At 63.1% G+C, this 55,709-nt stretch carries 52 protein-coding genes (1 of these 52 only partly in view); 17 read left to right on the top strand and 35 right to left on the bottom strand.

The features are described from left to right. Positions 1–1,083 carry the 5' portion of a glycosyltransferase family 4 protein gene (locus BRA1253DRAFT_RS08480; RefSeq protein WP_007593057.1) on the bottom strand. It extends 93 nt beyond the left edge of the window, so 1,083 of the gene's 1,176 nt are visible here — the first part of the coding sequence; it begins with the start codon at positions 1,081–1,083; its stop codon lies beyond the left edge, outside the window. A gap of 282 nt (positions 1,084–1,365) precedes the next feature. Here BRA1253DRAFT_RS08480 and BRA1253DRAFT_RS08475 point away from each other — a divergent pair, with 282 nt between their 5' ends. Beyond that, a complete protein-coding gene (locus BRA1253DRAFT_RS08475) occupies positions 1,366–3,459 on the top strand; it encodes a GumC family protein (protein ID WP_007593056.1) in 2,094 nt (697 codons plus the stop codon). A gap of 58 nt (positions 3,460–3,517) precedes the next feature. Here BRA1253DRAFT_RS08475 and BRA1253DRAFT_RS08470 read toward each other — a convergent pair whose 3' ends face one another. Further along, a complete protein-coding gene (locus BRA1253DRAFT_RS08470; RefSeq protein WP_007593055.1) occupies positions 3,518–4,864 on the bottom strand; it encodes a lipopolysaccharide biosynthesis protein in 1,347 nt (448 codons plus the stop codon). A 431-nt stretch (positions 4,865–5,295) separates the two neighbouring features. Between BRA1253DRAFT_RS08470 and BRA1253DRAFT_RS08465 the strand changes: the two genes are divergently transcribed. After that, positions 5,296–6,519, top strand: a complete 1,224-nt coding sequence (locus BRA1253DRAFT_RS08465; protein WP_007593054.1) for an NAD(P)/FAD-dependent oxidoreductase — start codon at positions 5,296–5,298, stop codon at positions 6,517–6,519. Between the two features lie 29 nt (positions 6,520–6,548). Here the strand turns inward: BRA1253DRAFT_RS08465 and BRA1253DRAFT_RS08460 are convergent, their stop codons facing one another. Continuing rightward, positions 6,549–7,685 carry a GNAT family N-acetyltransferase gene (locus BRA1253DRAFT_RS08460; protein ID WP_007593053.1) on the bottom strand — a complete coding sequence of 379 codons (1,137 nt, stop codon included), beginning with the start codon at positions 7,683–7,685 and terminating at the stop codon, positions 6,549–6,551. 226 nt (positions 7,686–7,911) lie between these two features. Here BRA1253DRAFT_RS08460 and BRA1253DRAFT_RS08455 point away from each other — a divergent pair, with 226 nt between their 5' ends. From BRA1253DRAFT_RS08455 to BRA1253DRAFT_RS08445, 3 genes are all read left to right on the top strand, one after another. Then, positions 7,912–9,222 carry an O-antigen ligase family protein gene (locus BRA1253DRAFT_RS08455; RefSeq protein WP_007593052.1) on the top strand — a complete coding sequence of 437 codons (1,311 nt, stop codon included), beginning with the start codon at positions 7,912–7,914 and terminating at the stop codon, positions 9,220–9,222. Next, positions 9,219–10,244, top strand: coding sequence for a glycoside hydrolase family 5 protein (locus tag BRA1253DRAFT_RS08450; protein ID WP_007593051.1), 1,026 nt, complete (start codon positions 9,219–9,221; stop codon positions 10,242–10,244). The genes BRA1253DRAFT_RS08455 and BRA1253DRAFT_RS08450 overlap by 4 nt, the downstream gene beginning before the upstream one ends. Before the next feature lie 954 nt (positions 10,245–11,198). Next, the gene (locus BRA1253DRAFT_RS08445) at positions 11,199–12,347 is read left to right on the top strand and encodes an ABC transporter substrate-binding protein (RefSeq protein ID WP_007593050.1); all 1,149 of its coding nucleotides are present in this window, start codon (positions 11,199–11,201) and stop codon (positions 12,345–12,347) included. A 34-nt stretch (positions 12,348–12,381) separates the two neighbouring features. Here BRA1253DRAFT_RS08445 and BRA1253DRAFT_RS08440 read toward each other — a convergent pair whose 3' ends face one another. Beyond that, positions 12,382–13,140 carry an SDR family NAD(P)-dependent oxidoreductase gene (locus tag BRA1253DRAFT_RS08440; protein ID WP_007593048.1) on the bottom strand — a complete coding sequence of 253 codons (759 nt, stop codon included), beginning with the start codon at positions 13,138–13,140 and terminating at the stop codon, positions 12,382–12,384. Positions 13,141–13,304: 164 nt separating this feature from the next. Here BRA1253DRAFT_RS08440 and BRA1253DRAFT_RS08435 point away from each other — a divergent pair, with 164 nt between their 5' ends. The 6 genes from BRA1253DRAFT_RS08435 to BRA1253DRAFT_RS08410 are packed head-to-tail and all read left to right on the top strand — an operon-like array spanning position 13,305 to position 19,170. Further along, positions 13,305–14,564, top strand: coding sequence for an extracellular solute-binding protein (locus BRA1253DRAFT_RS08435; RefSeq protein WP_007593046.1), 1,260 nt, complete (start codon positions 13,305–13,307; stop codon positions 14,562–14,564). Between the two features lie 2 nt (positions 14,565–14,566). Further along, the gene (locus BRA1253DRAFT_RS08430) at positions 14,567–15,508 is read left to right on the top strand and encodes a carbohydrate ABC transporter permease (RefSeq protein ID WP_007593044.1); all 942 of its coding nucleotides are present in this window, start codon (positions 14,567–14,569) and stop codon (positions 15,506–15,508) included. After that, positions 15,501–16,349: a carbohydrate ABC transporter permease gene (locus BRA1253DRAFT_RS08425; RefSeq protein ID WP_007593042.1), complete on the top strand. Its 849-nt coding sequence runs from the start codon at positions 15,501–15,503 to the stop codon at positions 16,347–16,349. The genes BRA1253DRAFT_RS08430 and BRA1253DRAFT_RS08425 overlap by 8 nt, the downstream gene beginning before the upstream one ends. A gap of 22 nt (positions 16,350–16,371) precedes the next feature. Continuing rightward, positions 16,372–17,469 carry a Gfo/Idh/MocA family protein gene (locus tag BRA1253DRAFT_RS08420; RefSeq protein WP_007593040.1) on the top strand — a complete coding sequence of 366 codons (1,098 nt, stop codon included), beginning with the start codon at positions 16,372–16,374 and terminating at the stop codon, positions 17,467–17,469. A gap of 10 nt (positions 17,470–17,479) precedes the next feature. Further along, positions 17,480–18,124 carry a ThuA domain-containing protein gene (locus BRA1253DRAFT_RS08415; RefSeq protein WP_007593039.1) on the top strand — a complete coding sequence of 215 codons (645 nt, stop codon included), beginning with the start codon at positions 17,480–17,482 and terminating at the stop codon, positions 18,122–18,124. Further along, complete coding sequence (locus tag BRA1253DRAFT_RS08410) at positions 18,121–19,170, top strand: LacI family DNA-binding transcriptional regulator (protein ID WP_007593037.1); 1,050 nt, start codon at positions 18,121–18,123, stop codon at positions 19,168–19,170. The genes BRA1253DRAFT_RS08415 and BRA1253DRAFT_RS08410 overlap by 4 nt, the downstream gene beginning before the upstream one ends. A gap of 24 nt (positions 19,171–19,194) precedes the next feature. Here the strand turns inward: BRA1253DRAFT_RS08410 and BRA1253DRAFT_RS08405 are convergent, their stop codons facing one another. From BRA1253DRAFT_RS08405 to BRA1253DRAFT_RS08285, 26 genes are all read right to left on the bottom strand, one after another. Next, positions 19,195–19,821 (bottom strand): FMN-dependent NADH-azoreductase, encoded by a 627-nt coding sequence (locus tag BRA1253DRAFT_RS08405; RefSeq protein ID WP_007593035.1) that lies wholly within the window; start codon positions 19,819–19,821, stop codon positions 19,195–19,197. Between the two features lie 3 nt (positions 19,822–19,824). Further along, on the bottom strand, positions 19,825–21,399 hold the full coding sequence (locus BRA1253DRAFT_RS08400; protein ID WP_007593033.1) for an isochorismatase family protein: 1,575 nt from the start codon (positions 21,397–21,399) through the stop codon (positions 19,825–19,827). A gap of 17 nt (positions 21,400–21,416) precedes the next feature. After that, positions 21,417–22,265 carry an MBL fold metallo-hydrolase gene (locus tag BRA1253DRAFT_RS08395; RefSeq protein WP_007593031.1) on the bottom strand — a complete coding sequence of 283 codons (849 nt, stop codon included), beginning with the start codon at positions 22,263–22,265 and terminating at the stop codon, positions 21,417–21,419. 41 nt (positions 22,266–22,306) lie between these two features. After that, positions 22,307–23,191, bottom strand: coding sequence for an amidohydrolase (locus tag BRA1253DRAFT_RS08390; protein WP_007593030.1), 885 nt, complete (start codon positions 23,189–23,191; stop codon positions 22,307–22,309). Beyond that, complete coding sequence (locus tag BRA1253DRAFT_RS08385; RefSeq protein WP_007593029.1) at positions 23,188–24,309, bottom strand: VWA domain-containing protein; 1,122 nt, start codon at positions 24,307–24,309, stop codon at positions 23,188–23,190. Before BRA1253DRAFT_RS08385 ends, BRA1253DRAFT_RS08390 begins: the two co-directional genes overlap by 4 nt. Continuing rightward, complete coding sequence (locus BRA1253DRAFT_RS08380) at positions 24,306–25,187, bottom strand: MoxR family ATPase (RefSeq protein WP_007593028.1); 882 nt, start codon at positions 25,185–25,187, stop codon at positions 24,306–24,308. The genes BRA1253DRAFT_RS08385 and BRA1253DRAFT_RS08380 overlap by 4 nt, the downstream gene beginning before the upstream one ends. Before the next feature lie 7 nt (positions 25,188–25,194). After that, positions 25,195–26,217, bottom strand: a complete 1,023-nt coding sequence (locus tag BRA1253DRAFT_RS08375) for a xanthine dehydrogenase family protein molybdopterin-binding subunit (protein WP_007593027.1) — start codon at positions 26,215–26,217, stop codon at positions 25,195–25,197. 1 nt (position 26,218) lies between these two features. Then, positions 26,219–27,814, bottom strand: a complete 1,596-nt coding sequence (locus BRA1253DRAFT_RS08370; protein WP_007593026.1) for a xanthine dehydrogenase family protein molybdopterin-binding subunit — start codon at positions 27,812–27,814, stop codon at positions 26,219–26,221. Positions 27,815–27,825: 11 nt separating this feature from the next. After that, complete coding sequence (locus tag BRA1253DRAFT_RS08365) at positions 27,826–28,302, bottom strand: (2Fe-2S)-binding protein (protein WP_007593025.1); 477 nt, start codon at positions 28,300–28,302, stop codon at positions 27,826–27,828. Between the two features lie 5 nt (positions 28,303–28,307). Continuing rightward, entirely contained in the window at positions 28,308–29,126 is an 819-nt protein-coding gene (locus tag BRA1253DRAFT_RS08360; protein WP_007593024.1) for a xanthine dehydrogenase family protein subunit M, read from the bottom strand. Next, positions 29,123–29,572, bottom strand: a complete 450-nt coding sequence (locus BRA1253DRAFT_RS08355) for an SRPBCC family protein (protein ID WP_007593023.1) — start codon at positions 29,570–29,572, stop codon at positions 29,123–29,125. Before BRA1253DRAFT_RS08355 ends, BRA1253DRAFT_RS08360 begins: the two co-directional genes overlap by 4 nt. A 5-nt stretch (positions 29,573–29,577) precedes the next feature. Next, entirely contained in the window at positions 29,578–30,015 is a 438-nt protein-coding gene (locus BRA1253DRAFT_RS08350; protein WP_007593021.1) for an SRPBCC family protein, read from the bottom strand. Between the two features lie 9 nt (positions 30,016–30,024). Further along, entirely contained in the window at positions 30,025–32,925 is a 2,901-nt protein-coding gene (locus tag BRA1253DRAFT_RS08345) for a flotillin family protein (protein ID WP_007593019.1), read from the bottom strand. A gap of 25 nt (positions 32,926–32,950) precedes the next feature. After that, positions 32,951–33,784 carry a phosphoenolpyruvate hydrolase family protein gene (locus tag BRA1253DRAFT_RS08340; RefSeq protein ID WP_007593017.1) on the bottom strand — a complete coding sequence of 278 codons (834 nt, stop codon included), beginning with the start codon at positions 33,782–33,784 and terminating at the stop codon, positions 32,951–32,953. A 3-nt stretch (positions 33,785–33,787) separates the two neighbouring features. Continuing rightward, positions 33,788–36,001 carry an ABC transporter permease gene (locus tag BRA1253DRAFT_RS08335; RefSeq protein WP_007593015.1) on the bottom strand — a complete coding sequence of 738 codons (2,214 nt, stop codon included), beginning with the start codon at positions 35,999–36,001 and terminating at the stop codon, positions 33,788–33,790. After that, a complete protein-coding gene (locus tag BRA1253DRAFT_RS08330) occupies positions 35,994–36,776 on the bottom strand; it encodes an ABC transporter ATP-binding protein (protein WP_007593014.1) in 783 nt (260 codons plus the stop codon). Before BRA1253DRAFT_RS08330 ends, BRA1253DRAFT_RS08335 begins: the two co-directional genes overlap by 8 nt. Further along, a complete protein-coding gene (locus BRA1253DRAFT_RS08325; protein ID WP_007593013.1) occupies positions 36,769–37,902 on the bottom strand; it encodes a branched-chain amino acid ABC transporter permease in 1,134 nt (377 codons plus the stop codon). Before BRA1253DRAFT_RS08325 ends, BRA1253DRAFT_RS08330 begins: the two co-directional genes overlap by 8 nt. Position 37,903: 1 nt before the next feature. Then, positions 37,904–38,914, bottom strand: a complete 1,011-nt coding sequence (locus tag BRA1253DRAFT_RS08320) for a branched-chain amino acid ABC transporter permease (protein WP_007593012.1) — start codon at positions 38,912–38,914, stop codon at positions 37,904–37,906. A gap of 200 nt (positions 38,915–39,114) precedes the next feature. Further along, positions 39,115–39,942: an AraC family transcriptional regulator gene (locus tag BRA1253DRAFT_RS08315; RefSeq protein WP_007593011.1), complete on the bottom strand. Its 828-nt coding sequence runs from the start codon at positions 39,940–39,942 to the stop codon at positions 39,115–39,117. A gap of 130 nt (positions 39,943–40,072) precedes the next feature. Beyond that, positions 40,073–41,323, bottom strand: a complete 1,251-nt coding sequence (locus BRA1253DRAFT_RS08310) for an ABC transporter substrate-binding protein (RefSeq protein ID WP_007593010.1) — start codon at positions 41,321–41,323, stop codon at positions 40,073–40,075. Positions 41,324–41,662: 339 nt separating this feature from the next. Next, positions 41,663–42,628, bottom strand: a complete 966-nt coding sequence (locus BRA1253DRAFT_RS08305; protein ID WP_007593009.1) for an ABC transporter ATP-binding protein — start codon at positions 42,626–42,628, stop codon at positions 41,663–41,665. Beyond that, positions 42,625–43,170 carry an ABC transporter ATP-binding protein gene (locus tag BRA1253DRAFT_RS45125; RefSeq protein WP_256375796.1) on the bottom strand — a complete coding sequence of 182 codons (546 nt, stop codon included), beginning with the start codon at positions 43,168–43,170 and terminating at the stop codon, positions 42,625–42,627. The genes BRA1253DRAFT_RS08305 and BRA1253DRAFT_RS45125 overlap by 4 nt, the downstream gene beginning before the upstream one ends. Continuing rightward, positions 43,113–43,568, bottom strand: a complete 456-nt coding sequence (locus BRA1253DRAFT_RS45120) for an ATP-binding cassette domain-containing protein (RefSeq protein ID WP_256375795.1) — start codon at positions 43,566–43,568, stop codon at positions 43,113–43,115. Before BRA1253DRAFT_RS45120 ends, BRA1253DRAFT_RS45125 begins: the two co-directional genes overlap by 58 nt. A gap of 33 nt (positions 43,569–43,601) precedes the next feature. Further along, complete coding sequence (locus BRA1253DRAFT_RS08295) at positions 43,602–44,462, bottom strand: ABC transporter permease (protein WP_007593008.1); 861 nt, start codon at positions 44,460–44,462, stop codon at positions 43,602–43,604. Further along, a complete protein-coding gene (locus BRA1253DRAFT_RS08290; protein WP_007593006.1) occupies positions 44,459–45,403 on the bottom strand; it encodes an ABC transporter permease in 945 nt (314 codons plus the stop codon). The genes BRA1253DRAFT_RS08295 and BRA1253DRAFT_RS08290 overlap by 4 nt, the downstream gene beginning before the upstream one ends. A gap of 79 nt (positions 45,404–45,482) precedes the next feature. Continuing rightward, positions 45,483–47,024 carry an ABC transporter substrate-binding protein gene (locus BRA1253DRAFT_RS08285; protein WP_007593004.1) on the bottom strand — a complete coding sequence of 514 codons (1,542 nt, stop codon included), beginning with the start codon at positions 47,022–47,024 and terminating at the stop codon, positions 45,483–45,485. A gap of 318 nt (positions 47,025–47,342) precedes the next feature. Between BRA1253DRAFT_RS08285 and BRA1253DRAFT_RS08275 the strand changes: the two genes are divergently transcribed. After that, the gene (locus BRA1253DRAFT_RS08275) at positions 47,343–48,221 is read left to right on the top strand and encodes a MurR/RpiR family transcriptional regulator (RefSeq protein WP_245285887.1); all 879 of its coding nucleotides are present in this window, start codon (positions 47,343–47,345) and stop codon (positions 48,219–48,221) included. Between the two features lie 147 nt (positions 48,222–48,368). Here the strand turns inward: BRA1253DRAFT_RS08275 and BRA1253DRAFT_RS41280 are convergent, their stop codons facing one another. The 4 genes from BRA1253DRAFT_RS41280 to BRA1253DRAFT_RS08265 all read right to left on the bottom strand — a co-directional run bounded on the left by BRA1253DRAFT_RS41280 (position 48,369) and on the right by BRA1253DRAFT_RS08265 (position 49,979). After that, a complete protein-coding gene (locus BRA1253DRAFT_RS41280; protein ID WP_007593000.1) occupies positions 48,369–48,644 on the bottom strand; it encodes a hypothetical protein in 276 nt (91 codons plus the stop codon). Between the two features lie 165 nt (positions 48,645–48,809). Beyond that, on the bottom strand, positions 48,810–48,983 hold the full coding sequence (locus BRA1253DRAFT_RS44860) for a hypothetical protein (protein WP_007592998.1): 174 nt from the start codon (positions 48,981–48,983) through the stop codon (positions 48,810–48,812). Between the two features lie 91 nt (positions 48,984–49,074). Further along, complete coding sequence (locus tag BRA1253DRAFT_RS45115) at positions 49,075–49,611, bottom strand: hypothetical protein (RefSeq protein ID WP_245285886.1); 537 nt, start codon at positions 49,609–49,611, stop codon at positions 49,075–49,077. 77 nt (positions 49,612–49,688) lie between these two features. Continuing rightward, a complete protein-coding gene (locus tag BRA1253DRAFT_RS08265) occupies positions 49,689–49,979 on the bottom strand; it encodes a hypothetical protein (protein WP_157158565.1) in 291 nt (96 codons plus the stop codon). Positions 49,980–50,295: 316 nt separating this feature from the next. Between BRA1253DRAFT_RS08265 and BRA1253DRAFT_RS08255 the strand changes: the two genes are divergently transcribed. The 3 genes from BRA1253DRAFT_RS08255 to BRA1253DRAFT_RS08245 all read left to right on the top strand — a co-directional run bounded on the left by BRA1253DRAFT_RS08255 (position 50,296) and on the right by BRA1253DRAFT_RS08245 (position 52,466). Then, positions 50,296–50,814 carry a hypothetical protein gene (locus BRA1253DRAFT_RS08255; RefSeq protein ID WP_007592992.1) on the top strand — a complete coding sequence of 173 codons (519 nt, stop codon included), beginning with the start codon at positions 50,296–50,298 and terminating at the stop codon, positions 50,812–50,814. A gap of 448 nt (positions 50,815–51,262) precedes the next feature. Beyond that, positions 51,263–51,538, top strand: a complete 276-nt coding sequence (locus BRA1253DRAFT_RS44855) for a hypothetical protein (protein ID WP_007592990.1) — start codon at positions 51,263–51,265, stop codon at positions 51,536–51,538. Positions 51,539–51,710: 172 nt separating this feature from the next. Then, entirely contained in the window at positions 51,711–52,466 is a 756-nt protein-coding gene (locus BRA1253DRAFT_RS08245) for an outer membrane protein (RefSeq protein ID WP_007592988.1), read from the top strand. A 315-nt stretch (positions 52,467–52,781) separates the two neighbouring features. Here BRA1253DRAFT_RS08245 and BRA1253DRAFT_RS08240 read toward each other — a convergent pair whose 3' ends face one another. Continuing rightward, positions 52,782–53,219, bottom strand: a complete 438-nt coding sequence (locus BRA1253DRAFT_RS08240; protein ID WP_245285885.1) for a hypothetical protein — start codon at positions 53,217–53,219, stop codon at positions 52,782–52,784. 359 nt (positions 53,220–53,578) lie between these two features. On the opposite strand from BRA1253DRAFT_RS08240, the gene BRA1253DRAFT_RS08235 reads away from it, so the two are divergent. Further along, positions 53,579–54,424, top strand: a complete 846-nt coding sequence (locus BRA1253DRAFT_RS08235; RefSeq protein ID WP_007592985.1) for an HD domain-containing protein — start codon at positions 53,579–53,581, stop codon at positions 54,422–54,424. A gap of 83 nt (positions 54,425–54,507) precedes the next feature. Beyond that, positions 54,508–55,623, top strand: a complete 1,116-nt coding sequence (locus BRA1253DRAFT_RS08230) for an AI-2E family transporter (protein ID WP_007592983.1) — start codon at positions 54,508–54,510, stop codon at positions 55,621–55,623. The last annotated feature ends 86 nt before the right edge of the window (positions 55,624–55,709 follow it).

Genomic DNA, 55,709 nt, shown 5'->3' with positions numbered 1-55,709 from the left:
GTCGCTCAGTTTTTGGTCCGTCAGGAGCCTGGAGACGGCGGCCGACAGCTTGGTATGATCGGAGGCATCGACGAACAGCGCTGTCGGTTTTCCTTCGACGGACAGCACCTCGCGCAAGACCGGGAGATCGGTGACGACCGAGGGAACGCCGGCGTTTGCGGCCTCCACAGCGGCCAAGCCGAAGGTCTCCGCCTGCGTCGGAAATACGAATACGTCGAGAGCGGCGAGAAACTCCGCCATCTGGCGCGGGGTGATTTCGCCGAGCAGATGCAGCCTGTCCGATACTCTCAGCTCATCCGCCAACTGCCGCAGCCGGGCCTCGTCGGCTCCCTGGCCGGCCAGCGCGAGGTGCCAGGATGGTTGATCCGGCAACAGACGTATCGCCGCGTCGAGCCGCTTGTGCGGGTGCAATCTTGCTGCGCAGCCGAGCAGGGTGCGATCCGGCGGCAGATTGAACTTCTGTCGCGCAGCTTGCTTCGTCAGGGTGAGCGCCTTGTCGTCGAAGCCGTGCGGGACATGCACCATGCGCGCGCGATAAGCCTTGGGGTAGCGCGAATACTCGCGTTGCATGTCCAGCGAGTTGAGCGTGATGCGGTCGAAGAAGCCGAGGCTGCCCATGGCGATGTCGGCCATACGGACCGGCCAGCTCATCGACAGCGCGGATGAAACCTGATTGGCGATGACAGGCGCGCGGCAGATGAGGCGCGCCACGCCGGCGCCGATGACATTGCCGAAGTGCTGAAACGTCAGAACGGCGTCGGGCCTGGTGGCCCTGATATGGCCGCCGAGCGTCCACAGCATTTGCAGCAGCGCCAGCGGATTTCCCGGCCGGCTCGACGCGCAATAGATCGTGTCGGGGGGCTCATCGAACGAATCCGACTTGCGGAAGAAGAACAGATTGGTGACCCGATAGCCGCGGGCGGTCAGCCTGGCGCCAAGCAGGCGCGAGATCTCCTGCGCGCCCGCGTTCTCGGCCTGGGTCTGTACGAGAAGCACGTGCGGCTTTCGTCCGCCACCGTTGGGCGGCGGGAGTGCTGTCGCAGTCGTCTCGCCCAACGCCTTGTTTGGCTGGTAATGGAGCACGGATCCCGACCCACTAGAGAAACGAATTTTTCACATTCTTAACCCCGTGCTTACCATGGAGGCCTCGCGCGGACACCGACTAGCAATAAACGGAGTTAATGCGCGCCCTGTCGCAAGGGCATCGTTCGCGAGGGAATTCCGCTGGTTCCCGACGAAATGAAGCGCGCGCGTTAACCAATTGGTCACGGCCGCGCCAGGCGCGGGTAACCGCGGATTAACCATAGATATTTACGTTGGAGCAGGCACTGAACAGTGTTCGCCAGTTGAATCCGAGTAAAATCCATGACGTTCGGTCGCCGCGCAGACCCGACAAGTTCCGGATCGACCGCTGCCGCCGCGTCGTGGCAGACGCGACATGCGTCAAACGGCGAGTCGCGCGAATCCGCCGCGCGCTTGGGCGGTGCGCTCACGGCCGCGGGTGCGCTCTCTTTCATGCGGAACAACGCTCGCCGCATCCTGACGCTTGCTCTGGCGATTTTTTCCCTTGGCGTCATCGTTCTCTTGGTGATCCCGGTGCGATTTGCGGCGACCGCGCTGGTGGTGGTCGATCCACGCGAGCAACGCGTGACCTCGGAGCAGGACGTTCTGCCGGGCATCGGGCAGGATAGCGCTGCGCTGCAAAGCCTGGTCGAAGTGGCGAAGTCCGACGGCTTTCTCAAGCCGCTGATCGAGCAGCTCAAGATTCGGGACGACGAGGACATTTCCGGGGGACATACCGACCCCGCGCGCCTGCTCGAGAGATTCCGCAACCGCCTCGACATTTCCCGGCGCGGGCTGACCTATGTCATCGCCATCCGCTTCACGTCGAACCGGCCGGAGCGGGCCGCTTACTACGCCAATGCCATCGCCGAGGCGTTCGTCGCCAGCCAGGGCCGCAGCCGCACCGATGCGACCGACGAGGCCGCCGACTGGCTCAGTGGCCGGCTCAAATCATTGAGCGAACGGTTGAAGGCGTCAGAGGACGCCGTGGCCACGTTCAAGCTCGAGCACAGGATCGTCAACGCGGGCAAGGATTCCACCACCCAGCAATTGCGGGTCACCGAACTGTCGCAGCAGGTTGCCGCTGCGCGCGCCAGGACCGAAGAGGCGAAGGCCCGCCACGAGCAGGCACAGCGCGACGTGAAGGCGAATGTCGACAGTCCCGTCAAGCAGGATCTGCTGAGCGCCCTGCGCGCGCAGCGGTCGGCGCTCAATGACCAGATTGCGCAGAAGCGGGCGGTGTTCGGCGATCGCCATCCCGACCTCGTCATGTCGTACAGCCAGTTGACCGATCTCAACAGGCAGATCGAGGTTGAGCGGACGAAGGGCATCGACACCGCAAAATCGGAATACGAGGCCCAGCGCGAACAGCAGAAGGCGCTGGAAGGCCAGATGAAGGCGGCGGAATCGCAGCTTCTGGTCGATGGTCAGGCACTGGTCCGGCTCCAGGAGCTGCAGCGCGACGCCGAGGCCAACAGAAACATCTACGAGCAGTTCCTCTCGCGCTCCAAGACGACGAACGAGCAGCGCCTCTTGCAGAGCTCCCAGACCAAGATTGCGTCGTCCGCCATTCCGCCGCTGCGCTCGACCCTTCCACCGCTGTCCTTGCTGCTCGCCGCTCTCGCGATCGGTTCGCTGCTGACATCGACGGCGGTCGTTGCCGCCACGGGACGCGGATCGGACAAATCCGCTCCCGATGTCCGCGACCCCGAACCGGCTCCGCGCCAGCCCGCGACGTGGTCGCGTCCGCCCATTTGGGCCCGCATTCCCGACTTGGCGCCAGGCGAAGCCCCCAGAAACATCTGGCAAGCTCCGGTGTCCGCGACGACCGAACTCGATCTCGGTCTCCACCTGCGTCCGCTGCTGGAGCGGCTGGAGAAGGTGCCGGGACCTCGTGGCAAGGTCGTCCTCGTGATGTCGGTCGGGAAGCGCGCCGGCGGCAACACCGTCGCGCGGTCGCTGAATCGATGGGCGTTGAACACGGGGAAGCTGAGCGTGTTGATCCGGGTCGAGCCGGACCTCGGCGGTGCCGGGGCAGGGCTCACCAAGGGCCAAGCCGACGGCATGATCATTGCGGACTTTCGCAGCGTCGATGAGCTCCTGAGCGCCAGCAAGAAGCCCCAGCCACAGCCCGCGGACGATATTCGTTCGGAGTTCGATCTGATTGTCGTCCACGCCACCTCCCTGGCCTTGCAGCCGGAGGCGGCGGCGCTGGCTGCTCACGCCGATCTTGTCATGCTGGTCGCGCGCGAAGACGCAGTCGACTCGGCCGCAATGCGCAGGGCGATCGCTGCGCTCTCCCGGTTTGCCGGCGTGCCGACGGGCATCGTCGTCAATCGTGTGCCGGCCGGCCCGTCGGCGTCGCGTCGCGGCGAAGTGCTGGGGCTGGCTGGTTGACGCCACCGGCAACGGATTGCCGAGCCGAGCCGTGCCATTGCCTCGGCTGACCAGAGGTCTATTCGCCGGAGTCCGCGCCACGGACCGCGTAGGCGCTGGGCTTCGATGCCGAGAAGCGCAAAAGCCCCAAAATCGAAGGATCGACCCCGGTTCGCCGGCGACAGAGGATGTTGAGCGCAATGGTCGCCAGCGCCAGCGACACAGTGGCCGAGATCGCTGCACCAAGAACGCCGAGCCAGGGAATGAGGACGAGAAATCCGACTAGCCGCAGCGCTACGTTCCCGGCGATCACGGGGACGTACTCGCGCTCATAGCCGGTCAGCTGCAAGATCGCCGCAGAAGGACCGCCCGCCGCCTGGAACGCTGTTCCGATCGCGAGCACGATCAGGACCCAGTGCTGCGCAGCAAAATGCGGCCCGAACAGGTTGAGCAGATGGGGACCTCCAACCCAGATCAGGAGAAGTCCGCTGACCACGCACACCGCGGTTACTTCCGCCATGAGCCGCAACGTTCGCTCGAATTCCTGATGGTTCTTGCTGAAGTACAGCGAGGGGAGCCGACGTGCGCCAAAACTGTACAGTGCGGCCGACAGCATGGCGAAGATGTTGGCCAGCCGCGAAGCGGCAAAGTAAATTCCGGCGGTTGTGGGGTCCAGCATCCAATAGACCAGAATGACGTCGAAATACTGGTTCGCGGCTTCGAGGATGGATGCGACCCAGAAATGAAGCGCGCTCGATCTCCAGCGCGACGTCTCGGACCCCACCGCCGTGCCGCGGAAATCCGGCAGGGTTCGCGCAATCGCGATGATCTGTGCAATCAGTCCGACCGACATGGCAATCGTCATCACGGCGATCAATTCGGCGGGATCGAGCTGGCGATGGCCGAACATGATTGCGAGCAGGAACAGCACGACGCTGACGCGCCAGAAGAACTCCCTGTTTCCTTCTCCCATGAGAATGCTGACCAGGGAGCGTGCGATCTGGCTGCCAAGCATCAGTCCCGCATTCACGGCCGTGTAGGCCGACACCGCGAGAACCAGCAGCCACGAGGCGCCTTTGATGTTCGCGCCGATCGCCATTGTGCCGATCGCGATCAGCATCGCGACGGAGGAAATTTTGAGGCTCGATAGCAGCACGCCTTTGGTGAGATCGGGCTGATTTCCCACCCGATACTCGTTCAGAAATCGCACCAGCAGCGATTCCTGGCCCACCAGTCCGACGACCGCTGCCATCTGGGCGACCGAAAGCCAGGTCGCAAAGATACCAAACCCATCGGGCGACATCGTTCGTGCCGCAAGCGAGAACAACGCGAACGCAAGCGCGCCGCTACCAACCTTGAGAAGGATGGTTCCGGCAACACCGCGCGTCACGTCGCGCCGCATGAATTGGACGATGGATTCGATCATGGAGATTTAAGGGGCAACTTCCCCTGAAGAGACATTTCAGATTACCTGCAAAAGCCTAGCATGCCGAAAAACCGCGAGTGTTAATGGACGGCCTCCATGATCCTGCCGACCGCGGCGATGTCGCGGCATGCCTGTTGCTTCACTATGGAACATTGCTGATCCCATTGTCCCAGATAGAGCAAAGTGCGGCCTGATCGCGTGGCGGCATAGCGCCGCATCGACGGCCAATGAGGCGAGATGAGCCGCTGGAATGCGGACCGGCTCGCCGGGATTGGTCATCCCGAGCAAGCCGCGTGCCGGATCTCGTCGGGCCGGGCCGGTCTCCGCTGCATTAACCGAGATATCGAGAAATGATCGCGTTTGGTCCTGCGATGCGACATCAGGCGAGAGAATTGCACGGGCAATCATCGTTGACCGTGGGAGCCTGGACCATGACGGCGGATAGCAACGCGCCCGAGCCGATTGCCGCAGCCGGCCCTTCGACGATCGTCGCCGACATTGCGATCGTTGGCGGCGGCCTCGCGGGCTCGCTCGCGGCGGCCGTGCTCGCGCGGTCAGGGCATCGTGTCGCGCTCGTCGACAAGCGCGCGGTCTATCCGGACGAGTTCCGGGTCGAGAAAATTGGCGGCCATCAGCTGGAGATGTTGCGCAAGCTGGGCTTCCTCGACGCGCTCGACAGCGTCGCCTGCCGATATGATCAGGTGCTCAATATCAGGGAAGGCAAGGTGGTCGATATCAGCGTCGGCCGGGCTTACGGACTTCCGTATGCCGATCTCGTCGCCATGGCGCGCAGTCAACTGCCTGATCCGTCCAGCCTGATCGTCGACGAGGTCACTGCCGTCAACTGCAGCGACGATATCCAGCATATCGAGCTCGCGTCCGGGAGACGCATGACAGCGCGCCTCGTCGTGTTGGCCACGGGCATGGCGGGCGTTCTCGGTTACAAGCTCGGTATCAAGCGGCGGGTGCTGGCCGAGCGTCATTCGGTCACGTTCGGATTCACGATCGCGCGCCGAGACGATGCGCCGTTCGATTTCGAGGCGCTGACCTGTTACGGCGAGCGCACGGCGGACGGCATCGATTATCTCAGCCTGTTTCCCGTGCGTGCCGGCATGCGGGCAAATCTCTTCATGTTCCGCGACGCGGCCGATCCGATCATGCGCGAGCTGCGCCGCGAACCGGAAGCGACGGTGTTGCGCCTGCTGCCGGGTTTGCGGCCTTACCTCGGCGATTTCCACGTGATCGACCGGGTGCAGAATTGGGTGATGGACCTGTCCGTCGTGGAAGGACATCTGCAGCCCGGCGTCGTGCTCATCGGCGATGCGTTCCAGACCAATTGCCCTGCCGCCGGCACCGGCGTTGCCCGCCTGCTGGTCGATGTCGACCGCCTCTGCACCGAATATGCGCCGCGTTGGCTCGTGACCGAAGGCATGAGCCAGGACAAGATTTCGGAATTCTATTCCGATGTCGACAAGGTCGCGGCGGACCAGCAGTCGCTGAAGATGGCGCACTTCCGGCAGGCGCTGACGTCCCGCAACGATATCGGCTGGGACGTGCGACGGCGCCTGCACTTCCTGCGACGCAGGATCACCCACCGGGTCGATCAAATGCGGCCGGGCTGGCTCGCGCATGTTCGAGGCGCGCTACGCGCCTGAGAGCCGCACTCATCGGGGCCTCGCGCCGGTCAGCGCGTGGGCGTTGAGGTCCGGGTCGGCAGGAGCCGGAACTCCGACATTCGCTTGGCGGCCAGTTTGAGCCAGGGCGCCTGCTTCAGTGCGAACAAGGAAATGGCGCCCACGGTGCTGCCGGCCTGCGTGACCACCCACATCGGCGCGGGCTGTGCGCCGAACTGCTTCTTGTAGGGCTCGTCACCGATGGTGAAATCGAGCATCTGATCCCCGCGCTCAATGCAGTCCTTCGCGACTTGCTCGAACATCAGCGCGCCCAGGGACTGGCTCTTGTATCCGGCAATGTCGAAGGCGCTCATGATAACGAGGAAGCTGCCTCGATGGCAGAGCCCGAGCACGGCGGCAATCACCTCGCCATCCATCTTCATGGCATAGAGCCGGACAAAGGAGCCGAGGCCGCGCTGCGCCATCTCGGAATAGAAGCCGTAATATTCGGAGCGCTGGAGCAGATCTCCGTCGCCTTGCGCCTGAAAGCGCGGACCGCGGAATTTTCGCATCACGTCCAGCGCCTCGATCACGGAGGCGCTGTCGCCGCAGCATGAAAAACTCAGATCGCCCTTCTTCTGGAGCTGCCGGGATTTTTTTGCGAGCTCCTTCTGGTAGGAACGGTCCATCGCGCTGGCGCGCCATTGCTCGAACGGCGCGACGAGAACGGTCGCGTAGGCGTTGGAGTCCATCGCGGCGCGGCGGGGCGTAGCCAGGAGGTTCTCGATCGGAAGCCGTCCATCCGGGAGCTTGGTCATTCGGAGCAGATCGAACGGGCGGACAAGGTACCTGATTTCTGCGCACGCGCTCTCGTCCTTGAGCAGCTCGGAAAAGACCTGCGGACTGCACACCGGAGCCAGATAGTCGGAGACGCGAAGGTCGGCGAATTCGACGGTCCGTATCGGGCCGCGCCGGATCCGCAGCAAGGGCAGCACCATCGCAAGGGCGCCCGTCGCGCGGTGGCGGACCACGACAACCAGAGGCGTTGCGCCTGCATGAGACGCGAGCCTGGTATAGAGGGTGTCGAGCCAGAGCGGATGCTGGAACGCGGTGGCGGCCGAGTTGTCGAACAGCTCCGCGTAATCAGGCGACAGGAAGTCGAATCCCTGCTCGATGGCGATGTCGAATGTGTTGCTAGGTCTGTTCATGATAACCAGGGAAGCCGGATAGCTCGGGACCGTCGATCGAACCGGATCTGCGCTTTATAGCAGGGTCATTACAGGCGAGACACCGGCGGCGTGTGATTTGCGCTAATGCTTCAAGCAGGGCTCGTATCGTTACCAAACCGTTAATTTCTCGCAACGGCGCCGCCTCGCGGCGTGAAGCTCGACCTGCGCTAGCGAATTATTAACCGCGCTTAAGGAAGGTCATCTCATGGCCAGCCTGCAGACCGAGGTGGATTCCGGGGCACCCGGGCGCGCGATCTGGACGACGCGCAGCGTTGGCGTCGAGAGGATAGCCAGGATCGCGATCAGCTGTTCGATCACCATCAACGTGGTCGCATCGATGGGCATCTTCAACGCTGCGCTAGTGCCGGCGGAGCTGAGCTTTCTGCAACAGGCCATAGCCCTTCTGATGTGGGCTATCCTGATCTACGCAAGTGCATTCGTGCAGCCGCGCCTGCGGTTGCAGGTCAATCCCGATCTGGTGGCGCTGGTCGCATTCTATGCCTTCGCTATTCTCTCGGTGTTCTGGTCCAGCCTGAGCGTCGCGGCGATCATGAAGAGCGCGGCGCTTGCGATGACGACGTTCGGCGCATTTTGCCTCGTCACGCGCGTCGACGTGGACGACATCGTGAGAGCCACGGCCCTTGGGCTCTTCATATTGGTCGCCGCGTCGGCTGTCTGTGCGTTGGCCGTGCCCGACATCGGGATCGACCACAGCTGGATGCACAACGGTCAATGGCAGGGCGTCTACGAATCCAAGCAGACGCTCGGCTTCGTCGGCGCGTATCTGATGTTCTTGGCCTGCTATCAAAAGATGACGGGGCAGGGGTGGCTGGCCTTCCTCGCCGTGTTCCTGTTGGCGTCGACATGTGTGCTCGCGTCGGAATCGCGCGGCGCCGGCGCTGTCGCCCTGGCCGCCTGCGCCATGCTCGTGACCTCGATGTGGTCGGTCGGCTGCATGAGGCTCTATGCGCTCCTGCCGTCGGTCATGTGCGTTCTGGCCGGACTTCTGATCCTGTATTTCTACGTGACGGGATACGACGCGATCCATATCGGCGATGCCAGTATCGATTTCACCGAACGAACCTTCATCTGGCATTACGCGATAAGCCATTTCAACGATGCGCCGCTGCTCGGCTTCGGCATCAACGGCTTCTGGACCATCCCGTCGATCTACGATTATTTCGAACAGAATCACGGCTGGGTGCTCGACAATTATCACAGCGGCTACATCGCGATCCTGATGGAAACCGGCTTCCTGGGGTACATGCTCTTTGCTGCGAGCGTCCTCCTGTTTTCGCACAAGATCCTTCATCTGATTTCCGCTCGCACGATCGACCGATCGCATTGTGCCCTCATCATCGGATTTGTCGTCCTCAGCTTTCAGACCAATTTTACGGAGACGACGTTCCTTCGCTCGACGATGTTCACATCGGTGCTCCTGGTGGGATTTTTCTTCGCGACGTGCAGGCCGGTGCGACCGACGGAATTCCAGGCTCTAGGAATGGAAGCGGTATGACCGCCACGCGCGCTCGCTGGTCGAGAAGCTTCAATCTCGCGGTAGCGGCGTTCTTCCTTGCATCGCTGTTCTTCCACGCCCACGGGGCCGAGCAGACCGCCGCCCGTGACATGCCAAAACTGGGTCGCGGTATCAACATTCTCGGCTACGATGGTATCTGGGAAGGCGGCCAAAACGCGCCATTTCGCCTGGACAATCTGACCGCCATCAAGAAAGCCGGGTTCGCGCATGTCAGGATCAATTTCTTCGGCTTCAAGTTCATGGGGCCGGGGAATGTCATGGACGAAATCGTCCTGAGGCGGCTCGACGCCGTCATCGAGGAGGTTCTCGCGAGGAAGCTCGTTCCCATCGTCGACGAGCACGATACTCATCTTTGCCAGCGCGACGTTTCCGAATGCGCCGAGAAGCTCAAGGCGTTCTGGCGGCAGATCGCCGAGCGCTATGCCGGAAAATATCCGGCACTCGTCTTCGAGGTGTTGAACGAGCCTGGTGGGGAAATGACGTCCGCCGGCTGGAATTCGCTCCTCAATGAATGTCTCGGCATTATCCGCCGCACCAATCCCGAACGGCTGGTCATCGCCGCCGTTCTCAACACCAACGAGATCCCTGTCGACGCGCTGGTTCTGCCGCCAGAGGACAGGCATCTCATCGTCACGTTTCATTATTACGCGCCGATACGGTTCACCCATCAGGGCGCGCCGTGGTCTCCGACGTTTTCGCGGATCGGGCCCCTGGACTGGGGCAGCCCGGAGGATGAAGCGAAGGCTGCCGCGGACTTCAGGAAGATGAGCCTCTGGGCGGAGAAAGAGCAGCGCCCGGTTTATGTCGGCGAGTTCGGAGTGTACGAGCGTGCGCCATCCGACAGCCGGCAGCGATATTTGTCATTCGTGGCGAGAAGCGCCGATAGGCTCGGCTGGTCATGGGCCTACTGGCAGTTCGATCACGACTTTGCCGCCTTCGACAGCGCGCGTCAGGCCTGGAAGCCAGGTATCCTGCGTGCGCTGATGCCGCCGACGCGTTGAAGTCGGGTCCCAAGCCCGCTCATGTAACGGAAGGAGTGTCGGGCCTTGACCCGTCGGGCAAAACACCCGCCACCGCGTCAACCCCTCTCCGCAAAAATATTCCACTTTACCGAAATTCGGTTTTGGCGTATGTGTCGCTCATCCCGGCTCATCCTTGAGGGGCGATCTTGTGGTCGTCACGTTCGCGAGCCGGGCTTGCGGTGGACGCGGCAGCGTTCGGGTGCGAGTGGCCAAGGGCAGGGCGGATTGCTCTCCGTGAGCCCAAGGCTTCGTTCCGACGAGCGGCGCTGCTAGGCTTCGTCTCGTCTGTAAGTTTCCGGCTCTGTCGACAGGGCTGGAAAAACTGCGGCGAAATGGCGAACCGTGCGATACGGCAAAACCGTGTGGTCCTGGCCGTCGTTGCTACGGTCAAGCCCTGGCGAATGCGGCATCTGCGTCAACCGGCGCGGTGCCGGTGAATTTCGCGAAGGCGAGGGAGGCCAAAGAGAACTCGGCTCCCGGGAGAGCACGGCATAAGCCGTCCAACCATCGCGCAGGGAAGGCCGAGTGATTGGCTACACCTGTATGCTGCTGTGCGGTTTTCCTGCGTGTGCTTTTCGCGCAGCGGACCGCGGGTGCCAGCCGGCACCCGGCCTTCCCTGCGCCCTCTTGGATTTGAGGGTGGAGTGACCAGGCAAACCTCGGGCGAATTTCGCCGCGAGAACGCGGCGGTGCGTCCGCCAACCCAATATTCCGGTTCGGGCACCGATGACTTGTCCCTAACGCTAGGGACAGACACGTTGCTGCGATCCGCTTAGCATGGCCCGCCCGGTTGCTCGGGACCGCAGGAGGAAACGCGTATGTCGGACGACATGCCTCTTGAGCGGCGACGGTGTCGTGGGGAGCACTGCAAGCTCGAGCCGGGGCGCCGACGCAGCCGGCGGAATCGTCAAAGCGGACAGGGAGGAACAGGACATGAAGATCGGTTTCGCGCGAGCCTCGCTTCTTGTGGCATGCGTCCTTTATGGAAATGCGGCTCACGCGGACATCAAAATTGGAATTGTGATTTCGGCAAGTGGCCCGGGATCCGCACTGGGACAACCGCAGCTCAAGACGGTTGCAGCTCTTCCGAAAGAGATCGGTGGAGAGAAAGTGACCTATATCGTCCTGGACGACGAGTCGGATTCGACAAAAGGGGTCCAGAACGCACGCCGGCTGGTGATCCAGGACAAGGTCGATGTGCTGGTCGGCTCCTCTCTGACGCCGGTGACCATGCCGATGCTGGATGTCGCGCTCGAATCGAAGACGCCGCTGCTGTCGCTCGCTGCCGCTACCGCCATCGTTCAACCGATGGATGAGAAGCGCGCCTGGGCTTTCAAGGTCGTTCCCAATGACGACCTCATGGCGGCCGCCATCCTCAAGCATATCGCGAATTCAGGCGTGAAGACGCTCGGCTATATCGGTGTTTCGGATGGCTACGGCGAGGGCTACTACAAGGAGGTGAGCCGCCTCGCGCCCGCGCTGGGGCTGACCGTAACCACACACGAAGTCTATGCGCGAGCCGACACCAGCGTCACCGGTCAGGCGCTGAAGGTGATGTCGACCAATCCGGATGCCGTCTTCATCGCGTCCGCGGGAACTCCGGCGGTCTTGCCGCAGCAGGCGCTCCGCGAGCGCGGATACGCCGGGAAGATATTTCAGACTCACGGCGTGGCCAGTGAGGAATTCATCAAGCTTGGTGGCGCGAACGTCGAAGGTGCCGTATTCGCGGGCGAGGCCTTTACCATTGCCGCCGACCTCCCCACGGGAGATCCGTTTCGTCGCTCGACGGAGGAGTTCGTGACCGCGTATGAAGCGGCAAACGGGCAAAAGCCCAACATGTTCGCTGCTCACCTCTGGGATGTCGTCGCGCTGATCGGAAAAGCTTCGCCGGATGCGCTGAAGATGGCAAAGCCTGGCACAATCGAATTTCGCGCGGCCCTGCGGGACGCACTCGAGCGAGGGCAGAACATCTATCTCAACAATGGGCTGTCGAACATGAGCAAGGCCGATCACAACGGCTATGATGAGCGCTCGGCCTTCCTGATCAAGGTCGAAGGCGGGAAGTTCCGCCTGGCAAAGTAGCGGCGCGCCAATGCACGATCTGGCCTGCTCCGCCTCAGACCCAGCCTCCATCGACGATGTAGTGCTGGGCTGTACAGGCGGAAGCCTCGTCGGAAGCGAGGAAGATGGTGAACTTCGCGATCTCGTCCGGCATAAGCTTGCGCTTCAGGCATTGTCGTTGCATCAGCTCGACCTCGCCCTGTGGCGTCATCCATTTATCGAGCTGGCGCTCGGTCATGATCCATCCCGGCGCTATCGCGTTCACGCGGATGTTGTAGGCGCCATAATCGCGCGCCAGGGAGCGCGTGAGACCGATGACGCCTGATTTGCTGGCGGTGTAGGCGGCCATGCCGCCTTGTCCGGCGATCCACGATACCGAACCGAAATTGATGATCGCGCCGGCATTCGCCGCCTTCATGTCCGGCAACACGGCCTGCGCAGCAAAGAACTGGTGCTTCAAGTTGACCGCGACACGGTTGTCCCAATATTCCGGTGTCATTTCCTCGGTGCTGTGCCGCTCGTCATGTGCGGCATTGTTGACCAGGATGTTGATCGCGCCGTGCACGTTGCGCGCCTCCGCGACACCGGCACGCAACGCGGCGATATCGGTCAAATCGACACGCATGAAACGCGCGCTAAGACCTTGATCCGACAGCTCGCGTGCCAGGGATTGGCCCTCGTCGACTTTGATGTCGAAGAACACGACATTGGATTTCTGCTGTGCGAAGCGCCGCACGATCGCAGCGCCAATTCCGGATGCGCCCCCGGTGACGAGAACGACCTTGCCGGCGAGGTCGGAATAAACGGCAGCCATGGATATCCCTCGATTTGCGTTGGGGCAGCGCGACGCGCCGCCCGATTCTCGCGCTCACCTTAACGACCTCCTTCGTGAGGTGCATAGATCAGAATTTTAGTTGCGTACCTCAAAAATCGAAGGCAGGATTGCACCAAAGAATAAAAGCCGTTGGGAGGAATGTGATGAGACTGCTCGGGAAACTGGGACTGGCCGTTGTCGCATGCCTGCTCGGAGCGAAACTCGCTGCGGCCGATACGACGGTGAAGTGGCTGCACATCGAGGCCAACCCGGCCCAGGTCAAAATCTGGGAAGAGGTTGCGCGCGCCTTTGAGGGGTCGCATCCGGGCGTCAAGGTCGAGATGCAGTTCCTCGAGAACGAGGCCTACAAGGCCAAGCTGCCGACCATCCTCCAATCCAAAGACCGGCCCAACATCATCTACAGCTGGGCGGGCGGTGTCCTGAAGACGCAGATCGAGGCCGGCGTGCTCGACGACATCACCGATTCTGTGAAGGGCTACAGCGACAGTCTCACGCCGGCGGCGCTCGCCGCCTTCACCCGCAACGGCCGCGTTTATGGTCTGCCCACGGCGCTCTCGCAGGTCGGCTTCCTCTGCAACAAGGAGCTGATGGCCAAGGGGAAGGTCGATCCTGCCGGGATCAAGAGCTGGGACGATCTGCTTGCTGCCGTGAAGGCGTTGAAATCCGCCGGCGTGACCCCGATCGTGGTCGGCGGCGCCGATAAATGGCCACTGCACTTCTACTGGACCCATCTTGCTGTGCGCATCGGCGGCAAGGCGGCGTTCGATGCGGCGCTGCGCGGCGAGAACGGCGGCTTTTCCGGGGAAACCTTCCAGAAATCCGGCGAGCTGTTCAAGCAGCTCGTCGATCTCCAGCCGTTCCAGAATGGCTTCCTTGGTTTCAAGAACCCGCAGGCGGTCGGCTATTTCGGGGACGGCAAGGCGGCGATGACGCTCGCGATCAGCACGGTCTATCATCTGCAACGCGCTCTCGCCGCCGACAAGGTCGGATTGACCGAGGACAAGATGTGCTGGTTCGACTTCCCGGTCGTGACCGGCGGCAAGGGTGCGCCCACCGATACGCTCGGCGGCATCACCGGTTGGCTGATTACGAAAGGCTCGCCGAAGGAAGCCGTCGATTTCCTGAAATACTTCGTCTCCAAAGAGGTGCAGACGCGGCTTGCCGCCGGCAACTTCATCATCCCGGTGGTGCAGGGCGCGGACGCAGGGCTGAACAACAGCTTCATGAAGCTGATCGCCGCCAATCTGGCGAATTCGAACTACCACCAGAACTTCTATGACCAGAGCCTGGGTCCGTCGGTCGGCCGCGTCGTCAACGACGTCACGGCCGAGATCGCCGGCGGCAGCATGAGCCCGCAAGAGGCTGCCAAGGCAATCGAGGCGGCGTGGAAGCAGGGCAACTGACGGTGGCGCGGCGGACCGCGAGCGTGTCGGCGATCGGTGCTGCTGGCGAGATGGTACCGCAAGTCAGGGTCCGTGGCCCGGTTTGGGACGGCAGGCTGACGGTGCTCATCCTGTTCCTGCCGCCGGCGCTGCTGTTGTTCACGTTGTTCGTTGTGCTGCCGATCGGCGAAGCAGCCTGGTATTCGGGCTTCAATTGGAACGGGTTCGGCAGGCCCACCAACTGGATTGGCTTGGACAATTACCGCTTCGTGCTGGAGACCCGCGCCTTCTGGCGCGCGCTGCGTAACAACGGGCTGATTATCGCTGTTTCGCTCGCCATCCAGCTGCCGCTCGCGCTCACGCTGGCCTTGATGCTCGCCGAGCGCTTTCGAGGGGCGGTGGCGCTGCGCATGCTGTTCTTCATGCCCTATATCCTGGCGGAGATCGCGACCGGGTTGATCTTCAGCTTCGTCTATGACGGCGACTACGGCCTTGTGGCTTCGATCTGGCGCAGCTTCGGCGCCGAGCCTCCGCATCTGCTGGCTTCGACCGATACGGCGATGCTGGCGGTGCTGATCGTGATCGTCTGGAAGTACTTTGGCTTCCACATGATGCTTTTCATCGCAGCGCTCCAGAGTCTCGACAAGAGCCTGGTCGAGGCGGCACGCATCGACGGCGCGACCCAATCGCAAGCCCTGCGACATGTGGTCATTCCCTTGCTCTATCCGACGATAAGGCTCTCCGTGTTCTTCGCCATCGTCGGCTCGCTGCAGCTGTTCGACCTCGTCATGCCGCTGACGCGCGGGGGGCCAGCGGACTCCTCGAACACGATGGTGAGCTTTCTCTACAACAACGGCATCTCGCGCATGCGAGTCGGCTACGGCAGCGCCATCGGTGTCATTTTGTTTGCGATCTGTGTGACCTTTGCCTTCACGTACAAGCGATGGTTCATGCGCGATGAGTAACGCCAGGATCATCCGCGCGCCGTTCGATCCCGCAATGCTGTTCAAGCTGGTGTTCCTCGCCGTCGTTGCCATCATCGTACTGGTGCCACTGCTTGCGACTTTGTTCGGTGGTTTCAAATCCCTCGGCGAACTGCGCGTCAATCCGTTCGGCCTGCCACGTCACTGGGAGTGGCAGAATTATGCCGACATTCTGTTCTCGGCACGCTACTGGCAGCTCTTGCGCAACTCGCTGATCATCTCGACCCTCACGGTGGCCCTGACCCTGATCGTCGCCTCGATGGCGGCGTTCACCTTTGCCCATATCAGGTTCTATGGCAGCTCGATGCTGCTGAGCTACCTGACGCTAGGCCTGCTGTTTCCGGCGGCGACAGCGGTGCTGCCGCTCTTCATCAAGGTGCGCGATCTCGGATTGCTCGATACATATTTTGGCGTTGCCCTGCCGCAGGTGGCCTTCGGTCTTACGATGAGCGTGCTGCTGCTGCGGCGCTTCTTCAAGGACATCCCGTACGAACTGCTGGAAGCCGCGCTGGTCGACGGCTGCAGCTATATCAAATTCTTCCGCTATGTGACGTTGCCGTTGTCGCGGCCGATCCTGGCGACCGTCGGTACCATCACCTTCGTCAACAGCTGGAACGCCTATCTGTTGCCGCTGGTGATGCTCAACACGGACGCGCTCTATCCCTGGCCGCTCGGCATCATGGTTTATCAGGGCGAGTATTCGTCCGAGTGGCATCTGATCCTGGCCTTCATCACACTGACCATCCTGCCGACGATCATTATCTTCCTTCTCGCGCAGAAACACATCGTCGCAGGCCTCACTGCCGGCGCGGTCAAGGGATGAACGGCACCTCACGGAGATCACAATGAGAAAAGTCGGCATCGGCATCATCGGCTGCGGCAATATCAGCACCGCTTATCTGAAGGCGGCCCAGCGCTTCCCGGTCATGGAAATCAAGGCGCTCGCCGATATGCGCAGCGACATCGCAGAGCGGCAAGGCGCCGCCTTCGGGCTGCCGGCGATGCGGGTTGATCAGTTGCTCAAGCGGGACGACGTTGAGATCGTCATCAATCTCACCGTGCCACTCGCCCACACCGACGTCAGCCTGGCGGTGCTGAACGCCGGCAAGCACGTTCACTCCGAGAAGCCGCTCGGCATCAACCTCACGGAAGCCCGCAAGGTGATGGAGCTCGCCGCGCAAAAGGGTCTTCGTGTCGGCTGCGCGCCTGATACGTTCCTCGGCGGGGGGCACCAGACGGCGCGCAAGTTGATCGACGATGGTGCGATCGGCAGGCCTGTGGCCGGTAGCGCGTTCTTTGGCTGCCCCGGTCACGAGCGCTGGCATCCGGCGCCGGGTTTCTACTATTTGCGCGGCGGCGGGCCTATGCTTGACATGGGCCCGTACTACATCACCGATCTCGTGCAACTGCTCGGCCCGGTGGCGAGCGTGATGGGCTCGACGGCGCGTCCGAAATCCGAGCGGTTGGTCACCAGTCAGCCGATGAACGGAACGCTGATCCCGGTCGAAGTTTCGACCCATGTCGCCGGCACGCTCGAATTCGAGAGCGGGGCGGTCGTCTCGATCGCGATGAGCTTTGATGTGCCCAAGCACCGACATGCGCCGATCGAGATCTATGGCGACAAGGGCAGCATGCTCGTGCCCGACCCGAACCGCTTCGGCGGCGAGGTGCAGGTCGCGAAGACCGGCGGCGAGTGGGAGCCGGTGCCGCTGACCCACGGTCATGTCGACGGCGAGTTCCGTTCCATCGGTGTCGCCGACATGGCCTCCGCGATCCTGAACAACCGGCCGCATCGTGCCAGCGGTGCGCTCGCGTTCCACGTGCTGGAGGTGATGGAAGCGTTCCAGACCTCTGCCGACGAAGGGCGCCGCGTCAAGATCGAGAGCTGCGTCGAACGGCCGGCGATGCTGCCGGCCGGGCGTGAAACCGGACAGATCGACTGAGGGAATGACCATGCGCAAGGCAATGATTGTATGGGGCGGTTGGCCGGGGCACGATCCCGATCTCTGTGCTTCGATGATCCGGGGCTGGCTGAAGGCTGAAGGCTTCGAGGTGCGGATCGAAACCACCACCGTCGCGTTCGCCGATCCCGCGATTCACGACCTGTCACTGATCATCCCGATCTACACCATGTCGAAGATCGAGAAGGCGGAAGCGCTCAATCTCTGCGCTGCGGTCCGTAGCGGCGTCGGGCTCGCCGGCCATCATGGCGGCATGGGCGACGCTTTCCGCGATTCTGTCGACTACCAATTCCTGTGCGGCGGGCAGTGGGTTGCGCATCCCGGCAACATCATCGACTACAAGGTCGACTTGACGAAGCCGGATGATCCCATCATGAAGGGCCTGAAGAGTTTCGAGCATCGTTCCGAGCAGTACTACATGCATGTCGACCCCGCCAACGAGGTGTTGGCGACGACGACCTTCACCGGCGAGCACGCACCCTGGATCGAGGGCGTGGTGATGCCCGTGGTCTGGAAGAAGCGATACGGCGCGGGCAGGGTGTTCTATTCCTCGCTCGGCCACCGCGCCTACGAGCTCGACGTACCGGAGATCCGTACGTTGATGATCCGCGGCATGCTGTGGGCGGCGCGCGAATGAATGCTGGTGCGACCCAGCCGGTGCTTCGTGCCACGCTCGAGGACGTCGCGCGCACGGCGGGTGTTTCGCTCGCCACCGTCGACCGCGTCGTCAACCGGCGCGAGGGCGTGCGCGCCAAGACCGTCGCGCGGGTCGAGGCCGCGGTGGCAAAACTCGGCTATCGAGCCGACGTCGCGGCCGCGCGGCTTGCCCGCGGGCAGACGTTCCGCTTTGCCTTTGTGCTGCCGACGGGTAGCAACAGCTTCATGACCAACCTGACCGAGCAGGTCCAGCGCACCGCGGACTGGCTCGCCGGCCAGCGCGGCTTCATTGATATCCTGCATGTCGACGTGTTCGATCCGGACGTACTCGCTGCCGCACTGGAAAATCTCTCGCCGGTGTATCAGGGCGTCGCCGTCATCGCGCTCGATCATCCCAGGGTGCGCGCCGCGATCGACGAACTCACCACGCGCGGGGTCGCTGTGGTGACCCTTGTGTCGGACGCGCCGAGCTCGCGCCGGCTGCACTATGTCGGCATCGACAACCCGGCGGCAGGCCGCACCGCTGCAACGCTGATGGGACGGTTCCTCACTGGTCGCGAGGGGACGGTGGCCGTGATCGCGGGATCGTTGTCGCTGCGCGATCACACCGAGCGGCAATTCGGCTTCCACCAGATCCTGTCCAGCGAGTATCCGAACCTGCTCGCGCTGCCGGTGATCGAGGGCCGCGACGACAGCGAGCGCACGCGGGAGCTCACTGCGGCACTGCTCGCGCGCCAGCCCGATCTGCGCGGCATATACTGCTGCGGCGCCGGCAACCGTGGCATCGCCGATGCGCTCGAGGCCTCGGGACGCGCGCGCGAGGTGGTCTGGATTGCCCATGAGCTGACTCAATACACACGGCGTTTCCTGGTCCGCGGCGCGCTCGATGCTATCATCAACCAGGATCCCGGCCACGAGGCACGGTCTGCGGCGCGAGTCCTGCTCGCGCATTGTTCGGGTGAGCCCATCAGCCCCGACCAGGAGCGCATCCGCATCGACATTTTTCTGCGGGACAATCTGCCGTAACCTTTGAGTCGCCTGCGGAGCGCATCAGAAGCTCGCGGCCATTGCGGCCAGACGTTGGTGGGCGCGTTCGCGGGCCGCCTCGATCGGCTGTTGCGGTCCGGTGGTTGGTCCGATTGGAATGAAACGGACATTGTTGATCCCGACAAAACGCAAAATTTCGCGCAGGTAAGGTGTTGCCATGTCGATGCGCCCGCGGTTCATTCCAGTGGCGAAATCGCTGCCACTGGCAATGATGACGATGGTCGGCCGGTCCTTCAGCAACGGGACATACCCCAGCGACGGATCGAACCGGAAGGTGAGCCCGGGCTGGACGATGACGTCGAACCATTGCTTGAGCTTATAGGGAATGCCGAAATTCCACATGGGCGTGGAAATCAACACCCGCTCGGCAAGCGCCAAGCGCACCGCCATCCGCTCGGCCTCCGCGAAGCTGTCCCGCTGCGCGTCGTTAAAGGCCTGCGCCTTCATCCGTGCATATTTGGCCTCGACAATAGGGCCTGAAAACTCCGGCAGGCGCTCGCGCCAGAGATCCATGACGTCCACGTCCCAATCGGGCCGAGCTTGGCGAAAGCCATCGAGGAAAACGCGGGCGCCGGCGCTTGACCAGGAGTCGTCGCGGGGCGAGCAGGAGAGGTGCAGGAGCTTCGCCACCGCTCATCCCAGCGCTTTGATGACCGCATCGGCCCTGGTCACGACGGCGACGTTCTGCATGGCGAAGTTGATCGACGCGGCGTGCCAATCGGCGTTCATGGTCGAGCAGCAATCCTCAGGAACGATCATGAAGTAGCCCTTGTCGGCACCGGTCCGCGCCGTGTGCTCGACCGACATGTTGGTCCAGGCGCCGGTGTTGATGATCATGTCGCGACCGGTGGCTCTCAGGATCGTTTCGAGCTTCGTGCCTTCCCAGGCGCTCATTCGCACCTTTTCGACCACGAAATCGCCGGGCCGTGGTTCGAGACCTGAAACCGGTGCCGCGCCCCAGCTTCCGCGCACCATCGCCTTGCTGTCGACGAGACCCTCGAACAGTGGCGCATTCAGAGTCACGCCGGGCGCGCCGGGCTCAACGACGAACCAGACATGGATGACGGCGACGCCGCGCGCCCGCGCGGTTTCGGCCACGCGGCGGACGTTCTCGACGACATGCTGCTGGCGCGCATGCCCGGGCGCGCCGGAATCGGCAAAGGCGCCACCGTCCATGATGACGTCGTTCTGGAGGTCCTGGATGATCATGGCGCAGCGTCGCGGGTCGAGCTGCATCTCGCCGTCGGCGAGGACGGGTGCAGCGGAAGCAGAGCCGGCCGCCGCTGTGCCGCCGCCTCGCTTGCCGCTCATATAGGGCTCGTGGCGCGGTCCGACCTTGGTGGGAATGGCATAGACCGAGTGCGTCGAAGTCAGGTACAGCGTGCGGAAATCCGGCCCGCCCCAGGTAAGGTTGGCGACAAGCTCGGGCAGGCGGAGCTTGCCGAGCAGCTCGCTGCGCGGCGAATAGACCCACACGCCGCCGGGTGCCGTGACCCAGATGTTGCCGTGCTGGTCGCACTTCATGCCGTCGGGCAAGCCGGGCTCGAGCTCGGAGCGGATGCCGCTCGCGAACACACGCGCACTCGACAGCGAGCCGTCGCCGTTGACATCGAATACGCGGATCAGTGCCTGTACGGTGTCGTTGACATAGAGCAGTTTCTCGTCGGGCGAGAAGCACAGCCCGTTCGGCTGGTCGAACAGATTGCGGTCCACGACGAGCTTCGGCTCGGCGCCGGGCACCACGCGATAAACGCCCTGGAAACCGAGCTGCCTTGGCCGCTCGACGCCATAGACCGGCATGCGGCCATACCAGGGATCCGAGAAATAGATCGCGCCCGAGGAGTGCACGCAGACGTCATTGGGACTGTTGAGCTCCTGTCCCCCAAAGTGCGAGGCCAGCACCTCGCGCCGCCCATCCGGCCGCTCGCGGATCAATGACGACGTCGCGTGCTCGCAAACGATCAAATTGAGTTCGGCGTCATAGGTCATGCCGTTGCATTTGTTCGAGGGACGCTTGACCTCGGCGACGCCTCGCCGCGCATCCCAGCGCCGACGCACGTCGGCCGGCATGTCCGAGAACAGCAGATAATGATCGACTGGATGCCAGATCGGTCCCTCCGTGAAGTCAAAACCGGTGCCGATCTGCGCGACTGGTGCGTAGGGGTCAATCAGGGTCTCGAATTCGGAGCGTAAGGTGACGTGCGTCATCATCCATCCTCTGGCGTCTAGGCTGGAAACCAGTTGCGCTGGGGCAGGGACTGCACGACCGGCCCAGGCACCTGGTCGTGGAGTCGGCCGACGACGTTGCCACCTTCGATCTTGGCGGGACGGTCATGGACCGGCAGCAGATATCGCGAATTGCTGAGCAGCTTCTTGATGGCGGCCTTCTCGGCGCGCTTGGTGGTGCCGTGATTGCCGGTGGTGCGCGGCTCCCAGTCGTGGATCTCGTTGAAGGGCGTTACGATCTGGTCGTTGAAATCATAGATGACGTCGCCGCAAATTGTGGCGATGCCGTCGGCGGTTTCGACGATGATGTTCATCGAGCCCTCGGTATGCGCATTCGCAGCGTCGCAGTAGACGCCCGGCATCAGCTCGATGGGACCTGTGATCTCAAGGTCGAGAAAGCGCAGGGCACTCTTGGTGTGCAGACGGTCGATCAGATGCTTAATATCCGGCGCCGGATATTGCGGATGCATCAGGCCGGACACGGAGTATTCAAGCTCCCGACGGTTGAGGACGACAGTCGTGTTCATCGGAAACAGATCGTCCTTGCCGGCGTGGTCGATGTGCAGATGGGTGTGGCAGACGAAGCGCACATCGCCCATCCGCACGCCGTGCCGTGCAAGCTGGTTTTCGATCATGTGCTCGTGATACTGCAGGCCGCGCATGCCCAGCGTTTCCATGATCTGGTTGGAGCGGTAACCCGTATCGACCACCACCGGATACTTGCCGCCGAGGATCAGGAAACCGAGGGTGAGGACGCGGCGGGTGCGGCCGCAATCGCGGCCGAGAACCAAAAAGCTCGATTCCAGCTCAATATCGCCATAGTCCAGAATCTTGATCTCCAGCGGCATTCCGTCCCTCCCTGTGTCCGTTCTCGTTGTTTCCTCGGCGCTCAGAGCCGATAGACGCGCATGGCAGTGGTTCTGAAAACGGCTTCGCGCTGACCATCGCGTAGCGGCGCCGCGGCGACACGGAATGCATCAATCAACTCGCGGTAGTTGGTCCACAATTTCTCGATCGGAAAATTCGAGCCGAACAGGCAGCGTTCGGCGCCGAAGATCGCAATCGTATCGGTCAGGACGGACGCGATATGCGCGGGGTCGTTGCGGTGGATGAAGGTTCCGAGCCCCGACAGTTTCGACACGATGTTCGGGCATGCGGCGAGGCGGGCCATGCCGGCGCGCCACGCAGCGCGGCCTGGGGGTGAAAGGTCCTCCAGCATGCCGGCGTGCTGGAGGATAAAGGTCACCTTCGGGCAAGATTCCACAAGGCGCGCGGCGTCCGGAATCTGCGGCGTGAACACCTGAAGGTCAAAGCTCCAGCCATAATCCGCAAGGCGGGCGATGTTGCGCTGGATCACGGGATCGGTGCAGAGATCCGGCCGCGCGGCGAAGCGACAAAGCGGGTTCTCGTGCCAATGCAGTTGCATGCGAACGCCGCGTACGAGGGCATAGCGCTTCAGGCGATCGAGCTGTGGACGCACGTCATCCACTGAAAAGTCGGCGTAAGCTACGATGGCATGCGGCCAGCCGTGCTCCTCGGCGGTCTGCTGCACCCAGGCGGCCTCGTCCTCGAAGCGGTCATTGGCCCAGTTGGTCTGGACATAGACTGAGCGGGTGACGCCGCTGCCTTCGAGGTCGCGGAGATATTCCCCGATCGGGTAATCGCGCCGGATCGGCTCGTATGGACCGAAGATGCGCGGCTGCATCGGACCGACCAGCCAGGGCAGGTCAGCCTGGCGCCAGATATGATGGTGCCCATCGACGATGTCCGTCACGCAACTCTCCTCTGTCCCAGCGCCAGCACATGCGCGACGATCGACGCGCTCGATCCACCATCGGCCAGGTCGTCGACGAAGCGCTCGATCGCGACCAGCGCTTCGGTCTGCGGCCGAAAGCCGGGACCGGCCGCGAGCGGCGTCAGCCAGCTCACGCGCCACGCACGGCGCGATAGTTTCGCGACCGCATCGCGCAGCGCGTCGGGTTCGCCCCGCTCCAGGCCGTCGGAAATAATGATCACGGCAGCTCCTCGCGCGTATCCGCCAAAGCGGGGCACGGCGAGAAAGGCCTGAAGCGCCTCGCCGATCCGGGTGCCGCCGTCCCAGTCGCTGACCACATAGGCCGCGGCCTTGAGCGCCTGCTCGCGGCGCTTGAGACGCAACGGGCGGGTGATGCGGGTCAGCCGCGTGCCGAAGGTGAAGACCTCGACATTGGGTGCCGCCTGCACCAGCGTGTGCGCGAACTTCATATTCTCTTCGGTGCGCGTCTTCATCGAGCCGGAGACGTCAATCAGAAGCAACACCTTGCGTGGGCGGTGCCGCCGCTTCAAACGTCCCAGCCGGAGGATTTCGCCGTCGCTGCGAATGGAGTCGCGGAGAGTGCGGCGCAAATCCGCGTAGGGTCCGCTGCGAGCCCGCATGCGGCGATGGCCGCGCCGCTTCGGCAGGCGCCTGGGCGCCTCGCGGGACAGCCGGCGCAGCGCATCGGTGGTGGAGAGCTGCGCAAAGCGGCGCTCGACCAGCGCTTCGGCGCGCGCAGCTGCGAGACCGGACTCATTGGCTTCGTCCGACAACAGTGGCTCGTCGTTTCCACGGGCCTCCTCTTGGAGCCGAACTGTCTCGTCGTCCTCGCCGTCATCGACGCGCTCGATTGCCTCGTTTCCGCGAAAGTGCAGATCGAACAGCCGGTCGAACGTTGCGCGACGCTCCGGTGGAGGGGCCAGTGTTGCAAGGGCCGCCTGCCGAATGTCTTCCAGGCTGCGGGGACCGAGCAACTGGATCGCGGCCAGGAACGAGGTCGTCTGTTCCGGTGCGACGGCAAACCTGTTGGTTCGCAACAAGCCGACGAACGAGATGAAAACACGCGCAGCGCGCGGCAGTTCGGGTTCGGCGCTCATGCAGAGGCCTCCGCCAGCAGGGCGTCGAGGCGCGGCGAAATGAAATGCAGATCCTCCTCGTCTTTCAGGGCAACCCCAATCGAGCGCCTGAAGGCATCGGGCCACCGTGCGCCGCCCTTGTGCAGCAGCGTGGCGGCCTCAGCCCAGTCAACGGCCTCGGCGATCCCGGGCGCCTTGCTGAGCGGCTCGCGTCGCAGCTTCTCGACGGCGGCGACGACGGCCCGCGCGGTCCCCTCGGCGACGCTGGAGGCCCGCATCATCACGATGCGGGCTTCGCGCTCCGCCGAGGGATAGTCGATCCAGTGATAGACGCACCGCCTCCGCAACGCTTCATGAAGATCCCGCGTGCGGTTTGAGGTGAGGACGACGACCGGGCGCTCAGAAGCGCGCACCGTGCCGCGCTCCGGGATCGAGATCTGAAAGTCGGACAGAAACTCGAGCAGGAAGGCTTCGAATTCCTGGTCGGCGCGATCGATTTCGTCGATCAGCAGCACAGTCGAGTCAGGCGCGCGCAGTGTCGCCAGCATCGGTCGCTCGATCAGAAAGGTTTCGCCGTAGATGTCGATGCTCTCATCGCCGGCCTGGCGGATGGCGAGCATCTGGCGCGGATAGTTCCATTCGTAGAGTGCGGCGGATGCATCGATGCCTTCGTAGCATTGCAGGCGGATCAGGCGGCGGCCGAGGACAGCGGCGATGGCTTTGGCGGCCTCGGTCTTGCCGACGCCCGGCGCACCCTCGACCAGCAATGGTTTGCCCAGCGCCAGCCCGAGATAGGCCGCGGTCGCCAGCCCCTCGTCGGCGAGGTAATAGGCGGCCCGAAGCGCCTTCTCCAGTGCCTCGGGGCTGTCGATGCCGGCGATGTTGCTGCGGACGGTCATCGCGACCTCAGCGCCGCGCCTGAGGGCGCGCGCCGCCCTCGGCCTTGATCGCGCGCAGCACCTTCTCCGGCGTAATCGGCAGATCGTCGATGCGAACGCCGACGGCGTTGAAGATGGCGTTCGCGACGGCCGGCAATACGGGATTCGCGCACATTTCGCCGGGGCCTTTGGCACCGAAGGGGCCATCAGGCGCGGGGCGTTCCAACACGGCGATGTCGTGTGGGCAGATGTCGCCAGGACCGGGCATGACATATTCGACGAAGTCGCGAGGGCCGTGGACAGGGTCGGGATAATAGGGTTCAGGCGTCTCGTAGAGCGCGTGACTGACGCCCATCCAGGCGCCGCCGACGAGCTGTTGCTCGACCAGCCGCGGGTTGAGCGCGCGGCCGAGCTCATAGGCAGAGTCCATGCGGATCATCGTGACCTCGCCGGTCTCGTCGTCGACCTCGACCTCGGCGACAAGACAGGCATGGGCGTAGCAGGTCGCCGGCGACATCTCGCCGGTTTCCGGATCGACATTGGACAGAGGAACCAGGAAGATGCCACGGCCAGAGATGGTCTTGCCCTGCTTGAACTGCGCCGCGATGGCGACGTCCTTGGTGGAGATCGAGCGGTGCGGCGCGCCCTTGACGTGGATGTTGCCCCGGCCGTCGGTTTCGAGATCGGCGGCGTTGACCTCGAGTTCCTCTGCGGCGGCCTCCATCATCACGCCGCGCGCCTCGCGCGCCGCCGCCATCACGGCATTGCCGACGCGATGGGTGCCGCGCGAAGCGAACGAGCCCATGCAATGCGGACCGGTGTCAGAATCGGCGGTGTCGACATAGACGTCCTCGACGGGCACGCCGAGCGTCTCTGCGCAGATTTGCCGCGTGACCGACTTCATGCCTTGGCCGAGATCAATCGACGACAGCGCTACGGTGAATTTGCCGCTTGGGTTGGAATGGACCAGGGCTTGGCTGGGATCGCCGCCGAGATTCATGCCGATGGGATAATTGACCGACGCGATGCCGCGTCCGCGATGTCGGGTCATCTCAACGCCTCCTGGTGCCGAACACGGATGAGAATCGACCCGCCCCGTGCGAGGGCGATGCCGGTCGCGGTGGCTGCGGCGGGGAGGGCGCGGGCGGTGGGGGCTCGCGCGGCGGTTCGCGCGACGCGGCCGTTGGAAGGCGATCATAGCTCGTGCGCTGCGGCGCCGGCGCGGTTGTCCGCGCGTTGGTGTCGGCAGTCGTCCGCGGGATGACGGCGCGGCTGCCGCCGCCGTCCTTGCGGGAGGAGGCACGCTTGAACTCGTCGCGGATCGGCCATTTCGCTTTCTCGGCAGCTACCTGGACGCACTCGATCAGCGCCGTGTTCTTGGCCTCGCGCCGGTGCGCCTTCATGTCGCCGTCGCGATAGGCATTGAGGATGCGGAACTCCATCGGATCCATGCCGACGAGGTTCGCGAGCTTGTCCATCTGGCACTCGATCGCAAAATCCATGGCGGTGACGCCGAAGCCGCGCATCGCGGTTGCCGGCGTACGGTTGGTGAAGACGCAGTAGACGTCGCCATAGACGTTAGGGATGGTGTAGGGTCCTGGCAGGTGGGCTGCGCATTTCACCGCGGCATAGCTCGAGAGCCGCGTATATGCACCGCTGTCGAAATATGCGCGGATCTTTCGCGCAACGACGCGGCCGTCGCGCATCACGCCATCCTTGATGTAGATGCGCTCGGCGCCGCGCGGCGGACCGTATTGCATCTCTTCTTCGCGTCCGAACACGTAGCGCACGGGACGTCCCGTCAGCATCGCACCCAGGATGCATAAAGGTTCGGTCAGCGTGTCCACCTTGCCGCCAAAGCCGCCACCGACGGTGCCGCCGATGAAATGGAAGGTGTTGGAGGGGACGTCGAGAATCTTGGCGCAGGTGTCGACCGAGAAGAACAGCGCCTGGGTCGAGGTATAGACGACATACCGACCGTTGGTGTCGGGCGCCGCGATCGAGCCGTTGGTTTCGGTCGGCGCGTGCTCGATAGGCGACATCTGGTAGCGCTGTTCGAGCACGTGATCGGCGCTCGCGAGTGCGGCATCGGCGTCGCCGAAGCGGAGTTTCTGGTGATCGTATGTGTCGTGATAAATGAAGGCATTCTTCGGATAGGTCTCGTTGACGACGGGCGCGCCGGCCTTCAACGCATCTTCAACGTCGAACACGGTCGGCAGCGGCTCATAGTCGATCCGCACCTTTGCGATCGCCTCGAACGCCGCGCGCTCGCTATCGGCGACGATGGCCAGGATCGGCTCCCCCTTGTAGCGAACTTTGTCGACAGCCAGCGACGGCTCGTCGTCCCTGCCGAAATTGATCAGGCTCAAGAGCGTATTGAGGTTGCGGGGCACGTCGGAGCCGCGGATGATCCGGCGCACGCCGGCTGAGCGCTCGGCGTCCGCGGTGTCGATCCGCCGGATTCTTGCATGCGAATGGGTCGAGCGAACGACTTTCAGGTGCAGCATGCCCTGGAGCTTGTGGTCGTTGAAATAGCTCGACGTCCCCGTGACATGGCCGAGCATGTCCTGGCGCTGCGTGCCCTTGCCGATCTCGTTGAGATTGTCGTCGCGCTCGTCGGCGAAAATGTCTTTGCGCAGTTCCAGCATGATCTGGTCCTTCAGGCGCTCACCCGGCCACCGGAGGCGGCGAGGATGGCGTTGATGATCGGCTCGTAGCCGGTGCACCGGCAGATGTTGCCGGAGATCGCCTCGACGATCTCGGCGCGGCTCGGCGAGGGATTGCGATCAAGCAATGCCTTGGCAGCCATCAGCATGCCCGGCGTGCAATAGCCGCACTGGGCAGCAAAATTCTCGGCGAAGGCGCGCTGCAGCGGATGGAGGTTCGGTCCCTGCTTCAGGCTATCCAGCGTCTCGACGGAGCGGCCGGCAACGGTCTCGGCCAGCGTCAGACAGGAGAGATGGAGTTCGCCGTCGATCAGGACACTGCAGGTGCCGCAGCCCCCCTGGCCGCAACCGAACTTCGGCGTCATGTCGCCGATCAATTCGCGAAGCGCGACGAGCAGGTTGGTGCCACCATCGACGAAAATGGCGACATCGCTGCCGTTGTGGCGGAATTGCAGAGCAGTCTTGGCCATACGATCTATTCCTGACCCAAAAGAAGACGACGCAGATGGACGCCGACGATCTCGCGGCGGTACCAGGCGCTGCCGAGCGCGTTGTCGGACGGCGATGTTCCTTCCGCGGCTGCGGAGGCTGCGGCCGCGACCGTCGCGGCATCGAGCGCGCGGCCTTCCAGGGCGCGTTCGGCCGCCCGCGCACGTATTTGCGTCGGCGCCATCGATCCCAATGCAATTCGCGCCCCGGCGATCCGTCCGCCACTGATAGGCAGATGCGCGGCGAGCGTGATGACCGCGCCCCCTTTGGGCTTGATCCGTGCGATCTTGCGGTAGCGAAAAGCCTCCGCGTTTATCGGTCGCGTGCACGACACCGACAGCACGAGCGCACCCGCCTGCCTTTCACGTGACTGCAAGAACTCCTCAATTGGAATGTCGCGCGATCCAAAGCCGCCTTGCAGGGCCACCGTGGCATCGAGCGCAAGCATGGCGACGGTGAAATCGCCATAGGGGTTGGGCGCGAACAGATTGCCGCCCACCGTACCCATGTTGCGCACTGCCGGACCGCCGATCGAGCGGGCAGGGGCGTGCAGGAAAGCGAGGTCGCGCTCGGCCAGAATCCTGGCGAAAGTCACGCCAGCACCCAGCGTGATCCGTGGGCCGGAGGGGTCGATCCGCGTCAAGGCTTGGTCATTGGCGCGCACGACGGTTGAGATCGAGATGTCGCCTTCGTTCAGTGCACGCATCACCAGCGTGCCGCCACCGAGATAGCGTGCGTTGCGATCAGACGACAGCGCGGCCGCGGCCTCGCTCGAGCTCGTGAAGGTCTTCACGGTCACAGTCATGTTGACACAGCCTCCTTGAGGTACCGCCGGATCGCTTCGAATCCCGCCTGGTAGATATCTTCCGCGACCATGTGGGTGATCCGGTCCTTGTCCTCGGGCCGTGCCGAAAAGCGGGATTCCCAGTGCCAGAAGGTGCGGTCGCCATCCGTGACGGGCAGCAGGCGGACGTGGGCCACGTAGTTGAACATCGGGACCGGCGTATCGAGCAGGCAATAGCTGAAGGTCTGCTCCAGATCCGACAGCGCCAGCAATTGCTCGCGCAGCTCCGAGCCGTCCTGCAGCTTGAAGCACCTGACACAACCGATCTTGTCCGAAGCCTGCGCGCGCTCGATCGTGGAGGTCGCGACCGCCGGATGCCAGCGATCGTGCCCGTTGAAGTCGCGCAGCACGGCCCACACGGAGCCGGTCGGCGCATCCAGGATCGTGCTCTTGACGATATGCGGCACGGCGCTCAGCCTCCGAACTGGCGCTTGAGGGCGTCGAAGCCGCCCTGGAACACGCCGCCGCCGATATTCGCGACGAGCTCCGCCTCCCGCTCGGGTGCGCAGTCGAACTCGGCGGTCCATTCCATGAAGGTCTGGTCGCCATCCGTGACCGGCGTCAGCCGAAGCGTCGCGACGTAGTCCTCGACCCCCATCGGGGATTCGAGGATCGAGTAGGTGCAGAACATGTCGTAATCAGACAGGCCGAGCAGCTTTTCCCGGATACGATCGCCGTTGCGCAGGCGAAAATCCCTGACGCAGCCGATCTTGTCGGAGGGCTCGCCGCCCTCGATGCGGCTTTCCGCAATCGCGGGATGCCAGTTCGGCAGACCGTTGAAGTCGCGTACCCGCGCCCAGACGCGATCGTTGCGTGCGTTGACGACGGTTGAGACATAGACCCGGGCCATGGTGCGATCTCAGCTCTTCTTCCGAGGGCTGCGCTCGCCGGGCGGCTCGCCGTCGGACGAAGGCGAGGGCGCAGCGGTTGGCTTCTCGCCACCGCCGCCCTTGCGCGCGGAGTCCTTGATGCCCTGCATGTCGCGAGCTTCTCGGATCAGGCCTGGCATCTTGGCGAGGCTGCCGCCTTCGACGCCGATGTCCGCAAGAAGCGAGTCGATCAGCGGCGCCTGGACGCGATAGCGCAGCGCCGAGTCGATCACCTCGTCGGTCGCGCTCCGGCCGCCATTGCCGCCATGGCCGTTGCCGTTGAGGCCGTCGACCTGGAGGATGCGGATGCCCTGGATCTTCTCCATCGGCTTGACGCTCTCACGGACGATGCCCTCGATGCGGTCGAGCAGCTTTCTACGGAACAGCGAGTAGCGCGCCTGGTCCGTCAGCACGTTCTCGGCCTCGTTGAGCATACGCTGCGCCTCCGCCTCGACCGCGGCGCGGATCCGTTCCGCTTCCGCGGCAATTCGCGTCTCCTCGGCCTGCTTCTCGGCGATCAGGATCTCCACGGTCTTGCGACGCTTCGCGATCTCGCTCTCGCGCGCGGTAATGACGCGCTCGGTAGCCTCAGTGGCATGCACCCGCGCCTCCTCGGCCGAGGTCTTGGCCGCGGATTCCTCCAACGACTTCAGGTGGATGGCAATCGCCTTCTCCATCAGAACGGTCTCGACCTCCTTCTCACGATTGATTTCAAGCTTGCGCAGCTCGCGCTCGCGGCCGATGCGGGCCTCGTCGAGGCCGCGATCGGAGGCAATGCGGGAGCGCTCGACCTCTTCACGCGCGGCAATCTCGGCTTCCTGCAGCGACTGGACGCGAGCGACTTCGAGCTGTTCGATCGAACGGCGACGTTCGATCCGCGCCGCCTCCAGCGCATGCTCGCGCGAGACGTCCGTGGTCTCGACCTCCTTGCGCGCGACAATCTCGGCCTGCCTGACCTGGCGGTCGGCGTCGATGCGCTCGGACTTCTTGGTCGAGAGCGCGATGACCCGGTCCTCATCCGCGATCTCGATCGCCTTCTTGTGCTCGATGTTGAGGACTTCGCGCTTCCTGGAGGACGTGATGCGCTCGGTTTCGAGCGCGAGATCGACGCCGATGCGCTGCCGCTCGATGGTGTCGCGCCGCTTCAGCTCGGCCGCCTCGAGCACGGCTGTGCGCTCGATCTCGAGCGCGCGTGTGTCACGCTCGGCCTGAATACGCTCGGCTGCAACAGACTTCTCCTGCGCGATCCGCGCGGCTTCGATGGCTTCGCGTGAGGCGATGTCGGCTTCCTCGACGGCGCGGTTGCGGGCGATTTCCAGCGACCGAACGCGTTCTTGTTGGGTGATGCGGGCAGCTTCCGTGGCTTCGCGTGCCGTGACCTCTGCGACTTCCAGCGTCTGATTGCGTTCGATCTCCAACTGCCGGGTATTCTGCTCGACCGCGATGCGCTCGACGGCGAGCCTATGCTCGCGGTCGATGCGCGCCGCCTCGACCGCACGCTGCGCCTCAATCTCGGCTTCCTGGATGTTACGCACCTGCTGGATCTCCAGCGCACGGGTGCGCTCATCGGATGCGATGCGCTCGACATTGACAATCATGGTCTGGGCGATGCGGGCCTTCTCGGTCGTCTCGCGGGCAGCGATCTCGGCTTCGTCCACAGCGCGGGTCCGGTCGATCTCGCGGCGCCGGGTCTCCTCTTCGTTGGCGATGCGGGCGTCCGTCACGACGCGGTCCTGCTGGATACGCGCTTTCTCGATCGCCTCGCGGGCGGTGATCTCAGCTTCCTCGATGGTCTGCATCCGCTCGATTTCGCGCTGGCGCACCTCGCGCTCGGAGGCGATGCGGCTGGTATCGATCGAACGCTGGTTGGCGATCCGGGTCTTCTCGATTTCCTCCCGTGCGAGCAGCTCCTTCTCCTCGATGGTGCGGGTGCGCTCGATCTCCCGCTGACGGGTCTCACGCTCCGAGGCGATGCGGGCCTCGGCGATCGCCTGATCGTTGGCGATGCGGGCCTTCTCGATGGTTTCACGGGCGGAAATCTGCGCCTGCTCGGCTTCGGTCTCGCGCAGGGCCCGCTCGCGTGCGACCTCGGTGCGTTGCAGGGCCCGGCGCATCTCGATGTCGCGCTCCTGTTCGAGGCGCGCCGTCTCGCTTTCGCGTTCGATCTCGAGAGCCTGCCGCTCGGCCTCCAGGTTGCGAGAGCGGATCTTGATCATCGAATCTTGCTCGATGTCGTTGCGCAGCTTGCGCTTGGCCTCGATGTCCTCCATCAGGCGGGTCAGACCTTCGGCGTCGAAGCGGTTCGAGGGGTTGAAGAATTCGAGATCGGTCTGGTCCAGATCGGTGATCGCGACTGACTCCAGCTCGAGTCCGTTCTGGGCGAGGGCCTCTGCCGCGTTTGCCTTGAGGCGGGCGACGTACTCGCCGCGCTGTTCGTGCATCTGCTCGAGGGTCATCTCCGAGGCAACGGAACGAATGGCGGAGATGAATTTGCCGGCGAGGAGGGCGTGGAGCTGTTCGGGCTCCATGGTGCGGCGGCCGAGCGTGGCGGCCGCGATAGACACGGCTTCGCGGGTCGCCTGCACGCGGACATAAAAATCGGCCTCGATGTCGACGCGCATGCGGTCACGGGTGATTACGGCGTCCTGGCGGGAGCGAACGATGCCCATCGGCTGCACGTTCATGTTGACCGGCGTGTAGTCGTGGATGAACGGCAGCACGAAGGCGCCGCCGTTGATCACGACGCGCTCGCCGAGCAGGCCGGTCCGGACGAATGAGGTCTCCTTGGACGAGCGGTGATAGAGCCAGTTCACGATGTAGACGCCGACCACGATCACCACGACGGCGACGATCAGCCAGAGGATCAATTCACCGACCAGAGTCCCTGACATGTTTCTCTCCCTCGACCTTTCGGCGTTATCGCGCGCCGATCGCCTTGAATTTGCGAACCTGATCCGTCAGTGCCCGCTCGACCGGCAGCCGTTCCATCGAGGAGGCGCCGTAGAAGCCGTGGCAATTGCGTGTGTTCCTCATGATGAAATCGGCATCGTCCGGATCGGAGATCGGTCCGCCATGAGCGAGCACCAGAATGTCCGGATTGACGCCGAGTGCGGCGGAGGCCCAGGTGTCGATGTGTGCTGGGCAATCCGTCAGCTTGAGCGCTGTCTGCGCGCCGATGGTGCCCCCGGTCGTCAGGCCCAGATGACACACGATGATATCCGCGCCCGCGATCGCCATCGCGGCAGCTTCCTTCTCGCTAAAGACGTAGGGCGTCGTCAGCAGGTCCTTCTCGCGCGCCTTTGCAATCATGTCGATCTCGAGCGCATAGGACATGCCGGTCTCTTCGAGATTGGCGCGGAACACGCCGTCGATAAGGCCGACGGTCGGAAAGTTCTGCACGCCGGCGAAGCCAAGCGCCTTCAACTGGTCCAGGAAAAGATCCATGTCGCGGAACGGATCCGTGCCATTGACGCCGGCGAGCACTGGCGTCCTGGAGACGACGGGCAGCACTTCGCCGGCCATCTCCAGCACGATGGCATTGGCGTCGCCGTAAGCCATCAATCCCGCGAGCGAGCCTCGGCCGGCCATGCGGTAGCGGCCGGAATTGTAGATGACGATAAGGTCGACGCCGCCAGCCTCCTCGCATTTGGCCGAAAGGCCGGTGCCGGCGCCGCCGCCGACGATCGGCTCGCCGCGCCTTGCCATGTCGCGGAAGCGCTTCAACAGTGCAGCGCGTTCAAACCGGGCCATCGGTCACCTCGCTAGTCTCCGGCGCGCCCCAATGCGGCCGAACAATGTTCGGAACGCGCTGACAATGGTGGAGGCGAACTCGGGGTCATTGATGTTCTTGGGAACGCGGATAAGCTGACGGTTGGCGGTCTGCCGCACGTTGCGCTCCAGCGTGCGGAACAGCGCCGCATCGGCATCCGGATCCCAGAATGGCTGTCCTCGCGCGTCGAGCGCGGAGACGCCGCCCTCGGGCAGGAAGAAGCGCACCGGCCCGTCCATCCGGTTGAGTCGATCGGCGACCCAGTGCCCCATGCGCTCGTTCTCCTCCGCCGTGGTCCGCATCAGTGTGACCTGCGGGTTGTGGACGTGGAATTTCCTGCCGCGGTAGCGCTCCGGGATCGTCTCAGGAGCGCCGAAATTCACCATGTCCAGCGCGCCCGCCGAGCCGACATAAGGCACCCGGTTGCGGATGATGGCGCCAAAGCGGTCGTCGGTGGCCGGGAACACGCCACCCATCAGGAGGTCCCCGACCTCCGTGGTCGTGAGGTCGATGACGCCTGCGAGCTGCCCGGAATCGACGAGCTTCTCCATTGAGCGCCCGCCGACGCCGGTGGCGTGGAAGACGAGGCACTCGAAATCCTCGCGCAAGTCGGCCGCGATCTTCTGCACCGCCGGCGTGGTGACACCGAACATGGTGATGCCGACCGACGGCAATCCGCTGTCGTCGCGATCCTTTCGTGCATGCTGATCCAGGCGCGCCTTGACCATGCCGGCGAGCGCGTTGGCGCCGTTGGCCAGCACGGCGCGCGAGATCGAGTTGAGGCCCTGCACGTCGGCGACCGAATGCATCATGGTGATGTCCGCGGGGCCGACATAGGGCCCGACGTCACCGGAGGCGACGGACGAGACGATGAGCTTCGGCACCCCGACAGGAAGGGTCCGCATACCGGGCGCGACCAGTGACGCTGCGCCCGAGCCGCCGGCCGAAATCACGCCGGCAACATTGCTCTGGCGCCGCAGCCAGCTGGCGAAGGCCTCGGCCATCGCGGTGACGGCGGCGCCCCGGTCGGCTCCAAATACCGCCGATCCGCCGCGACCGTGGTTCAAGGCGATCTCCTGGGCGGAGACGTCGCTGGCCGCGTGTCTGCCGCTGGTGGAGACATCGACCAATCGGGTTCGCAGGCCTGTCCCGGCGATGATGTCGCGGATGAAGCGGAGCTCCGTGCCCTTGGTGTCGAGCGTACCGACGACGAGCACGACCGGGGGGCCCTGCGTTTGCGTCGCAACCGGTTCGCGCTGTCGCCGTGCCGTCTCGTCGAGACGCATCACCTGTGTCGAGAACGTGCGGGCCGCAGCCTCGATGCGGGCGATCGGCACAGGCTGCGACCACCGTGTCGGCGGCGTCGGGTTGGAGATGTAGATGCGGATCGCGCCGCCCGGCCGCGTTTGCGGCGGAGAAAGCTTCTCTTCCGTATCCGCCGGCGGCACGTCGAGGTCGAGCTCGAGTCCGGCGTGCATTCCGACACCGAGCAGGCGCTGCTGCAGTTCGCGATCGGCGGCAAGCCGCACCGAATCGATGATGCGGTTGACGCGACCGTTGACCATGATCGCGACGTTGCCCGACACGGCGGTCGCCACCCCGATATTCTGCTCGATCACGAGCACGGACATGTCGCCGTCCTCGCCAAGCCGTAGCAGCATCTCCTCGACCTGGGCCACGATGACGGGCGCGAGCCCCTCGGTGGGCTCGTCCATGATCAGGAGCCGCGGGTTGGTGAGCAACGCGCGCGAGATCGCGAGCATCTGTTGCTCGCCGCCGGAGAGCTGGCCGCCGCCGTGATCCTTGCGCTCGGCCAACCGCGGAAACGTCTTGTAGATGCGCTCGACCGTCCAGGCGCCGCGGCGCAAGCCGGCGGCAAGCCGCAGATGCTCGTCGACGCTGAGTGAACGCCACAGCCGCCGTCCCTGCGGAACGTAGCCGACGCCGAGTCGGGCTATGTGGGCAGGCGGCTGCCGGGTGATGTCATCGCCGCGGATGCGGATCGAGCCGCCGCTGACCGGCACCAGCCCCATGATGGCCTTGCACAGCGTGGTCTTGCCCATGCCGTTGCGGCCGACGACCGAGAACACGCCGGCCTCGAGCGTCAGGTCCACGCCCTGCAACGCATGCGAATGGCCGTAATAGACGTCCAGGCCGCGGACTTCGAGCGCGGCGGCGGTACGGCGGACCTCATTCATGGCCGCCTCCGAGGTAAAGCTCCTGCACTTCGGGATCGGACTCGATCTCCTGCGGACGGCCTTCCTTGAAGATCCGCCCGTTGTGCATCATCGTGACGCTCTCGACGACGCGCAGGGCCACGTCCATGTCGTGCTCGATGATGATGTAGCCGATATGCGCGGGCAGGGAGGTCAATATCTCGATCAGCTCGGCACGCTCGGTCGGCGACAGTCCCGCGGCCGGTTCATCGAACAGGACGAATCGCGGTGCGCCAGCAAGCGCAAGTGCGATCTCGAGCTGGCGCTGCTGGCCATGCGCGAGTTCGGCAACGCGCTGATCCTTCACGCCCGAGAGATGGACGGCCTGCACGAGATTTTCGGCTGCGTGCATCAACGCATCGTTTTGACCGGGGCGGAGAAACGAGAAGCGCCCCCGTGAGACGCCACGGCAGGCGAGGTAGACATTGTCCTGGACGGTAAGGCCGGGAAACAGCGCGGAGATCTGGTAAGTCCGGCGCAGGCCGCGGCGGATGCGCTCATAGGGCGGGAAGTGCGTGACGTCCTCGCCGAAGAAGCGGATGGTGCCGGAAGAAGGTGGGAAGTCGCCGGTGATGCAGTTGAACAACGTGGTCTTGCCGGCGCCGTTGGAGCCAAGCACGGCGCGCCGTTCGCCGGGGCGGACGGTAATGGTGATGTCGGTGAGTGCCGCCAGCGCGCCGAACAGACGAGTGACGCCGCGCAGCTCCAGGGCCGCGCCGGCACCTACGACAGAGAGGCGTTGCGCGACGCTATCCATGGTTGGATCCTTGACTGGATCCTTGGCCAGATTCTCGGCCAGAGTCTCGGCCACGTCGTCCGCTTGAACTTGCCGCGCCGGAGCGTTGGCGGCGGCGCCAGCTCTGCCAGAGCCCGATGACGCCGTCCGAGGACCAGAACACGATGGCGAGGAAGCCGAGGCCGATCAGGAGCCGAAAGCGGTTGCCGTCGAGCCCCAGCTTGACCAGGAAATCGAGTGCGAAAGTGCGCAGCAGCACGAAGATCAGCGCGCCGATAAAGGGTCCGATGGGGCGCGTGATGCCGCCGACGACTGCGATGATGAGAATATCGATGCAGGCTCCGACGCTCACGGATCCCGGCGAAATCTGCCGGTAATTCCAGACCTGGAGTACCCCTGCCAGCGCCGCGACAAACGACGCGAAGACGTAGGCCGCGACGCGATGCGCATTGACGTTGAAGCCGAGCGCCGCCATGCGGCGGGGATTGTCGCGGACACCTTGCAACGCGAGGCCGAACGGCGCGCGGGAGATGTAGTCGACGGCGAAGTAGCACAGCGCGGCTACCGCGAGGACGATATAATAGAAGGGAATGTCGGCGCGCCAGTTGACGCCCCAGAAATGCGGCGTGGCAACGGTATTGATGCCGGTATGGCCGTTGAAAATCGCCCAGTTCTGGTTGGTGAAATAATAGAACGCCGCGCCGATCGCGAGCGTGATCATGATGGTGTAGATGCCCTCGGTGCGCACCGCCAGCGCGCCGCCGAGCGTGCCGAAGATGGTCGCGAGCGCAAGTGCCATCGGGACCGCAAGCCACCACGGCCAGCCCAGGCTGATATTGGCGTTGCCGCTGACGCCAAACACCGCGACCATATAGGCGGAGAAACCAGCGATGGTGAGCTGCATCAGGCTGACCATGCCGCCATAGCCGGCAAGAAACATCAGACTCAGCGCCATGGTTCCGAGGATCAGCGTGGTCGCAAAGATCTCGATCAGGAAGAAGCCGTTGGCGATCAGGGGCATGATCAGGAGAATGGCCGCGACGGTCCAGGCTGCCGGATTGTCGATCTCCGGCCATCCGCGCAATTTCGAGCGCTGCACCGCAGTGGCGGGACGAACCGGGACGCGGGCGTCGTGAGCGAGGGACATGTCAGCGCCTCGCCAACAGGCCCTGCGGCCGAATTGCCAGCACCAGAACCATGATCAGGAAGGTCACGACGATGGCGTAGGTCGGGATGTAGACCGAGCCGAGCTGTTCGGCGAGGCCAATGATGAGCGCGCCCAGCGCAGCCCCAGGAATCGAGCCCATCCCACCGACGATCACGACGACGAGGGAGGCGAGCAGGAAGCGGATATCTTCCCCTGGCGAGAGCGACTGGAAGGTTCCGCCGACGACGCCAGCGACGCCGGCGAGGCCGGCGCCGAGCGCAAACACCACCACGAAAACGAGTTGGATCCGTACCCCGGTCGCAGCCAAGATGTCGCGATCGTCGACGCCGGCGCGGATGATCATGCCGATGCGCGTGCGGTTGAGCGCCAGCCACATCGCCATGCCGATCACGACGGAGGCGGCGAAGATCACGAGTCGAACCAAGGGATAGCGGAGATAGACCGGCTCGCCTGAGGATTTGATCGCGGTGACCAGCGGCAGCTCCACAGGTCCGATCAGCCAGTTCGGGGTCTGGATCTGATAGAAATCGCCACCGCAGGCCCACAGCATCAGATCGGCGAACACGATCGAGAGTCCGATGGTCACCATGGTCTGGCGCAGGTCCTGGCCTTCCATACGGCGGAAGACGAGGACCTGGAGCAGGACGCCGACCAGTGCCGTCAGGACGAAAGCGACGATGAAGCTGAGGACCCATGAACCGGTAGCGGCGCTGATGGCATAGCCGACATAGCCGCCGAACAAATAGAGCGAACCGTGCGCGAGGTTGACGTTGCGCATCAGGCCGAAGATCAGCGTGAAACCGCTGGCGACGAGGAAATAGAGACCGCCGAGCGTGATGCCGTTGAAGAGGGCGTTGAGGAAGACCCGCTTGCGGCCGAGCGCATCTTCGACGCTCTGCGGCCACACTGCGAAAATCAGCCAAAGCGCCACCGCAATCACGATGATGACAATCAGTGCCCAGGCAGGATGGCGCTCGACAAAGCGGGTCATGATCGCCGCTCCGTCTTCACGTCACCCCATCTCTCACCCCGCAAGCGGGGCGGAGAGGCACGCAGACCGTTGCCGGCCGCAAGCCCTGCCATGAACGTGCGCTCCCTATTGCGCGTGATCCTCTTTTCGGGATCGCGTTTGGCGCATCCTAATGCGGCTGTAAGGGAGGTGTTTGATCGTGAGTATCTTTTCGCGTGCGGTCAGGCGCGCAAAACCTTGGCCGCGCGGCGATAATCGGTCGGCGCCATGCCGACATTGGCGGCGAAGAAGCGGGTGAATCCGCTCTGCGACGAGAAGCCGAGATCGAAGCCGATATCAGCGATCGGCGCTTCGCTCGCCACCAGCGCCTCCAGCGCCTGCTCCATCATCAGCGTGTTGAGATAGAGGTGTGGCGTGACGCCGGTCTGGGTGCGGAAGAGCCGGTAGAAATGCGGCCGCGACAGGCCGGATTCGCGCGCGATGGTGTCGAGCTCGATCTCGGCGCCAGGACTCTCCGACATCATCTTGATGCACTTGCGCACGCGAAAATCAGTGATGGAACCGTTTGTGCGCGGGTCGCGCGCGGTCGCCGCCTGTTGCCAGCTTTCGTCATAACAGATGTCGATCAGGCTTCTCAGCTCGCCATCGAGGCTGTTGAGCGAGGGAGCGCCGCACACGAGGGCGGCTGCGTGCCTGATATGCTTGTCCAGCGCAACGGACCGCGTGAACTGGGTGCGGCCGAAGCGTAGGCGGTCGGCGCCGGGCGCATCGGGCGCGAACCACTCCGCATTGACGTAGAGCACGAAGAAAACGGCGCCGCCTTCGAGATCGGACGGCAGGAAATTATGCGGCTCCCACGGATTGACCGCGACGACGGAACCTTCGGTGAGCTCGTAGCGTCCGTCACTGACATCGATGCATGCGGAACGCCCGCCGACATGGAAGATCAAATGACCTTCGCGATGTGCGTGGATGTTGAAAGGGCGGTTCAACTGATAGACCGTCGCCCGACCAAAGCGGCCGTGGAAGACGGCGAGCGCCCGGCTCATGCCTCTCCTCCCAAAAGCTCTTGGTATTTTTTGGTAGCGTTCAACAACCGGGGAGAGAATGCAAGGGCGCACGTGTCGCGCTTCTGGCAAATCTCTCCCCGGCCGGTCATCGTTGGCGAACGAGACTAGGTCAGTATTTCTTACATTCCGGTACTGTGCGGCTCGGTAAACCGATTTTGGCGAACACCGCGGGATCGTAGCCCAGCGTTTGGTTGACGTTCGGGATCACGTTCACGACCTTTGAGAACAGCGCGCCCTTGCCGTCGTCGACGACCTCGGTGACGAAGTTGGTGCCGATCGCCTGGCGGTTGGAGTCCAGCTTGATCTTGCCGTTGGGTGCGTCGAGTTCGATCTTGGCAAGCGCCTCCTTGTACTTGGCCTGATTGTTGGAGAGATCTCCGTTGACCTGACGCAGCGCCAGGATCAGCGCCATGGTCGAGCCATAATAGTTGGTGGCGAGCAGCGATGGGCTCGGGAAGCGCTTGTTGGGCGGGAAGGCGTCCTGATAGTCCTTCACGAACTTCTGCCAACTCGGGTTCTCCCAGGTGTCGGCCTGGCCGCTCGCGGCCAGCGTGCCGATCAGGGCATTCTTGGCGTTTCCCTTGGACGACAGGATGGTCTGGTCGATCATGATCGAGCCGCCCATCAGATGCGCCTTGCCGCCGGCCTGCTGGTATTGGTTCAGGAAGTTGACGGCGTCGGCGCCGCCGAGGCCGAGATAGATTGCGTCGACGTCGTCGGGCAGTGCGGCGATAACCGAGGCAAAGTCCTTTGTGCCAAGCGGCACCCATTGCCGGTTGGTGACCTGTCCGCCAGCACCGCAGAACTCGAGCACGAGGCCGAACACCTGCGTATAGATGAAGGAGTAGTCTTCGCCGACGGTCGCGATCTTGCGGTACTTCTTTTGGTCATAAGCGTATTTGCCGAGGCCCACCTGCCACTGCGCGCCGTCCATGTTGTAGCGGAAAAAGTTCGGAGCCGGATCGACATAGGTCGTTTCCTGGGCACCGGAGGCGGCATTGATGAAAGTGAGTTCGGGATGGGTCTTTGCAAAATTCTTGACCGCGATGCCTTCGTCGCCAGAGAGCGGCGACAGCAGGATCTGTACCTTGTCCTGCTCGATCAGCTTGCGCACGGCTCGTACGGCGGAGTCCGGCGTCGCGTCGGTCGAGGCGATGACAAATTCGAGTTCCTTGTCGCCGACCTTCTTTCCGAGGACGTTGAGGGCCGTCTGGAAGCCGCGGATGCCGTCCTCGCCGAGCACGGTGTAGGTGCCTTCGAGCGTCGCGGTGACGCCGACCTTGATCTTCTCCTGTGCGAAGGCGGTGCCCGAAAGTAACAGGCTGCTCAACGCGATCAGTCCTAGACTGCCTTTCAACATTGCTCTGCTCCCTGAGCGTTCTTGTCACTGTTTTTCACCGCGCCTGGACGCGCCCGCCGCGCGGTGCGGCGTTCGGACAAGGCCAACGGTTCTTGAAATGGAGGCTAACTGAACTCCGATGCAGCGCACGTGCCGGAGCCGCGCGCGGCTTAACGGGCAGTCTCATTTTGAATGCTGCGTCGCGATTAACATCGCAGTGCAACAGGCGTCAGGCTTCCCGAATTTGCACCCGCCAGCCGCATGGCGGTCGCGGACTGCCGCCGTGTGAAGGGATCGCTCGAATAGAGGAGAAATCAATCGTAGGCATTGCGTGATTTCGCCGCGCGCGGCACTCGCTGGTTATACGTTGTGGCAGGCGATCGTCCGACCGTCCGCACCGACAGATCGAAGTTGTGGCACATCGACGAGACAGCGATCGCTGGCCATTGGACAGCGGGGCGCATATGCACAGCCGTGCGGTCGCGTGAAGAGGCTTGGCGGTTCACCCATTTCGATCGCGCCCTGGATCCGTTCCGATGGATCGGGCTTCGGAATTGCCGCCACCAACGCGCGCGTATAGGGGTGGAGCGGATGATCCAGGACCGTCCGCGTCCCGGCCTGCTCCACGATCCGGCCCATATACATGACAGCAACGCGGCTGCTGATCTGTCCGATCACGCCAAGGTCGTGCGAGATGAAGAGCATCGACAGTCTCAATTGGTCACGCAGATCCATCATCAGGTTGAGCACTTGCGCCTGCACGGAAACGTCGAGGGCCGAGACCGGCTCGTCGGCGACGATGATGGACGGCGTGGGAAGAATGGCGCGCGCGATTCCGACCCGTTGCCGTTGCCCGCCACTCAGTTCGTAAGGATAGCGAGCGGCGAAAGACGGGTTCAACCCGACGGCCGTCAAGGTGGCGGCTATGGCCGCGCTGCGCTCGGCGCGGCTCTTGAAGATGCCGCTGATGTCGGCCGCCTCCGCCACCGAATCTCCAATTGCGCGCCGCGGGTTGAGCGATGCATTGGGGTCCTGGAAAACCATCCGGACGTTCAGACGCATCTCGCGCAGGCCGGAGCGGCCGGCTCCGATCAATTCGGTTCCCTTCAAATTGATGTTGCCGCTGTCGGGCTGGACCAGCCCGACGAGGGTTCGGCCTAGCGTGGTCTTGCCGCAGCCGGATTCGCCCACGATCCCGAGGACCTCGCCTTCCGCCAGCGACAGCGATACACCATCCACCGCCTGCACCCGGTATTTCCGACCGGCTCGCCTGGCACTGAACGAGACCATCATGTCCCGGACGTCGAGGATGACATTGCCGCTCATGGCAGCCCCCCGCCGGCCAGCGGAAATGCGCAGAGCACCTCGTGTTCTTGGGAGACCTCCAGGCGAGGCGGGGTCGCCACGCGGCACTCATCGCGCACCGCTGCGCAACGCAAGGCAAACACGCAGCCGGCAGCGACCGTACCTGGCAGCGGCGGCTGACCAGAAATGGTTGGCAGCCGGCGCGCGCCGGAATTTCGCGACGGCATGCAATCCATCAATCCGCGGGTGTAATGATGACGGGGTGCGCCGAACAGCGCATCGACTGAAGCGGTTTCCACGATCCGACCGGCGTACATGACAGCGACGCGATCGGCGAGCTGCGCAATGACTCCCATGTCGTGGGTGATGAACAATATCGCCATATCCAGCCGATTGCAGAGCTCGCGCAAGAGCCCGAGAATCTGAACCTGTATGGTGACATCGAGCGCGGTGGTCGGTTCATCGGCGACCAGCACCTGTGGCCTGCAGGCCAGCGCAATCGCGATCATGACCCGCTGGCGTTGGCCTCCGGACAACTGATGCGGATACGCGGACAGCTGCATTTTGGGTCGGGCATACGTACCAGTTCGAGCAGTTCGCGCGCACGGACCAGCGCCGCCGCGCCCGAAATTCCCTCATGCACGCGCACGGCTTCGGCGATCTGATCGCCGATCCGACGAACAGGGTTGAGTGAGGTCATCGGCTCCTGAAAGATCATTGCCATGCGGCCGTGGCCCGCTTCGACACGTTGCCAGGGCTGCAGCTGCGTTACGTCGCAGCCCTCCAACAGGACCCGCCCGGCGCGAACCCGGGGACCGGGCTGCGGCAGCAATCCCATGACCGCAAGCGAGGTCATGCTCTTTCCGCAACCGGACTCGCCGACGAGACCAAGGATCTCGCCCTTGGCCAAGCCGAAGGACACGCCCGCGACGATGTCGACCGGCGAGGTTTCCGGCCCCACTGACACCGTAAGGTCGCAAACTGTCAGCACGGCCTAACCCTTCTCACCAAAGACCTGACGGAATCGCGGATCGAGTCGATCGCGCAATGCATCGCCGACCAGGTTCAGAGAAAACGCCGTCGCCACGATCATCATGCCCGGAAAGAAGAGCAGCCACGGAGCGCGCGTGATGAAGGTCCGCGATTCCGCCAGCATATTGCCCCAGCTCGGAATGTCCGGCGGGGCGCCGAGGCCCAGGAAATCGAGTGAAGCCGCGCCGAGCTGCGCGAACGCGAAGACGAAGCTGGCCTGCACGAGAAGTGGTGAGACCAGGTTCGGCAAGATGTGCCGACTGATGAGCCATGCCGCTCCGGCGCCCATGCTGCGCGACGCCTCGACATAGGTTTCCGCGCGCAAGCGCAGTGTCAGTCCGTAGACGATCCGGGTCGTCGTCGTCATGTAGCCGATCCCGATGGCCAGGATGACGGTGGCCACACTCGGGCTCAAGATGACAATCAGGCCGAGTGCGAGAAGCAGAGTCGGGAAGGCCATGAGCACGTCGACCATGCGCATCAGCAGGTGACCCAGCCGCGGGAACAGAGCGGAAAGTACGCCGGCCGGAACGCCGGTCGCGAGAGCGAAGACGACCACGCCCGAGCCGATCAGAAGTGCCATGCGTGCTGAATGAATGGTGCGCGACAGGGTATCCCGGCCGAATTGGTCGGTGCCGAACCAGTGGGTCACGTTCGGGGGCGTCAGGCGGATCAGCGGATCGATGGCATACGGATCGTAAGGCGACAGCCAGGGTGCGAAGATCGCGGCGAGCACGGTCGCCAGAAGGACCCCGAGCCCGGCCAGCGCGATCGGACGGGCGATGAACGGCTTGAGCCACAAAATCACGCTGTTGCTGCTCATTGAAGTTCAACCCGCGGATCGAGCAGACGATAGCTCAGATCGACGATCAAATTGATCAGGAGATAAACCACCACGATGACCAGGATGACGCCCTGGATCACAGGGTAGTCTCGACGAAGGATCGACTGAACGACGAGGCGGCCGATGCCGGGCAGGGCAAAGACGGTTTCGGTCACCACCGCTTCGGACAACAGTGCGGCGAAGGTGAAGCCGAAGGCCGAGACGACCGCCAGCAGTGCATTACGCCAGATGTGACGACGCACGACCTGCCACGGCCTAATTCCCTTTGCACGCGCCGTGCGCACGTAGTCCTCCCGGGAGACGTCGAGCATGCTGGCGCGCGTCAGCCGCAGGATCAAAGCGGCATTCGGAGCCGCAAGCGCCAGGCTGGGGAGGACGAGATAGCGGAGATTGACGACACCGCCTTCGAAGATCGACGGATAACCGGAGCTCGGAAACCAGCCGAGCCAAGCGGCGAAGATCAGGATCAGATAGAGCCCGACCCAGAACGTGGGTATCGAGGCCATCAGCATCGCCCCACCGGACAATCCCTGGTCGAGCCACGTGCCGTGCCGGACCGCCGCAATCATGCCGATCGGCACGCCGATGACCGCAACCCAGATCATCGTCATGGTGGCGAGCAAGATGCTGGTCTCGGCGCCATCGGCAATCACCGACAGCACGGGCGCCTGGAAGAAGATCGACCGCCCGAGATCGCCCTCGAGCACATGGCCGGCCCAAGTGAGATATTGCAGGATGATCGGCTGGTCGAGACCGAGCTGGTGTCGCAAGGCGTCGATCTGGTCGGGCGTCGCGGTGTCACCGAGCAGAACATAGATCGGGTCACCCGGCACGATATGGATGAATGCGAAGATGATGATGGACGCTGCCAGCAGCGTCACCGCCGTCGTTCCTGCGCGCTTGAATGCGTAAGACCACATGTGATTGGGCGCCTGGTCAGCGGCAACGATGCGCGCCGGCGCCGGCGCTCGACAGTCCTCGCGGCCTCATTGTCCGTCCTTATTTCGTGGACACATTCCAGAACACGGGACCGTTTGGATTGAGCCCCTTGAGCTTGGGAGACGCAATGTCATAGGTGTAGGCATCGCCTACTTTCATCACCGGTACCTGCTCATAGATCAGCGACTGGATCTTGTCCCATGTCGACTTGCGCGCAGCTGGATCGGTCGTGTTGATCGACTCTGCCCGAAGCGAGCCGATCTCGGGGCTGTCCCACCAGCCGGGATAGCTCGCATTCAGGAACGTGAGCAGCAGCGGGTCGGGCGCGAAGGAATGGTGGGTGACGAAGATGTCCCACTGTTCCGGCTGGCCGCGCATCTTCAGAAGGGTCGCCCAATCGACGACCATCATCTGAACATTGATGCCGGCGTCGGCCAGCTGGCGGGTGAAGACAGAGGCTTCATCATAGTGTGCCTGGTAGTTCGTCGAGACCAGCAGGCGGATCGGCGTCCCCGTGTAGTCCGCCTCCTTTGCGAGCTCCTTGGCCTTCTTCGGATCGTGCGCACTGTAATTGGAGGCGCCTTCGGTCGAGTACCAGGGTGTGCCGTTTGGAAAGATCGATCCTTCGGCATTCCACAGGTCCTTGGGACCGAAGGCGACGCGCAATGCCTGCGACTTGTCCAGCGCGGTCTGGATGGCGCGGCGGAGCTTGTAATTGTCCTTCAGGATTCCCTGCTTCGAGTTCATGAAGAAAAGGCCGAAGATCGGCGCGTTGGTACGCTGCACCTGAACCGATGGATCTTTGCTCAGGGACTCGTACAGATCGCCGGAGATCATTTCCGCGTAGTCGTAGTCGCCCGCCTGCACGCCGCTCACGCGCGTGCCGACGTCAGGCACCGGAATGAACCGGATCTTGTCGAAGCTCGCAACGCGGGCGCCGGCGAAGCCGTCCCCCTTTTCCTTGACTGGCTTGTAGCCCTCGAACCTCTCCACCTCGACATAGCGGTTCGGCCGCCACTCCACGAACTTGTAGGGTCCGGTGCCGATATAGTCCTTTTGCTCGATCGGCCGGTTTCCCGCTTTGGCGGCTATGTCTTCCGGATAGATCGCAAGGCCGCCATTGACGTCCGCAATGAGAGCCTTCCAGGCGCCGTTCGGCGCGGACAATTTCAGCGTGACTTCATACTTTCCGGTCGCCTCGACCGAGGTAGCCGCCGCCATCAGGAGCTTGCCACGCGCACCGAAACTGCCCCATCGCGTCATCGAGGCGACCACGTCCTTGGCGGTCATCTCCTTGCCGTTGTGGAAGAGGACACCTTCGCGGAGCTTGATGACGATGGTCCGACCGCCGTCTTCCGTGCGATCGCTCTCGGCCAGCATCGGACGCGGCGTATAGGTCGAGTCCAGGGCATACAGGGTCTCGAAGATGTGGCGGCCGATGACCGATGCGACGTCGGCTGTCGTCAGCATGACATCGAGCGGCGGCGGTTCTCCGATGGTGGCTTCGCGGAGCAGGGTGGCGGCATTGGCCTGCGCAATCAAAAACGACGCAGTGGCCAGCCCCATGACGCCACGCATCAAGACACTTGGACCGTATCTCATGATCGCCCTCCCGCCTTGTTGAACCGCCTGCTTCCCGGTGCAGGGGATGTGCCTTTCAGCTGTTGGGCTGATGGCACGCTATTGGTTGTTCGAAAGTTACATACACAATTTGACAATTATCAAGCGGAAAATGCTGTTCTTGATGGGGCATGCCGATATACGTTTGGTCGATGCTGAAGGTTTCTTACGGCAGCTTCTTGCCAAGGGCGCAGGTTGATCTGACCTGGGGAAGGGCGGGCAATGGCGCGTGCAAAGCGAAATCATCCGGCGAGAGCCGTTGGTACAGCGATCTCGAAGCCGTCGGGCGACGACAATGTCGTGGCCGGCGACATCATCTCCCTCATCAGGCAAAGCGCTCCAAGCCTCAGCCCCTCGGAGCAACGCGTTGCCACGGTGCTGCTGGCCGATATGGAGTTTGCCGTTCACGCCAGCAATTCCGAGTTGGCCCGTCGGGCGCGCGTCAGCGAGCCGACGGTAACCCGGTTCAGCCGCTCCGTCGGTTGTCGGGGCGTCCGCGACCTCAAGGTGAGGTTGGCTCAAGCAATGGCGGTCGGACGGATTTACGTTGAGCTTCCCCCGCATGTCGGGACCGATCTGGCGCGCCCCGCGCTCTGGCGGTCGGTGTTTCAGGAAATTCGCCGTGCAATTGCCGCCGCCGAGGAAGGACTTCGCAAGGAAGACATCGAGAGGGCTGCCGAAGCTATCTCGCGCTGTTCGAAGCTTGCCGCGTTCGGGGTTGGGGGCGGTTCCACTCTTGCGGCGGCGGAGGTTCAGAACCGGTTCTTTCGTCTTGGGATTGCCGTCTCGCATGCCTCCGATCCGAGCTTGATGCGGATGATCGCCGCGACCCTCGGACGGGATGATGTCGTCGTTGCTATCTCGACCACCGGTGCAGCGAACGCGGTGATCGAGGCAGCCAGTATCGCCAAGCAATACGGCGCCTTGGTCGTCGCAATTACCAAGCTGCAAAGCAGGCTGGCCTCGATCGGCGATATTGTGCTCGGCGTGCACGTGCCGGAAGCGCCCGACGCGCTCAAGCCGACGGCGTCGCGCTATGCATTTCTCGCCACCATCGATCTGCTCGCAGCGTCAACCGCCTATTGCAAGCCGCTCGAAGCCCAGGCACGCATGCGGCGGATCAAATACGAGTTGCTGAAGGGAAGCGACGGGGACGCCAAAGGGCCGCTGGGAGACTGAAAAATCTCCCAGTGGCCCGACGAGGATTTGTTCGGTGCATCGCCGCTCGCATGTGGCAACGTCCATCGCGCTCCGAAACCTGAACAGTACATGCTGCAGAAAAATCGTCCGGCAGGATACGATGTTCAGAGCCGGCTACGACGGCTATCAGCGGCAGACGTAGCTGCCATTGACCAGAACGCGGACACATCCCGTACCGACAGCGGCTGCACCAACTGCTGCGCCGCCGACGACCGCGCGCCTGGTGGTGCGCCGTGCTACGCCGGCGACTGATACGGGCGTCAAGGGCCGCCCGACCCGTGCTTCAGCCCGGCCGAGCGAGAGCGAAAGGCCTTCGTCCACCGACCAGTCCATCGAGCCGGACACTCCGAGGGCGACCACGGCAACTGCGAGTGATAATTTTGTGACCAAACCAAGCTTCATAATAGTCTCCGCCTGTGAGAGTGAATTTGGACGCTCCATGGACTGGGGCTCGGACCATTGATCAAGATCAAGGAACCGTCGAAATCGTAAGCTGGTAACCGAAGGCGAACCACCAGAACGATTCAGTCGGGTTCGGGTACATGCGTCACCCTTTTCGCCTCGTTTTTACTTCTGTATGCAGAGCGGCCTCAGTGTCTCGTCGCTGCTGCGCGCTTTCGCGTATTCCATCAGCGCCGTCCGGGCTGCTTCGCAACGCTCTGCGCTTGAAAATTCTTGTGTCGATATGACGGCGCCATTCGCGACGCCGAGCCAGCTGATGACGACCAGAACATAGGTCACGGTATCCTCCCCCTCAGCCGTCGATCTCCTGAGCTCAGATTAGCGCGACAGGCGGCTTAATGAGCGCCGCCCATCGCGCCATCATCAAGCTCTATTGGCACACGTACATGATGCCATCGCCGCCCTTCACCAACGAGCCTGGGACGCAACCGATGCCGTTGCGCGCCGCATAGTCGGTCCAGCCGCTATAGCCATAGCTCCACGGTCCGCCGAAGTAATAGGCTCGCACGGCGTACCAGGGCAGACCCTCGTTAGTGTAGTAGTGTCCGCGATAATAGGGAGTGACGTACAACCTCGTCGCCGCTTGCGCCTTGTCGAGCCCCAGCGAAACTCCGCCTTGATCGGTCCAGCCGATGGACAGCGTCGTGCCGCATACGAGCGCGGCGACGGCAACGGCAATCTTCCTTGCGCTTATCGACTTCATGGACGTTCTCCAAAAATGAACTTCAACGCCACCACACCAACGCAGCACCAGGGCGGCGGCTTGCTTTAGATCAAGGGATTCAACAAATCGCATCTGCTTCGTCTTCGATTTTACCGGGTCAAGTTCAGATCGAGTTAAGGGAATCTGGATGACGACGCTTTGACGTCCGACGAGTGCAGCCCGCCGGGTCGCATCGGAAAGCATGCTGTCACGTGGTGCACCGGCTCTCTCCATACTTGAGCCATGTATGCAATCGTGCGAACGCTTCTCGCTGGAATGCGTCAGGCAGTCGGTGACAAGCTCCGAGGCGGTATGACGCGTTTGGATCTACTTTTCATCATTTCTGCCGTTTGGTTCGCAGGCTCGTGTTGCGCCGCGACCAATTTGTTGAAGGCGAAGAATAACCGGGCGGTGATGCCGCCTTTCAATTGGTGCTCATCAGGAAGCATCTCGGCGGCCAGCCGTGACCAGCTTCTTGCCTCGGCCATCCAGACCGTTTGGTTTGCCGGATCCTGGCTTGCAAGCTGCCGGCAAAGTGCTGCGCGCGAACTCAGCTCGAATTGACTCATCATCGGCCCTCCCTGCCAGAAGCTCGATGTACACGGTGAGAATTCTGCGTTGCGTGCCACACCTCTGCAATTGCCCTTCCGGTCATTGTACCAAGGGGCAGGTCACGGCCACTGACCAAGCCGTGCGATACTATGCGAGGCCGTGTTGCGATAGTTCAATTCGTTGATCTGGCTCAAGCGAAGCCGCGTTCGGACGCGGTGAATATTCGCCTGCTGCAGCGTGCGTGCGCTTACCGACGAAGCGCCGCCATGCCCCAGCAAGTGCTTCACCAGGGGCGCGCCGCGGCAGAAGCGGCGGCTCGATTTAGGCAGCCATGCCATGCAGGTTGCATTGCTTCGCCAATTCTGCCGCCGTGGCCCGTTGCTTGCCCGGCGAAGATCTGCGGCGGCAATGGCGCCGACAATGCCCATCTCACGATATCTGCTCTATGTCGGCAGTACGTTGCTCGCGATGCTCTTTGTTGTGGACGCACTGGTGCCGGATCGGCCCGCCATCCACGGTGGAGCTGCGCGCTCCGCGACCATCCGCATCCATTCCGATTGGAAATTACCCGAGCGGGTCGTTCTCGACACTAGCCTGCCGACGATTGTCGCAACCGACATCGCCAGGGTCGAGCTTGGTATCCTGCCCGGCGCCGACGTCTCACAGAGGCGCGCTCGCGAGGCCTTTGCTCAGCTAGGAGCCCCCGATGCCGAACGACCGCCAGCGCGTCCGTCGACAAAGGCGGATGTGAAGCCGCAGCGCCAAAACAAAAGTGCGAGGAGGCACATCGAAAAAAATATCCGGCTCGTCGCGCGGCCGCCGCAATACGGCTGGTTCGGCAACCAGGTTTGGTGAGCGTCTCCTATCGTCGCATCTTCGGAGTGGGGCGCCCGCCATTGATACTATCAACGAGTGCACGTCGAGGCATTGCCCAATCAAACGTCCTTGAAGATCGGGAGTAACTGACATGAGTGAAACGTCAAGGTCTGAGCGAATCGATCGTCGCCGGGCTCTTTCGTTGCTCGGATGGGCCGCGGTACTCGGATTGGCGACCTCCGGAACGTTCCTGTTCGGAGCAGAAGCGCCGGCGCAGACGATCGGCATGGAGCGACGCCAGGAGAGGCGCGGAGCCCGCCACGAGCGGCGTCAGGAACGGCGCGCGGGCCGGACTGAACGCCGTCAGGAAAGGCGTACAGGGCGCACGGAGCGCCGTGAAGAGCGGCGCAATTAGGACGCCGACATGACCTCACCGATTATCGTTCGCCGGCAGATGTCTGCTTGATCGCGATCCGGAAGCTGGCGGATGCCGCAGACCTGGTACGTAACATTCGAGGTGCACAAGCGTGGGACCTTGCCGAAGCGGCGAAGTCCACGGGAGACACGCACATTCGAGAGCGAAGCCGAGGCGCGGGCTTTCGCGCGAGCGAAGTTCAATGAGGGATTGATCGTGTTTGCAGGCACGCTCAATCCCTTTTTGCCGCGACGGCTGATTCCCTCGAGCGATATCCCGTCCTGGATAGAGCAAGACCGAGGCGACGAGGTTGCCGGCCACGATGCCAAGCGCGACCCGGAGAAATAGGCAGCATGTCTTGGTGCTCATGCCGATGTCGCGTCGAAATGTCTTGAGTGTTGCCATTATGGCACGTGGAGTTTGTGGCGTCGCCCGTAGAGTTTCAGCTGGAAGTTGGGGGATGATTGCAGTGCAACAAGCCGCCGATCGGGCAATCAAAAGCGGCCGGCAAGGAGAGAGCATGATGAAAAGACTTCTACTAGCAACCGTTGGTCTGGTGGCGCTGTGCACGGCGGGGACCGCCATGGCTGCCGATATGGCCGTAAAGGCGCCTCCACCGGCACCGATCATTCCGATCTACAATTGGACGGGGTTCTACATCGGCGGCAATGGTGGCTGGGCGCAGAACCACAACTGCGTCGATTTCCTTGACGCGGCTGGAGTCGCCGTCGCCTCTGGCTGCCGCGATCGTTCCGGTGGTGTCATCGGTGGCCAGCTCGGTTATCGCTGGCAGGCCAGCCAGTGGGTGTTTGGTCTGGAGGCTCAGGGCGATTGGGCGGATCTCAGCAACCAGCGCGTCAGCCTGTTCAATCCGGCGCTCTCCACGCGCGCCAAAACGAGCGCCATCGGCCTCTTCACCGGCCAGATCGGCTACGCCTGGAATGCGTCACTGTTCTACGTGAAGGGTGGCGCTGCGGTAACAGACAATCGTCTCAGCGTGCTTGATACTGCGTCCGGCGCCGAGCTCGCGGCGCAAAGCGCAACCCGCTGGGGTGGTGTCATTGGTGTCGGATACGAGTATGGCTTCACCCCGAACTGGTCGGTGGGGCTCGAATACGACCATCTGTTCATGGGGCATCGGAATAATTCGTTCACGGCCGCCGATCCGCGCCTTGCCGCTTTTGTAAACGACCGGATCACCCAGGACGTGGATATGCTCACCGTGCGCTTCAACTACCGCTTCGGAGGGGCCAACCCGGTCGTCGCGAGGTACTGAACTCTCCCGGTCTGATGTCTTCAGGGGGCCGGCAGTCATGTCGGCCCTCATTTTTGTGGTCTCATCGTGCAAGCCAGTCAGCGTCTGCCGGCGCGATCGACCGGACCGCCGCGGTTGGTCGGAGTGCCGGACCGCACTGCTTCTCGTGCGGCAGCGCGCGCGACGGGACGCACTCCCAAGACGACGCCCGGTCTTGCAACGCAATGCGCGGGCTAGTCCACATATTGGCAATATACGGCCGCGTTGGCGCTTTCAGGACTCGCGAAGACGAGCCCGGGCACCAAGAGCGCGTGCTCAGGAAAATCCGGGGCAGATCTACCAGCCGGAATAGTAGCTCCGCCTCGCATAGTAGCCGCCATAACCGCCATAGCTACCGTAGGCGCTGTAGGCACTGGGCGGACAATATTCATAGCCGTATCCTCCGCCGTAAGAGGAGTATCCGCCGCCGTAGGAAGGATATGCACCATAGTAGCCGGAGCTTGCGATCGCGCCACCCACGACAGCGCCCGCAACCACCGCGCCGGCGCCCCAGCCACGGTAGCCTCGATATCCGTAACCTCTGTAGCCATATCCGGCGCCGCGATAGCCCAAACCACGATAGCCCAATCCCGCTCCGCGGTAGCCTCCGCCCCATCCGCCGCGATAACCCCAGCCTCCGTAGCGCACTTTCACCACGTCATTATCGAGCGTGGCTCTCATGGCGCCGACGTTGGTCGGCAAGGGCGCTGCTTCGCTTCCGGCTACAGAAATCATGGTGGTCGCGACAGTAAGAATTGCTGGAAATGCTCCTTTGATGAACCTCATCATATCCTCCACGGGTTTAAATCTCGACTGACCGGCGAGAGAAGAATTCCGTCACGCCGGCGGCACGACCGCGCACATGAAATGTTTGCGGTCGTTACCGGCTTGGCCTTGATTTGAATCAACGAGCGAGCTTGGAGGCCGTGAGCGGCTCCGGCCGGTCACGGGCCCGCTTGCCCGAGGCGCGGCGCCAGATGGATCGTCCTTAGGTCGCAGAGCGCGGCGGGCTTGAAGAACCTGCGAATATAGCGAACATTAATCGCAACGGCTCGATCTGCATATCGTCGACACTTGCATAGTGGAGCGGCCTGATGATCACAGTTCCGGAACTGGTGTCGCAAGCTCTGGGCGCGTTTCTGACGACGGAAACCAAGGACCGGTTCGGCGCCTCGCATGCCGGCCTGACCGAATTGCTTCCATTTGCAGCCAAGCTCACGATGGAGTGCATCGGCAACAGCGATGCTCTCTATCACAACATCGAGCATACGTTGCTCGTGACCCTTGCCGGGCACGATATCCTGACAGGCCGCGCGCTGCTCCGGCCCACCACGGCAAACGACTATGCGAATTTCATTCTGGCGTGCCTTGCCCACGACATCGGATACGTCCGCGGCGTCGTTCAGGGCGATGAGGACGATCTGTTCATCGCGGACGTCACCGGCAACACGGTTCGTCTGCCGCGAGGATCGTCCGATGCGGCTCTCGCGCCATACCATGTCGATCGGTCGAAACTGTTCGTGCTGGAACGGTTGGATTCCGTCGAGCAGGTGGATGCCGATCGGGTCGCTCGGGCGATCGAAGATACCCGGTTTCCTTACACGATGTCTTCGAATGACAGCCTCATTGAAGAGGAGGGATTGCTGTTGCGGGCCGCCGATCTCATCGCTCAGCTCGGCGATCCCAACTATCTGAAGAAGTCCAACGCGCTGTTCTACGAGTTCGAGGAGATCGGCCTCAACAAGACCTTGGGCTACGCGACGCCAGCGGACATCGTTTACAAATATCCACAATTCTATTGGAGTAACGTAGCTCCCCAGATCCAACCGGCGATACGTTATCTGAACGTGACGTCTCGAGGCCGGCAATGGATAGCGAGTCTCTACGGCAACGTATTTCGGGCCGAGCGTGAGCTGACTCTCTCCGGACCGCAGCCCTAGACCGGACCACAGCCCTAGAAGAGGCTCGACGCTTGATCTGGATCAAGCGTGCGGCGTGAGAGCAGGGGCTAGTTCGCCTCAGCATGCGCGGCATGACTGAAGGCGCGTCCGTGAAAACACTCCGTCAGATATTCTCTGGAGACGAGATCATCCAGCTTTTGATCCGGCTCGGATTGCTCGGGCTGCTGCTCGTCTGGGCGCTCCTCCTGGTCCGTCCATTCATCCCCATATTGGCCTGGAGTGTCGTGCTTGCTGCTGCGCTGAACCCGGTTTTTCGGCGCCTCAGCGACATTCTCGGTGGGCGGCCGAAGCTTGCGGCGACGATCCTCACGCTCGTCAACCTGGCTGTGGTGATCGGACCGGCGACCTGGCTGGGCATGGGCGCGGTCGACGGGATCACCGATCTGGCCGCCCAGGTGACGGCCGGTGAATTGCATGTGCCTTCGCCGCCGCAGTCGCTCAAGGAGTGGCCAGTCATCGGGCCTCAGCTCTTCGATCTCTGGGATCAGGCGACGACCAACCTCCGGTCGCTCTTGCGCGCGGTCGTGCCCTATTTGAAGCCATTCGCGACCACCTTGCTTGGGTTTGCCGGCAATGCCGGTGTGGGAACGGTCAAGTTTCTGCTGTCGGTGGCGGTGGCCGGCGTGCTGTTTCCGTATGGACCTCAGCTCGTGGCCGCAGGGCGCAGCTTTCTGTCGCGCATCGTGCCGGACCAAAGCGAGCATTTTCTGGACTTGGCGGGAGCCACGATCCGTGCGGTGGCTCAAGGCGTGATCGGCGTTGCTATCATCCAAGCCTTGCTGGCGGGAATAGGTTTCAAGCTCGCCGGCATCGCCAGCGCGGGCCTTCTTGCCTTCGTGGTGCTGTTGCTGTCGATCGTGCAGATCGGCGGGACCATCGTCATCCTGCCGGTTATCATCTGGATCTGGACCGACAAGGAATTTCCGATCGCGCTCCTGCTGACGGTGTTTCTCGTGATCGTGTCGGTGCTCGACAATATCCTGAAACCGCTTGTCATGGGCCGCGGCCTGACCACGCCGGCGCTCGTGATCCTGATCGGGGTGATCGGAGGAACCCTCTTCCATGGGATCATCGGCCTCTTCATCGGACCTATCATTCTATCTGTGGTCTGGGAGCTGACGGTGGCCTGGATTCGTACCGAACGTGCTGTGCCGGCGAAACTGGCGATCGAGCGTTGACGCATATCAATTCGACTGAGCCTTTCAGGCAAAGCGATACGACAACGAGGTCGGAACGTGGTGGTGGAAATATCTGGCCCGCCTGG

The sequence above is a fragment of the Bradyrhizobium sp. WSM1253 genome, assembly GCF_000244935.1.
Taxonomy (GTDB): domain Bacteria; phylum Pseudomonadota; class Alphaproteobacteria; order Rhizobiales; family Xanthobacteraceae; genus Bradyrhizobium; species Bradyrhizobium canariense.
Note: the sequence above shows the minus strand (reverse complement) of the source record. Positions and strands in the feature narration are given on the sequence as shown.

What these genes read in the sequence shown, in the direction of transcription:
- BRA1253DRAFT_RS08350 (WP_007593021.1), bottom strand. Translation starts at nt 30,015, where the DNA reads ATGGCCCGGGTCTATGTCTCAACCGTCGTCAACGCACGCAACGATCGC.
- BRA1253DRAFT_RS08460 (WP_007593053.1), bottom strand. Translation starts at nt 7,685, where the DNA reads ATGAACAGACCTAGCAACACATTCGACATCGCCATCGAGCAGGGATTC.
- BRA1253DRAFT_RS08415 (WP_007593039.1), top strand. Translation starts at nt 17,480, where the DNA reads ATGCGCAAGGCAATGATTGTATGGGGCGGTTGGCCGGGGCACGATCCC.
- BRA1253DRAFT_RS08290 (WP_007593006.1), bottom strand. Translation starts at nt 45,403, where the DNA reads ATGTGGTCTTACGCATTCAAGCGCGCAGGAACGACGGCGGTGACGCTG.
- BRA1253DRAFT_RS08230 (WP_007592983.1), top strand. Translation starts at nt 54,508, where the DNA reads ATGCGCGGCATGACTGAAGGCGCGTCCGTGAAAACACTCCGTCAGATA.
- BRA1253DRAFT_RS08465 (WP_007593054.1), top strand. Translation starts at nt 5,296, where the DNA reads ATGACGGCGGATAGCAACGCGCCCGAGCCGATTGCCGCAGCCGGCCCT.
- BRA1253DRAFT_RS44855 (WP_007592990.1), top strand. Translation starts at nt 51,263, where the DNA reads ATGCCGCAGACCTGGTACGTAACATTCGAGGTGCACAAGCGTGGGACC.
- BRA1253DRAFT_RS08345 (WP_007593019.1), bottom strand. Translation starts at nt 32,925, where the DNA reads ATGTCAGGGACTCTGGTCGGTGAATTGATCCTCTGGCTGATCGTCGCC.
- BRA1253DRAFT_RS08440 (WP_007593048.1), bottom strand. Translation starts at nt 13,140, where the DNA reads ATGGCTGCCGTTTATTCCGACCTCGCCGGCAAGGTCGTTCTCGTCACC.
- BRA1253DRAFT_RS08410 (WP_007593037.1), top strand. Translation starts at nt 18,121, where the DNA reads ATGAATGCTGGTGCGACCCAGCCGGTGCTTCGTGCCACGCTCGAGGAC.
- BRA1253DRAFT_RS08370 (WP_007593026.1), bottom strand. Translation starts at nt 27,814, where the DNA reads ATGCTGGAACTGCGCAAAGACATTTTCGCCGACGAGCGCGACGACAAT.
- BRA1253DRAFT_RS08365 (WP_007593025.1), bottom strand. Translation starts at nt 28,302, where the DNA reads ATGGCCAAGACTGCTCTGCAATTCCGCCACAACGGCAGCGATGTCGCC.
- BRA1253DRAFT_RS08435 (WP_007593046.1), top strand. Translation starts at nt 13,305, where the DNA reads ATGAGACTGCTCGGGAAACTGGGACTGGCCGTTGTCGCATGCCTGCTC.
- BRA1253DRAFT_RS08235 (WP_007592985.1), top strand. Translation starts at nt 53,579, where the DNA reads ATGATCACAGTTCCGGAACTGGTGTCGCAAGCTCTGGGCGCGTTTCTG.
- BRA1253DRAFT_RS08425 (WP_007593042.1), top strand. Translation starts at nt 15,501, where the DNA reads ATGAGTAACGCCAGGATCATCCGCGCGCCGTTCGATCCCGCAATGCTG.
- BRA1253DRAFT_RS08295 (WP_007593008.1), bottom strand. Translation starts at nt 44,462, where the DNA reads ATGAGCAGCAACAGCGTGATTTTGTGGCTCAAGCCGTTCATCGCCCGT.
- BRA1253DRAFT_RS08385 (WP_007593029.1), bottom strand. Translation starts at nt 24,309, where the DNA reads ATGAGCGCCGAACCCGAACTGCCGCGCGCTGCGCGTGTTTTCATCTCG.
- BRA1253DRAFT_RS08325 (WP_007593013.1), bottom strand. Translation starts at nt 37,902, where the DNA reads ATGTCCCTCGCTCACGACGCCCGCGTCCCGGTTCGTCCCGCCACTGCG.
- BRA1253DRAFT_RS08360 (WP_007593024.1), bottom strand. Translation starts at nt 29,126, where the DNA reads ATGACTGTGACCGTGAAGACCTTCACGAGCTCGAGCGAGGCCGCGGCC.
- BRA1253DRAFT_RS08245 (WP_007592988.1), top strand. Translation starts at nt 51,711, where the DNA reads ATGATGAAAAGACTTCTACTAGCAACCGTTGGTCTGGTGGCGCTGTGC.
- BRA1253DRAFT_RS08335 (WP_007593015.1), bottom strand. Translation starts at nt 36,001, where the DNA reads ATGAATGAGGTCCGCCGTACCGCCGCCGCGCTCGAAGTCCGCGGCCTG.
- BRA1253DRAFT_RS08255 (WP_007592992.1), top strand. Translation starts at nt 50,296, where the DNA reads ATGCAGGTTGCATTGCTTCGCCAATTCTGCCGCCGTGGCCCGTTGCTT.
- BRA1253DRAFT_RS08305 (WP_007593009.1), bottom strand. Translation starts at nt 42,628, where the DNA reads ATGAGCGGCAATGTCATCCTCGACGTCCGGGACATGATGGTCTCGTTC.
- BRA1253DRAFT_RS08330 (WP_007593014.1), bottom strand. Translation starts at nt 36,776, where the DNA reads ATGGATAGCGTCGCGCAACGCCTCTCTGTCGTAGGTGCCGGCGCGGCC.
- BRA1253DRAFT_RS08285 (WP_007593004.1), bottom strand. Translation starts at nt 47,024, where the DNA reads ATGAGATACGGTCCAAGTGTCTTGATGCGTGGCGTCATGGGGCTGGCC.
- BRA1253DRAFT_RS08240 (WP_245285885.1), bottom strand. Translation starts at nt 53,219, where the DNA reads ATGATTTCTGTAGCCGGAAGCGAAGCAGCGCCCTTGCCGACCAACGTC.
- BRA1253DRAFT_RS08420 (WP_007593040.1), top strand. Translation starts at nt 16,372, where the DNA reads ATGAGAAAAGTCGGCATCGGCATCATCGGCTGCGGCAATATCAGCACC.
- BRA1253DRAFT_RS08450 (WP_007593051.1), top strand. Translation starts at nt 9,219, where the DNA reads ATGACCGCCACGCGCGCTCGCTGGTCGAGAAGCTTCAATCTCGCGGTA.
- BRA1253DRAFT_RS08315 (WP_007593011.1), bottom strand. Translation starts at nt 39,942, where the DNA reads ATGAGCCGGGCGCTCGCCGTCTTCCACGGCCGCTTTGGTCGGGCGACG.
- BRA1253DRAFT_RS08445 (WP_007593050.1), top strand. Translation starts at nt 11,199, where the DNA reads ATGAAGATCGGTTTCGCGCGAGCCTCGCTTCTTGTGGCATGCGTCCTT.
- BRA1253DRAFT_RS08320 (WP_007593012.1), bottom strand. Translation starts at nt 38,914, where the DNA reads ATGACCCGCTTTGTCGAGCGCCATCCTGCCTGGGCACTGATTGTCATC.
- BRA1253DRAFT_RS08310 (WP_007593010.1), bottom strand. Translation starts at nt 41,323, where the DNA reads ATGTTGAAAGGCAGTCTAGGACTGATCGCGTTGAGCAGCCTGTTACTT.
- BRA1253DRAFT_RS08380 (WP_007593028.1), bottom strand. Translation starts at nt 25,187, where the DNA reads ATGACCGTCCGCAGCAACATCGCCGGCATCGACAGCCCCGAGGCACTG.
- BRA1253DRAFT_RS08265 (WP_157158565.1), bottom strand. Translation starts at nt 49,979, where the DNA reads ATGATGAGTCAATTCGAGCTGAGTTCGCGCGCAGCACTTTGCCGGCAG.
- BRA1253DRAFT_RS08400 (WP_007593033.1), bottom strand. Translation starts at nt 21,399, where the DNA reads ATGACGCACGTCACCTTACGCTCCGAATTCGAGACCCTGATTGACCCC.
- BRA1253DRAFT_RS08470 (WP_007593055.1), bottom strand. Translation starts at nt 4,864, where the DNA reads ATGATCGAATCCATCGTCCAATTCATGCGGCGCGACGTGACGCGCGGT.
- BRA1253DRAFT_RS08475 (WP_007593056.1), top strand. Translation starts at nt 1,366, where the DNA reads ATGACGTTCGGTCGCCGCGCAGACCCGACAAGTTCCGGATCGACCGCT.
- BRA1253DRAFT_RS08395 (WP_007593031.1), bottom strand. Translation starts at nt 22,265, where the DNA reads ATGCCGCTGGAGATCAAGATTCTGGACTATGGCGATATTGAGCTGGAA.
- BRA1253DRAFT_RS08340 (WP_007593017.1), bottom strand. Translation starts at nt 33,784, where the DNA reads ATGGCCCGGTTTGAACGCGCTGCACTGTTGAAGCGCTTCCGCGACATG.
- BRA1253DRAFT_RS08455 (WP_007593052.1), top strand. Translation starts at nt 7,912, where the DNA reads ATGGCCAGCCTGCAGACCGAGGTGGATTCCGGGGCACCCGGGCGCGCG.
- BRA1253DRAFT_RS45125 (WP_256375796.1), bottom strand. Translation starts at nt 43,170, where the DNA reads ATGCAGCTGTCCGCGTATCCGCATCAGTTGTCCGGAGGCCAACGCCAG.
- BRA1253DRAFT_RS45115 (WP_245285886.1), bottom strand. Translation starts at nt 49,611, where the DNA reads ATGCTTTCCGATGCGACCCGGCGGGCTGCACTCGTCGGACGTCAAAGC.
- BRA1253DRAFT_RS08375 (WP_007593027.1), bottom strand. Translation starts at nt 26,217, where the DNA reads ATGACCCGACATCGCGGACGCGGCATCGCGTCGGTCAATTATCCCATC.
- BRA1253DRAFT_RS41280 (WP_007593000.1), bottom strand. Translation starts at nt 48,644, where the DNA reads ATGAAGCTTGGTTTGGTCACAAAATTATCACTCGCAGTTGCCGTGGTC.